We start from the raw sequence: 41,569 nt of genomic DNA, 5'->3' as shown, positions 1-41,569 counted from the left end.
GGCGGCTGCGCGACGGCGACGCGATCGATTTCGGCGCAGGCGTGAGCGCAGTGGCCGGGGACCGCGGCGAGGATGGCAGCTTCGCGCTCGACTTCGCCGGGGATGAGCCGGTCGAGCTGCTGCTCGAACGCTGCGGCCGCATGCCGTTGCCGCCCTATATCGCGTCGAAGCGCGCCACCGACGAACGCGATGCCGACGATTACCAGACGATGTTCGCCGACCAGCCCGGCGCGGTCGCGGCGCCCACCGCGGCGCTGCACTTCACCCCCGGACTGATGGCCGCGCTCGACGCCGCCGGGATCGGCCATGCCACGCTGACGCTGCATGTCGGCGCGGGCACCTTCCTGCCGGTCAAGGCCGAGGATACCGACGCGCACAAGATGCACGCCGAATGGGGCCGCATCGATCCCGCCACCGCCGACCGCCTGAACGCCGTGCGCGCCGCGGGCGGCCGCGTGATTGCCGTCGGCACCACCAGCCTGCGCCTGATCGAGAGCGCGGCGGGCGACGACGATGTGATCCGCCCGTTCGAAGGCGACACCGCGATCTTCATCACGCCCGGCTATCGCTTCAAGGGCGTGGACGGCCTGATCACCAACTTCCACCTGCCACGCTCGACCCTGTTCATGCTGGTATCGGCGCTGATGGGGCTGGACGCGATGCAGGCGGCGTATGCGTATGCGATCGCGGAGGGGTATCGTTTTTACTCTTACGGGGATGCGTCGCTGCTGCTGCCAAAGGCCTAGGATCCACCCCGCGGCTAGTCGTTAACCTATAATTGTATTGACATTGTATATACGTCATGTGCATGGGTCGGCGACACAAGGGTAAGTTCCGATGAACAAGAATCGCGACATTCCGGAGTCCGCCCCGAAGCGGACCGTCTCCGATCAGACAATCAATCTTCGCGTCTCCAGCCAGATGCGCGATCTTATCGATCGCGCCGCGGCGGCGAGCGGAAAGACACGCACCGAGTTTGTTCTCGAAAGCGCTCGTAGCCGCGCGATCAATTTTTTCCTCGACGAGGTGGTGTTCAACCTCAATGAGGAGCAGACCGTCGAGCTCGACTCGCTGCTGGATAACCCGCCGCGACCCGTTCAGGCACTTCGCACCTTGATGGTCGCGAAGACGCCCTGGAAGTAGGGATGGTGCGACGATGGCCGACAGTTCCATCTATGCACGACCGACTCCGATCACCAGTCAACATCGGCTGGCCGAATTTTCGTGCGGAAATTCGTCGATGGATTCCTGGCTCAAGAAGCATGCGATCCATGACGAGGGCCGCGCATCACGAACCTATGTAGTCACGGTCCGCGCACAGGTTGTCGCGTACTACACGCTCGCGGTCGGCTGCATGACGTTGAGCGCCCTTCCCCGTAAAATCCGCCAGAACCTGCCGCAGCAAGTGCCGATCACGGTGCTGGGCCGGCTGGCGGTCGATATCGAACACGCCGGCAAGGGCATCGGTCGCGCCCTGCTATGCGAAGCGATGCAGCGCACGCTTGAGGTCGCCGAGCATGTCGGCGTCCGCGCACTGGTCGTCCATGCGATCGATAGCGACGCGGCACTATTCTACGAACAGTTCGGTTTCCTGCGTTTTCCCGCCGGCTCACTCATACTCCTGCTCCCGATCGAAACCATCGCACAGGCGATCGATGAAACATCCGGAAGCAAGGATTGAGCAATGCTCAGCGCTCGGATCCCCATCGATTCGGCCCTGATGCGCCAGAAACGACAAGACTATCGGGCACCTCGTACGACAATTCGTCGCACGAATTCGCGCATTCGTCGCAGTTTTAGCTACGCCGGTAATAATCGTGCGCGCTTCCGGCCAAATCGCTCCGTCTTGGGGCTAGACAATGGTTACGAAGTCTTTCACCTTTGCATTGAGCGGGGGCAGGAGTTCGCAATGGCGTTGCGAGATATCGCCAATGCGATACGAAAGGCGCCGGCTGCTCCCCGCGCCGAGGCGCAGCTTCGCTGGCGATTCCACCATCTGGCCGCCGGCCTCGCCAGCGGCCAAGTCTCGCTGGAAGCGGTCAAGCTTCGCCTGAAGCGCGTAATCGAATTGTTCGATGATCCGATGTTCGGCGCGCCCGACTGCAACAAGCTGCTGCGCGCCCACACTCAGGCAATGAACGATTTCAAGGAAGGGCAGCATTACCAGCGGCCCGAACAACTGGTTGAGCATCTCGACCAGCGCGCGCTGACCATTCAAGTCAATGCCGGGGGCGCCTTGGGTGCTCACTGGGGAATGGGCCGGCTCGCGAAGGCGCCGGACATCGTCACAGCCTTTCTGAGCGGCAAGCTCGATGGCGAGGTCGGGCCGCCCGACCGGCCATTGTGGATCACGCCATATGCAGGCGAGCTCCAACTGCTCTGTATCGAGGCAAGCAGTCGTTATGTCCCCGCGGCACGGCGCGCGGAGATCGCGCGAGCGGTAGTTGATATTCTGGGACTCGCCCAGGTTCGTCCCAGAAACGAGCTTATCGCCCTGGTGAGCCAACGGACGATTGGCGAGTTGACGTTCGTACGCCCGGATGACGATGCCCGGATGCTGCCGGTGGGTCCCACCGCCATCGAAGCACGGGGTAGCGAACGCTTCCGCTGCTGGCCCACGCCACCCGAAATCGATCCCTATGGGCGGACGTACAGCCTCGATCGGGCAAGCCGCGATCGATCCTTCCGTGGCAAGCATGGCGTACCCGAAGCGGTTCGCCCAAGGATGTCGATACGCGAATTCGGAGAATGCGTTTATCTTGGCCCGCTCGACAATCGGACATTCGACGACGCCGACGACGCATATCTCAAAGCGATTGGCGTGTCGGAGGGCTGCGCAGGCGTATTGCTGGCGCTGGCAGAGGTGACCGGTTTATGAGTGACACCACTCCCTATGTGCCTGGTCCAATCACCAGCGAGACCGATCTGATACACGGATCGATCGATGTGTGGTCGCCCTGGCTTCGCGCAGCGATCCGTAGCTTTACCCGCCCTGCCGCCCCGATGCGTGATGCAAGGGTGTTCGCGCCGCTCGATATCGATGCAGCGTCCCCCTCGCTCGCGGGCGACATCGCGCATCAGATTCAATTGCTCACTGCGAACGGCAATCCGGCAGCAGAACAGGCCGCCATTGACGTGCTGGCGCGCTGGTCGCTTGCATATGACGGCTGGGAAGGCGCGGCTTTATTGATACAGATCGCAACCGAGCTGGGCTGCGGCGGGCCGGGCGTGGCGCCGGCGATCAACCGGCTGCTCGGTATGGCTGAGACCCAGCCTGCCGAAGCGCGAAGTGCGTTGGCATTTCTGGCAATGGACGCCGCAAGCCAGCGTTTCAAACGTTTCGAAGTGGTTCAGTTGGCCGAGTTGCTCTGGCAGCTCGACCTGCTCGAGCCCCATCTCGCTGCGGATCTCGCGATCATCCTGGCCGGTTCGGATGCAAAGGGGTTACGCGAGCTACCGGTCGAGCTGATCACCGTGCTTCCGAATATCACCGATGAGCAGCGACAGCCCAACTATGTCGACGCCATCGCCGACCGGCTACGCGTCACCTTCGCCCCGGAACAACTCGCTATCGCGCTGCAACCCGATGACAGCGATAGCGACCGGCTTGCCGATTTCCGCAACGCACTGGCAGCGACCATCGTGGTCCCCAAGGATATGCCGGTGGTGTCGCAGGACACCATGAGCGAGTTCAGGGACCGAACCATGGATATCCGGAGGCCGGACGTCTTTATCGAGGCCTTTTTGATCGACACAGACAATCCCGATGAAGGCGGCCCGCCATGACGCCCGAATCCGCCTCTGCCGCGCTGCAGAACCTGGTCCGCAAGCTGGGCTATCTCATCGAGATTACCCGGATCGTCGATCGGAATGCCGAAGACGGCACGTTCCACAGCAATCTCGACGGTGAGATTATCTATGTGTTCGACACCAACGTCGTTCAGATGTTCCTGCAACCCGATCGGGTTCCGAGTTTCAGCGAGGTGTTCCATACCGAGGTATTGCGTACGCACCCGTCGCAGCGCGATCATGATCGCGAAATAAACCAGCAGGGCTGCCTGCTCGCTGCAGAATATCTCATGTCCGGCGAACTCCCGGGGCAGCATGAAGACGGGCGCTGGTACATGAGCCGGCTGCACCACCGGGAAACACAGGCGCAGATCGAATATCTCCAGGAGCGGATTCGCGAGAACGGCGCGCGGATCGACACCGATTTGATCCTCAGGAAGCGTACCAGCGAAGACCTTGAACTGCTGAACGCGGCACTCAAGGTCGATCTGGGCGACCGGGACGGCATCATGGGCCTTGCACGGCAGTTGGACATGAGCATGGCGGCTCTCGACGAGCTCCGCCAGATGCCGCCCGACAAGTTCCGCGAACGCGCCGCGGGCATCCAGTCGCGCGCCGCATGCCGGATTCTGGCTCGCGAACAAGTGTTCCAGCCTCTCCGGCAGCTCAGGCGCTTCCACACGCCCCAGATCGCGGGCGCTGTACGCTCTCTCGAATCGCTGCTGAATGTGAACGCCGACGACATGATCACGATCAATCGCGAGGCCGAAAGCTGGCGAGCTACGCTTTCCACGGCGCTGCTCCGGCGCTCACGCTCGGCGAGCAGGACGCGGGATTCGGTGACCGCGGACTGCCAGACGCTGGCGCTCATCAGTTGGGCTAGCCGTCAGCCGCGGAACCAGCACCGCCGCTTCGTCTTCGTCACCGGCGACCGGGTTCTGCTCGATGCTTATCGGCACCATCACGTCACCGACAGCCAGCGCCGGCCATTTCTGCTTCGCCCGATCAACCACTTTGCGCCGATGTTCAACCCGCGCAGCGCAAAGAGCTTCCTGCCGAAACGGGATCTGGCGTTTCGCCGGCTGCGGCAGGCGCTCGAAGGCGCAATGGTCGCGCTCAATCTCGCGCTCCTTTCCGGCGACAAGTCCGAATACCGGCTGCGCGCGCGCGATCATTTTTCGGTCCAGGTCGAGCTGGAGATCGAGCAGATCAGCGAAATCCTGCAACGCTATTTCCCGATGTTCCGCGATGAGAACTGGGTGAGCCAGCAGAGTGCCGGCTTCAGCGTGCTGATCGACGAACTACGCGCGATCGAGCCGTTATTTCTCGAAGCCTATCCCGCCTTCATCGCCGCCCGCCTCGACCGGACGCGGGATAGCTTCAACAGCGCGCATGACGCCGACGTCGGTGAAGCGTTGGGCGACAAGGTGGCTCGCGGCCTGACCGAGGCGGTCAAGGCCGGCTTCCAGTTCTCTCTGCCGATGATGCAATATGCAATCGAGGATCAACTTGAGGAACTGCGTTCGCGCGAAAGGATCGATGGCGAACGGGCGGTGATCGCGACAAGACTGTCGTTCGTCACGGACGGCGACGAACTGCTCAATTTCAATCAGGAGATCGACAAGCTCCGCCACGCCCAGGCCGATGAGCTGCCGCGCATCCTGCAACCCTTGTCCAGCCGGATCTTCACGATCGCCGCCTTGCTCGCATTCCGGCTAGAAAGTTGGAAGGACGCAGCGCGATATGCCAGTCTGGCCGTCAGCGCATCAGAGCATCGCGTTCAGCAGGCGATCGAGCAATCGAATGCCGAATGGGATGACCGTTACGAACATCTCTATCTGGAGGCGGTGGCTATCCGCTTTCGGCTGGCAGCAACCAGTCCGGCGGCGGGGCGGGTCTATGGCGACCCCTGGGCCGAATGGCTGGCCTCTGCCGACGACCGGCTCAACAGCTGCGTACAGCACCATGGTGCCTATGATCACCGGTCACGGCTGATGCGTTCGCATTCGGAACGGGCATCGCTGCACGTGTCCTATTGCGAATGGTTTGCTTTCGGAGGGCTCGACAACCCATCCATCTACCCCGATGCGGCCAATCACGCGCTGAAATCCCTGCGCATCGTGGTGGAGAACCTTCACCGCTGCGACGACCTCGCCAAAGATGCCGAAGAACGCGCGGCCGAGGCCGATGGTGGACCGACCGGTGGCTCGCACTTCGTCCTTGACGCGGTTACCAAGCAGTTCCGTTTCAATGTGTTCGCGACCGTGCTGGTTGCTGCGCGCCTCAAGACGCTCTGGCAAGCGCGTGGCAGTGAAGTAGACGAGATCATGACCGACTTGCCCGAACCGTACGAGGTTCCCTGGGAAAAGAAGCCGACGATCGCCAAGGCGTATCTTGCCGCCGTCAAAGGACCCGTGTCGGATTTGCTCGATCTGGATACGTCCGGCCTGAGCTTGCCGCTCGATCAGGCCGTGATCGACGGCCTCAAGAACCAGTTCGCATCGCCGGTCCGCGCTGCATAAGCCTTTGCCATTTCAAGGGCAGGAGCAGGCGGCCGCAAACCAACGACGGTGTGGGGTGAGAGAATTGATCGCCCCTCACCGCGGCCCGCCACGCAATCGCCACACACTGGCGCTTCTAGGGAACATGCCGGCGCGCCGCCGCCATTGCCCGAGGAGTTGCCCGACATGCGCCTGATCCCGATGCTTGCGGGCCTGCTTCTCGCTTCGCCTGCGCTGGCGCAGAATGCGCCGGGTGCGCCAGCGGCAACTCCGGCAACAGGACAGCGCCCGGCCCAGCCGGTTGCGAACATCATTGTCGAGCCGGTCGCGATGATGATCGCGGCGTTCGATACCGACGGCGATGCGCGCGTGACCCGTGCGGAGTTCGATGCCGGGGTGACGCGCAGCTTTGCCAGTGCGGACCGCGAGAATAGCGGGTCGATCGGCTATATCCGCTATGCCGAATGGGCACTGACCTGGCTGGGCGACCGCAACGCCCTGCCCGGCCCGTTCGAAGTCGATACCAATGGCGACAACCGCATCACGCTGGACGAACTGCGCGCGCGGTTCGCGTTGCTCTTCACGCGCTTCGATGCAGACAAGGACGGCGTGCTGATCCGTTCGGAGCTGGTGACGATCCGCACCCCGCAGCTCCAGATGGAGCGCGGGCAGCGCCGCCGCGAGGATTCGCAGCGGCCGCCGCAATAATCCCCGCTATGTCCTAGCATCACCTGCGTCGGTACCGCTAAGAACGTCACAATGGGCGCACACCACGATCATCACCATCACGCGCCGGTCGATTTCGGCCGGGCGTTTGCGATCGGGACGATGCTCAACCTCGCCTTTGTCGCGGTGGAGGGCACGTTCGGCATCCTGACCGATTCGGTCGCGCTGCTGGCGGATGCCGGACACAATCTGTCGGACGTGCTGGGGCTGCTGATCGCCTGGGGCGGGGCGGAGCTTTCGAAACGGCCGCCGTCGAAGCGCTTCACCTATGGCCTGCGTGGCTCGTCGATCCTCGCGGCGCTGGCAAACGCCGTGCTGCTGCTGATCGCGGTGGCCGCCATCAGCATCGAGGCGTTCCACCGCATCGGCAATCCGCCGCAGGTGCCGGGTGGCACGGTGATGATCGTCGCCGGCATCGGCATCGTCATCAATCTGGGCACCGCAATGCTGTTTGCGCGCGGGCAGCAGGACGATGTGAATATCCGCGGCGCCTATATCCATATGGCGGCCGATGCGGCGGTCTCGGCGGGCGTGGTGATCGGCGGCGGGCTGATGCTGCTGACCGGCGCGGAGTGGATCGATCCGGCACTCAGCCTGATCATCGTCGTGGTGATCCTGTGGAGCACATGGGGTCTGGCACGCGATTCGCTGGTGATGGCGCTGAAGGGCGTGCCGCCGGGGATCGACGCGGAGAAAGTGGGCGCTGCACTGGCCGCCCTGCCCGGTGTCACGCGCGTGCACGATCTGCATATCTGGCCGATGAGCACCACCGAAGCCGCGCTGACCGCGCATCTGGTGATGCCCGGCGGCCATCCCGGCGACGATTTCCTGATCGATCTGCAGCACCGTCTCGATCATGACTTCAAGATCGACCATATCACCATCCAGATAGAGCTGGGCGACGGTGCGGAGTGCCGGATGCACGGCCATGGACACGGCCACGGCCCTTCGGATGGACACGACCACGATCATGGACATGATCACGACGATCGACATGGAAGTCACGCCGGACACGGCCATGGTCACGCCCATGGCTGAGCCGGTGCGCGAGCCGATCCGGCTGATCATCTTCGATTTCGACGGCACCCTGTCCGACAGCGGCGACTGGTTCCTGTCGGTGGTCGACGATCTGGCGAAGATGTTCCGCTTCCGCACGGTGAAGCCCGAGGAAGTCGAGATGCTGCGCAACCGCAGCTCGCGCGAGGTGATCGAGTTTCTCGGCATCTCGCGGTGGAAGCTGCCGTTCATCGCCTGGTATGTCCGACGGCTGGTGGGCCGCAATGTCGGCCAGATCGAGCTGTTCCCCGGCACGCCCGACATGCTCGAGCGATTGAAAGCGATGGGCCTGCAGATCGCGCTGGTCACCTCCAATTCGGAAGCCAATGCGCGCGGCATATTGGGGCCGCAGCATGCCGCGCAGATCGACTGGTTCGCCTGCGGATCATCGCTGTTCGGCAAGGCGCCGAAGTTCCGCAAGGTGCTCCGCAAGCTGGGCATCGCCGCCGGCGACACGCTGGCGATCGGCGACGAGACCCGCGACGTGGACGCTGCCCGCGAAGTCGGCATGCGCGCCGGATCGGTGCTGTGGGGCTATGCCGCCGAGGAACTGCTGGTGAAGATGCAGCCCGACGCGCTGTTCCGCTCGCCGCAGGACATCCTCGACTATGTCGCGGCGCGCCGGCCGGACGCCTGACCGGCAGGACGGCTCCCTCACCCATCGGAACCATCGCTGCCGCCGCACGCTTGTTCGCGCGGAGGTTCGCATATGGCGGCACGTGCATATTGGCAGGGTCAGATCAAACTGGCGCTCGTCTCGATTCCTGTCGAAATCTACCCCGCGACCAAATCCGGTGCTGCTGTCAGCTTTCGCCAGATCCACGAGCCCACCGGCAAGCCGATCCGCTACGAAAAGGTGGTCAGCGGCGTCGGCCCGGTCGATCCCGACGAGATCCTCAAGGGCTATGAGCTCTCCAAGGGCAATTACGTCCTGCTCGAACAGGATGAGATCGAAGCGGTGAAGATCGAGAGCCGCAAGACGCTCGATCTGGTCCAGTTCGTCGAGGCGGATGCGATCGACGTTCTCTATTACGAGAAGCCCTATTTCGTCGTTCCGGCCGACGATCTGGCGGAGGAAGCCTATGCGGTCCTGCGCGACGCGTTGCGCCAGACGAAGAAGGTTGGTCTGGGCCAACTATCCGTGCGCGGGCGCGAGCAGCTGGTGTCGCTCAAGCCGTGCGGGCGCGGGCTGGTGCTGGAGGTGCTGCGCTATGCCGACGAGGTGAACAAGGCGCAGAGCTATTTCCGCGGCCTGCCGGCCGACACGGCCGACGAGGACATGCTCGATCTCGCCACCAGCATCATCGACAAGCGCACCGCCCCGTTCAAGCCGGAGGAATTCCACGATCGCTATGTCGATGCGCTCCACCGCCTGATCGACAAGAAGAAAAAGGCGAAGGGCAAGCGCATCATCGAAGATGTCGACGACGAACCCAGTGGCCGCGGCAGCGGCAACGTCATCGACCTGATGGCCGCGCTCAAGAAATCCGCGGGCGGCACCGCACGCAAACCCGCCGCCAAAACCGCGCCGAAAAAGCCCGCCGCGAAGAAGGCGGCGCCCAGGCGCAAGAGCGCCTGATCATGGCCGCCACCGGCCTGCTCGACACCTACAACGCCAAGCGCGACTTCAGCCGCACGAAGGAACCAAAGGGCAAGCTCGCGAAGAAGGGCGGCAACAGCTTCGTCGTCCAGAAGCACGCCGCCACGCGGCTCCACTGGGATTTCCGGCTGGAGATCGATGGCGTCCTCAAGAGCTGGGCGGTCACCAAGGGGCCGAGCTGCGATCCCGCCGACAAGCGGCTGGCGGTGCGCACCGAGGATCATCCGCTCGATTACGGCGAGTTCGAAGGCAACATCCCCAAAGGCGAATATGGCGGCGGCACCGTGATGCTGTGGGATCATGGCAGCTGGGAGCCGATCCCCGGCAAGAGCGCCGACGACCTGAAGGACGGTCATCTCCATTTCATCCTCCATGGCGAGCGGATGAAGGGCGAATGGCTGCTCGTCCGGATGAAGGGCCGCCCGAGCGAGAAGCGCGAGAACTGGCTGTTGCGCAAGATCGACGACGATGCGGCGGGAACGGGCGACACGCTCGTCGAACGCGGCCTCACCAGCGTGCTGACCGGCCGCTCGCTCGCGCAGATCGAGGCGGACACCGCCGGCACGCAATCGCTGCAAGGTGCCAAGGGCAAGGCCTTCGCGCAGAAGATGCAGGCGGCCAGGACCCACAATGCCCGCGTCAAAGGCAAGGTGAAGGCCCGCGCCGCGCAACTTCCCCGCTTCGTGAAGCCGCAGCTTGCCACGCTGGTCGACGATGTCCCCACCGGCAACAACTGGCTGCACGAGATCAAATATGACGGCTATCGCGCGCTGATCGCGGTGCGTGGCGACGAGGTGAAGCTCCATACCCGCAATGGCCTCGACTGGACCGCCAAATTCGGCCCGCTGGTCGATGCGATCGCCGCGCTCGACCTGCCATCGGCATTGATCGACGGCGAGATCGTCGCCTTCGATGCGAACGGCAATCCCAGCTTCTCCGCGCTGCAATCGGTACTCAAGCGCGGCCATGGCGAACAGCGCGCCGACACGCCCTTCCACTTCTTCGCGTTCGATCTGCTCTCGCTGGATGGCATCGACCTGAAGTCGCTTCCCACGATTGAGCGCAAGGAGCGGCTGGAGGCGCTGCTCCACCACGCCGAACCCCCGATCCATGTCGCCGATCACCTGATCGGCGCGGGCGAGAAGCTCTATCGCTCGCTGTGCGGCGCGGGACAGGAAGGGATCATCGCCAAGCGCATCGACGCGCCCTATCGCAGCGGCCGCACGCGCGCCTGGGTCAAGGTCAAATGCACCCGCCGTCAGGAGTTCGTGCTTGTCGGCTGGACCGCGAGCAAGGCCAAGGGACGGCCCTTCGCTTCGCTGCTCCTTGCCCAGCAGGAAGGGAAAGTGCTGGTCTACAAGGGCAAGGTCGGCACCGGTTTCGATACCGCGACGATGGACGAACTCGCAAAGGCCATGAAACCGCTGACCGTGCCCGAAGCCGCGGTCGAGGTTCCGCGCACCGAGGCGCGCGGCGCGCACTGGATCAAGCCGAAGCTCGTCGCCGAAATCGCCTTCGCCGAATTCACCGGCGATGGCCGTGTCCGCCACGGCAGTTTCCTTGGCCTGCGCAGCGACAAGCCCGCAAAGGCGGTGAAGGCCGAACGCCCCTCCCCGGCGCCGGCGCCATCGTCGAGCGTGAAGATCAGCAATCGCGACCGCGTGATCTTCCCCGACAGCGGCCAGACCAAGGGCGAACTGGCCGACTATTATGCCCGCATCGCCCCGTTGATGCTCCCCTTCGCCGCCAACCGCCCGATCAGTCTGGTGCGCTGCCCGCAGGGGCGCGCGAAGAAATGCTTCTTCCAGAAGCACGACAGCGGCGCATTCGGCGAGAGCGTCCACCACGTCCCGATCCGCGAAAAGGGCGGCGGATCGGAGGACTATCTCTATGTCGAGGACGGCGACGGCCTGTTGACCTGCGTCCAGATGGGCACGATCGAATTCCATGGCTGGGCATCGCGCGCCGACGCGGTCGAACGGCCCGATCGCATGATCTTCGATCTCGATCCCGACGAGGGCATGGATTTCGCCCGCGTGCGGCAGGCCGCCGCCGACATCCGCGATCAACTGAGCGGTCTCGGCCTCGTGTCCTTCGCCATGCTCTCGGGCGGCAAGGGCGTCCATGTCGTCGTCCCCCTCACGCCCGGCCATGACTGGGAAACGCACAAGGACTTCGCCGCCCGCTTCGCCCAGGCTCTCAGCACCGCCGACCCCGATCGTTTCGTCGCGACGATGAGCAAGGCCAAACGCAAGGGTCGCATCTTCATCGACTGGCTGCGCAACCAGCGCGGCAGCACCGCCGTGCTGCCCTATTCCGCGCGGGCAAGGCCGGGTGCGCCGGTGGCAGTGCCGGTGGCATGGGAAGAGCTGGAAACCATGAAGGACGCGCACCCGTTCGGCATCGCCGATGCAGCGTTGCTGGTGGAACGGGCAAAGGCGCTGAAAGGCTGGGGATTTGCCGCGCAAACCTTGCCGGCGATCTGATGCATACGGTCAGGAAAGCGCCGGATATCGCAGCGGAATGTGCGGGAAGTGGCGGCTGGTGGAGCTGAGGGGAATCGAACCCCTGACCTCTGCAGTGCGATTGCAGCGCTCTCCCATCTGAGCTACAGCCCCGCCACCGTTCCCGGCGTGCCGGGAGGCGATGCATTACCCACAGCTTTGCCCGGATGCAACTGCGTTGAACGCGGGATTGCGACCCCATTGCGACATGCGGCGAATCGACTGATTTCGCGGCCAATTTTCAGGAACCATCACTCCCTTCATCCGCTGAAACGCACGGCGGGCGCACCGGCGCCCGAACCCTGTACAGTGATGGAGAGTGACATGGACGACCGCTATCCCGGCTATGACGATCGCAGCTATTTCGGTCCGCAGGATCAGGTGCAGGAGCGCAGCCCCCGCAGCTCCGGCGGCTATGGCTATTCCAGCGCGCGCGATTACGCCGCTTCGGGTGAGTTCGGCAGGTACGCGCCGCAGTATCGTGATCGCGACCATGGTGCCTACGGCCAGCGCGGCGACTATTCGCCCCAGCGCCTGCGCGCCGACTGGGATCGCCCGCGCTACGACCAGCCGCGCAGCCGCGATGGCTATGACAGCCATGACCGTGGCTTCTTCGACCGTGCCGGGGATGAGATCCGTTCCTGGTTCGGCGACGCCGAAGCCGAACGCCGACGCCAGCGCGACGCGCGCGAGGACGATCTGCGCATGCGCCAGAGCGATGCCCATTATGCCGGCTGGCGCACCGAACGCATCGCCGAGCTGGATCGCGACTATGACGAATATCGCCGCGAGAATGCCAAGCGCTTCCATGACGAGTTCAGCGGCTGGCGCACCGATCGCCAGGGCCAGCGCGACGGGCTGGGCCGCGTGACCGAGCATATGGAGGTGATCGGATCGGACGGTGCGCATATCGGCACGGTCGACAAGGTGCGCGGCGATCGGATCGTGCTGACCAAGAGCGACAGCGACGCTGGTGGCTACCATCATTCGATCCCGTCGCGCTGGATCCAGTCGGTCGACGACAAGGTGACGATCCGCAAGAGCGCCGACGAAGCCAAGGCAGCATGGAAGGACGAGGAGCGCGGCGCGTTCTTCGGTTCGGATCGCGACGAGGACCGCTCGTGGCGGACCGACCACAACCTCAACCGGGCTTTCCCCGGCACCTATTGAGGGCAGGACGGGGGCCCGGCGCCGAGCCGGGTCCCCTTTCCCTCATTCCGCGAGGAACTTCGCCAGCTCGGTCGCGAACAGCGCGGGCTGGTCCAGCATGATGAAGTGGTAACTGCCCGGGATCGCCACCAGCTTCGCCGTGGTTCCGGCATAGGCTGGCTCCCAGATCGCCTTCGCCATGGGTTCGCCCATGCCCGCCGCATAGAGGACGGTGAACGGCTTGGCCGCGATCTTCCCCATATGCGGGCGCATATCGGTCACCATGTCCTCGTACAGCGCCGTCGCCACGACGCGCATATCGGCCTGGAGCGCCCAGTTGGCGACCTTGATCCTGCCCTCGGCCGTGATCGACTGGTTGCCGCCGGGATCGCTGGTGACCGGCGTGCCCGCCGCGGCCTTGGCGCGTTCATGGCCGCCCGCGATCATGTCGCGCATCTGCACCGCGCGTGGCTCGATCGCCGCGACGTCCGCCGCGCCGAACATGGTGCCGATGAACGGGAAGGCATCGACCACCATCAGCCGGCCGACATCCTCGGGATGCCGCGCGGCCAGCATCATGCCGAGCAGCCCGCCCAGCGAGTGACCGACCACCGCCGAACCCTGTGCCTTGTTCTCGCGGATATAGGCGTGAAGCTCTGCGAGGACGCCTTCCAGAATGTCGGGCGTCAGGTTGTTGCGAGGATCGTCGCCGCCAAAGCCGTTGATCTGGACCAGATAGACGCGGTGCGTCTTCGCCAGCTCCGGCGCCACGCCGTCCCACACCGCGCGCGGGCTGGAGAGGCCGGGGATCAGGAACACCGGCTTGCCCTTGCCGATCGCGCGGATCGAGATGTGGCCCATCTGGGTGATCTGGTCGCCCGGCAGCGAGGCGGCGGCGGGCGTTGCGGCGGCAGGCGCGATCGCCAGCGGCGTGACCAGCAGCGCGGCGGCAAGCAGAGTGCGAGTGATCATCGACTGTTATCCTTGGAAGGGTTCTGGAAAATCTCTTCGATCGTCAGTTCGAACAGGTCGGCGATGCGGAAGGCGAGCGGGAGCGAGGGGTCGTAGCGCCCGGTCTCGATCGCGTTCACGCTCTGGCGCGACACTTCGAGACGTTCGGCGAGATCCTGCTGGCTCCAGGCACGTTCGGCGCGCAGGACGCGGAGGCGGTTGTTCATTCGGCCGATCCCTGCATGCGGTCGCGCACGGCCAGCGCCGTTTGCGCCATTCCCCAGGCGAAGCACCAGCCGGGGAAGGCCCAGAACACGTTGACCTGCCCGATGACCCGGTGGATCTGGAGAAAGCCCAGCACCGTCGAGAGCGCCAGGACCACACCCATCGCGAAGATCATGCAGGTCACCAGACGCTGGCGCACATATTCGTCGGTCTCTTCGGCGAGATAGAGGCCCATCACGATCAGCACGCCGATGATCGGCAGCGCAGGCAGGATCGAAAGTCCCGCCAGCACCGCGCCCGCCGGCCGGGCCGCATCGATGTACCAGGTCACGCCGGCGAGGATGGCGCAATAGGCAATCATCGTCGGAACGAATCGCTTCACATAGCGGCGAGCGGCGGCGGACTGGGCCATGATGTCAAGTTCCCTTTCGAATCAGTCAAGGACCCTTTACGTCGATCGCTGCAATCATGTCAATGACACTTTCCATTTCGTAAAGCGTGCTTTGAAAACCCCATTTTGGCGGAAACGTACAAGCTAATATGTGTTATTGCCTCCATGTGCATGTTGCAGATGCGAAATCGGGGGTGGCCGAATGAACATTCTACAGCTGGCGCAATGTGCCGTGGGCAAGCACAAGCGCGACCGCAAAAACGTGAGACGCGATGAATTCGATTATCATTCGAAGTGCGTCGGCTGTGGCAAGCCGATGATCCGCGGCGCGACCGGATGGCATGTGACAGAGAAGGAACCGGTCGGCGCCAAGCCAACCGGCAAGAATTCTAAGCCGGTAAGCCCGCCACCATCTCCGCCGCCAGCAGGCTGAGCGTATCGTCGCGGGCGCCCATCAAAACGATGCGATCCCCCGGCTGGGCCGCCTCGACCAGATAGTTCGCAGCTGCAGCACGATCGGCGATATGGATCGCTGTACCGCCGACGTCACCGACGATATCAGCGCTGGTCACTTCGCGGCTCGTCGTACCGCCATGATAGACCGGATCGGGCAGTACCAGCAGGTCGTCCGCACCCAGCTTCGTCCGGAACATCTCGACCAGCTCGCGCCGCATCACCTTCAGCGGGCCATAGCCGTGCGGCTGGAACATCACGAGCAGGCGACCGGGAAAGGCGTGCAGCGTATCGAGCGTGGCCGCGATCTTGTCCGGGTTGTGCCCGAAATCGTCGATCACCGCGACGCCACCGGACTCGCCGACCAGTTCGAACCGGCGCTTGAGCCCGACAAAGCCTTCGATGGCCTTTGAGGATTCGGCCAGGCTCAATCCTGCCGCCATGCCCGCGGCCAGCGCTGCCAGCGCGTTCGACACATTGTGCCGCCCGGGAACGCCCAGTCGCACCCGCCGCGTCGCGCCGTCCGCCTCGAGATCGAAACTGATCGCGAACGGCTCGGGCACCAGATTGGTCGCGCGCAGATCGGCGTCGTTGTCGATGCCGAAGGTCAGCAAGCTGCTTGCGCGGCTGGCCAGCGCGATCGCCTCGGGATCGTCGGCATTGATCACCGCCGTATCCGCCTTGGCGACGAAATCGCCGAACAGGATGCGCAGTTCCTCCATCGACTTGTGATCGAGGCTGACATTGTTGAGCACCGCCACCTGCGGCCGGTACAGCGCGATCGATCCGTCGCTCTCGTCCACTTCGCTAACGAAACTGCCGCCCTGCCCCACCAGAGCGCTGGCGAAGGGGGCGTCGGGGGACGCGAAATTCTTCATCACCGCGCCGTTCATCACCGTGGGATCGCGGCCACAGGCATGGAAGATCCAGCCGATCATACCGGTGACGGTGGATTTGCCGCTGGTGCCCGCAACGCCGACCGAAGTGGCGCTCTCGTTGAACAGGCTGGCGAGCAGTTCCGCGCGCGACATCCGCGCCGCGCCCACGCGCTCGGCCGCGATCATGTCCGGCACCGTCGCCTCGATCGCGGCGGACGCGACCACGATCTGATCGGCGCTCGTGATCCCGCTGCCGTCCTGCGGGAACAGCGCGATGCCGCGCTGCTTCAGGTCGTCGAACTTGGCGGGAAGCCGCCCGGAATCGAGGCTGCGGTCCGATCCGGCGACCGTCGCGCCCTGCCCGGCAAGGATCATCGCCAGCGGCATCATGCCCGAACCGCCGATGCCGACGAAGAAGTAAGGTTTGCGATGATCCATAGGCTCGCGCTATCGGCAATTCATACGGAAGGGGCAAGCCTGCACCGTTCCTTGGGGTGAGTGGGAATATGCGCATCGGAGTCGTCGCGCCGGCACGGACGGTCACCAGGGAAGCGGCAGCGCGCATGGCGGCGTTCATGGCGCTGACCTATCCCGCGCACGAGATCGTATTCCACCCGCAATGCTTCCTCGAACAGGGCCATTTCGCCGGGCCCGACGATGTCCGCGCCGCCGCCTTCCTCGAATTCGCCAACGACTCCGCATTCGACGCGATCTGGTTCGCGCGCGGCGGCTATGGCTCGAACCGCATCCTCCATACGATCATGCCGCAGATCGGTCTGGCGGCGCGCAACAAGACCTATATCGGCTATTCCGACATGGGCTTCATGCTCGGCGCGCTTTATGCCCGCCGCATCGGGCGGCAGGCGCATGGTTCGATGTCGAGCAGCATGGGCCGCAACGATACCGGCGAGGATGCCGGCTGGGTGCTCGACTGGCTGATCGACGGCGGCAAGAAGGGGCTGGAGCCGAGTCTGCTGACCGATCACCGGCCTGCGGCTGCATTCAACCTGTCGATCCTGGCCGCAATGATCGGCACGCCATGGCTACCCGACCTGACGGATCACGTCCTGATGATCGAGGAAGTCGACGAGCCGCTGTACCGGATCGACCGGATGCTGTTCCAGATGGCCCATTCGACCCAGTTGAAGGGCGTCGCCGGGATCCGCCTCGGCCAGGTCACCGCGGTGAAGGACAATGGCGAGGCCGAGGGCAATTACAATTTCGGCGAGACGCTGGAGCAGATGATCACCCGCTGGTGCGGCGAAATGGGCGTCCCCTATCTGGGCCGCGCCGAGATCGGCCATGTCCGGCTGAACCGCGTGGTGCCGTTCGGGGTGATTTGAGGGTTCAGCCGCTTCATTGCCGTTCGTGCTGAGCCTGTCGAAGCACCGTTCTTTTCTACTGACTGCGGTTCGAGAAGAAGTACGACCCTTCGACAAGCTCAGGGCGAACGGAAAAGGGTAGCTGGTCCGCGCCTATCCCGCAGCCCGCCCATCGAACGCCGCCCGCGCCGCTTCGATCGCGTCGAGATTGTTCTCAGCCCACATCCACACGCCGCAAAAGGCTTCGCTCAACGTGTTGCCCAGCGGGGTCAGGCGATATTCCACCCGCGGCGGCACCACCGGGTAGACGGTTCGCACCAGCAGCCCGTCGCGCTCCATCTGGCGCAGCGTCTGGGTCAGCATCTTCTGGCTGATACCGGGCACGCGCTTGCCGATCTGGGTGAAACGCAGCTCGCCGCCCTGCTCCAGCTCCTCCAGCACCAGCATAGTCCATTTGTCGGCTACGCGACCGATCACCTCGTTCACCAGCGCCTCGACGCGGGGATCGACCGGGATCGACGGATCATATCCGGGATGCGCCATCACACTCTCTTTCAGGTAAGTATAATTCTTTTGGGTGCCTACTTTCGATTAGAGAGTATAGCGCTATCTGGGCTGCGGACCAAGCCATGAAAGGAACCGCAGTCATGAAATCCACGGGCAACACCATCCTCATCACCGGCGGCGGGTCGGGCATCGGCCGCGAGCTGGCGCTGCGCTTCGCGGCACAGGGCAACAAGGTGATCGTCGCCGGCCGCCGCCGCGACGCGCTGGACGAAGTGGCCGCCGCTGCGCCGGGCATCTCGGTCGCCGTGCTCGACATCGCCGATGCCGCCGCGATCCCGGCCTTTGCCGAACAGCTTGTACGCGATCATCCCGAACTGAACGTCGTGATCCACAATGCAGGAATCATGGTCGCCGAGGACCTCTCCGGCGATTTCCTGACCACCGCCGAAGCGACCGTCGCCACCAACCTGCTCGGCCCGATCCGGCTGACCTCGGCGCTGCTGCCGCACCTGCGTGCCCGGGCAAACGCCGCGATCGTCACCGTCTCGTCGGGCCTCGCCTTCGTGCCGCTGGCCGCCACACCGACCTATTCGGCGACCAAGGCAGCGATCCACAGCTGGTCGCAATCGCTGCGCCACCGGCTGGCAGGCGACGGCATCGAGGTGATCGAACTCGCCCCTCCGGGCGTCCAGACCGACCTGATGCCCGGCCATGCCGCCGATCCCAACATGATGCCGCTCGACGCCTTCATGGACGAGACGATTGCGCTGTTCGCTCGCCAGCCGACCCCGGCCGAAATCACCGTCGAGCGCGTCGGCATCCTGCGCAATGCCGAGCGCAACGGCCAGTTCGATCAGGTGTTCGCGATGCTCAACGGCGCCCGCTGAATCTAGGCGGCTGATCTATTCCAGCTCGAGGATCCAGCGGCGGGTTTCCGTCGCAGGTGGCATCGGCGGCGTCGGCGCGATGCCCAGCCCCTTGAGCTTGTCGGCAAAGGAAATCACCAGCGCCCCGCGCCGTGCCGCCGCCTCCGGCGTCACGGCGCGGCGGCATGCGGCGAGTTCCTCGGCATAGCGGCGCTGATAATAGCGCCCCTGCGAAATGTTCATTGTCCCCGATTCCCGGATTTTCGCGTCCCCGAATCACCTTGTGCGACGGTTTTCGGACAACCGCGTGACTCGCCGCCCAGCCCGAGATCCGGATGAGCGAGACCCGCCCGACAGTCCTGACATACGGGGTCTGGCCGCTGAGCGGAATTCAACCTATATAACCCGGCATGCAGCGCCATCCGGCCCTTACGACTACCACCACCCCGGTTCTCCGGGCGGTCGTCGTGCGCATCTAGAACGCGCCGCGGCCTCACCCGGGAACGGGTGAGCCGGCGCTTCTCACTCGCTCCCGTTTCTCGTCGCAGCGCCAGCGAGCAACGCCATGCGCTATTACATCGATACCGAGTTCAACGGCAGCGGCGGCCAGCCGATCAGCATCGCGCTGGTGCGGCAGGACGGCGCCGAATTCTATGAAGTGCTGCACGCGCACGAACTGATCGTGCCGTGGGTCGGCGAGCATGTGATGCCGTTCCTCGACAAGGAGCCGGTCGACCGTGCAAACGCGACCAAACGGCTTCAGAAGTTCCTGCGCAAGGATGACGGTCCGCACAGCTTCATCGCCGACTGGCCAGAGGACCTCGTCCATTTCTTCAATCTGCTGATGCGCGGCCATGGGCGGCGCAACGATCCGCTGCAGTTTCGCTGCCTGCTGCTGGACCTGCCCGGTTTCGATACCGCGTCGGCCAGCGCGCGGCCGCACAACGCGCTGGCCGATGCGCACAGCCTGATGGCCTATGTCGAAGCGAACCTGCGCGGTGAGCGGGACGGGATGTGCGCAGCGGACCTCGCATTGCTGGCGGGTGTATAATGAGCGCCTTGCCTAACGCTCCCGCGCGCGGGCATAAGCCGCGCCATTCCCCCGAAGAGAAAGTCATTCCCGTGTCCGAGATGTTCCGCATTACGCTGCCCGACGGTTCCGTCCGCGAGGTAGCCCCGGGGACTACCCCGGCGGACATCGCCGCGGCGATCGGTCCGGGGCTGGCCAAGGCGGCAATCGCCGCGCGCGTCGATGGCGAGCTGCGCGACATCATGCGCCCGTTTGAGGGCGACTCCCAGCTCGCGCTGGTGACGTCGAAGGACGAGAAGGACGCGCTCGAGCTCGTCCGCCACGATTATGCGCATATCCTGGCCGAAGCGGTGCAGAGCCTTTTCCCCGGCACGCAGATCACCTTCGGCCCCTCGACCGACGACGGCTTCTATTACGACTTCGCGCCCAAGGACCGGCCCTTCACCGAGGAGGACCTGCCCGCGATCGAAGCCGAGATGCGCAAGATCATCGCTGCCGATCAGCCGCTGATCCGCGAAGTCTGGTCGCGCGCCGATCTGATCGCGCGCTGGCAGACCGAGGGCGAGAGCTTCAAGGCCGAATGGGCGCAGGAGCTTCCCGAGGGCGAGGAACTGACCGTCTATCGCGCCGGCAAGGGCGAGGACGCGTGGCTCGACATGTGCCGCGGCCCGCATCTGGCCTCCACCGGCAAGGTCGATCCCAACGCGTTCAAGCTGACGCGCGTGTCGGGCGCCTATTGGCGCGGCGATCAGAAGAACGCGATGCTCAGCCGCATCTATGGCACCGGCTGGCTGAACAAGAAGCAGCTGGAAGAGCATCTGACCCGGCTGGAGGAAGCCGCCAAGCGCGACCATCGCAAGCTGGGGCAGGAAATGGACCTGTTCCACCTGCAGCAGGAAGCGCATGGCAGCGTGTTCTGGCATCCGCAGGGCTTCGTCATCTGGCGCCAGCTCGAAGCCTATATGCGCCGCGCGATCGACGATGCCGGCTATCTCGAGGTGAAGACGCCGCAGGTGATGGACGCCCGCCAGTGGGAGCAGTCCGGCCATTGGGGCAAGTATCGCGAGAACATGTTCGTCATCCCCGACGAAGTGCCCAATACCGAGGATGAGGGTCCGATCGTCAGCGACGATGCGCAGTGGATGGCGCTGAAGCCGATGAACTGTCCCGCGCACGTCCTGATCTTCCGTCAGGGGATCAAGTCGTACCGCGATCTGCCGCTGCGCCTCTATGAGAATGGCTGCTGCCACCGCAACGAGCCGCACGGCGCGCTGCACGGGCTGATGCGCGTCCGCCAGTTCACGCAGGACGATGCGCATATCTTCTGCCGCGAGGACCAGATCGTCGAGGAGGTGCAGGCCTTCTGCAAGCTGGCTGACCGGATCTATCGCGACTTCGGCTTCAAATATTCGATCAAGCTGGCGCTGCGCCCAGAGAAGCGTTTCGGCTCCGAAGCGGACTGGGACAAGGCCGAGAACGAGCTGCGCGACGCGGTGGTCCGTGCGGGGCTGGCAACCGAGGAATATGGCTGGGAGGAGCTCCCCGGCGAAGGCGCCTTCTATGCGCCGAAGCTCGAATGGCACCTGACCGACGCCATCGGCCGCACCTGGCAGGTCGGCACGATCCAGTCCGACCGCGTGCTGCCCGAGCGCCTCGACGCGTCCTATGTCGGCGAGGATGGCGAGCGCCATCGCCCGGTGATGCTCCATCGCGCGATCTTCGGATCCTATGAGCGCTTCATCGGCATCCTGATCGAGCATTTCGCGGGCAAGCTGCCGGTCTGGCTCGCCCCGACCCAGGCCGTGGTCGCCACCATCGTCTCCGACGCCGACGACTATGCGAAGCAGGTTGCGGCGAAGCTGCAGGCCGCGGGCATCCGCGTCGAGACCGATCTGCGCAACGAGAAGATCAACTACAAGGTGCGCGAGCATTCGGTGGCCAAGGTCCCGAACCTGCTGGTGGTGGGCAAGCGCGAGGCCGAGGAAGGCACCGTGGCACTCCGCCAGCTCGGCAGCGAGCGGCAGCAGTTCATGCCGCTCGATGAAGCGGTTGCACTGCTGACCGGCGACGCGACCGCGCCCGATCTGAAATAAGCGAAGGCCCGCGGGCCGGTTCCCGGACCGGCTCGCGGGCCTTACGCCTCAGGCCGCTTCGCGCAGCGGCACTGCCTTCCCGCCGCGCCATGTCGCCAGCAGGCCGACAAAGACCGCGCCGGTGATCAGCGTCGAAGTGACCAGGTCGAGCCCGACCATCGGATCCTCGGCAAGGAAATCGCCCGCCGCCGTGCCGAAGGTCCGCGCGATCGCGACCACCAGCCAGTACAGCCAGAACCGGTGCCCCTTCAGGCCCGACCACAGGCCGATCGCGCCGAGCAGCAGGATGCCCAGCGCCAGCGACGCCGGCGCCATGCCGATCGCCTTCCATGCGACGTCGCCATAGAAGGTCCCGAGCACGCCTGCGGTCAGCATCGCACACCAATAGGCGGTGCCCGCCTGCGGCATGCCATGGCGTTCTGCTTCAGCTTCCTCGCTACTCGCGTTGTTCAGGCTTTGCAGCGACCAGAGCGCGGTGCCGATCATCAGCACCGCCAGGATCGCGCCGAAGACCGGCCATGAGATCACCTTCTTGAAATAGTCGGCGATATTGGTCGCCCCGGTGCGAATGATGGCGATCACCAGCCAGTAATAGAGTTCGCGCGGCGCCCGGTCGCGGCGCTCCAGCGCGAACACCACCGCCGCCAGCAGCGCGAGCGGGATGAGGCCGACCAGCTTGTGCAGGCCGCTATTGTGCGCCCACAGATCGCCCAGATTGGTGCCGAACAGGCTGGCCATGGCGATCGCGCACCAATAGCGCGCATTCACGTTCGGGATATGGATGCTCTTCATGAAACCCCTTGTCTGGCGCATGCTGCCGGGGAGTCGGATGCTTGCGTCGAACGGGTGGGGTAAGCCCGCTGCCTGACAGCGAACTGACGTTTGCCAAAGGTTGGGAAATGGTAATTTCCCGGCAATGCTTTCGTCGTACCGGGCTTGCCAGCCGCATGCCGCGTACCGATATACACGTCACCCCGGCGCCACAGTGCGCGGGATTTTCGCTCAATGACGCGGCCCGGGCTACCGGATCGCGCATTTCTGCGTTATCTGGCCGCCCAAGAATGTAAATTGCTACAGGAGCAAGTCTTATACGTCCTCCCATGACCCGGCGCCCGTTGGCGCCTCCGCCGATGAACGGCCCGCGCTTCAATGAATTCATCCAGTCGCCCAAGGTGCGGGTGATCGATCATGAAGGCGAGAATCTCGGCGTGATGTACACCCGCGAGGCGATCGAGCAGGCGGCCGAGCACGGCCTGGACCTGGTCGAGGTGTCGCCCAACGCGGATCCGCCCGTCGCGAAGTTCCTCGACGTCGGCAAGTTCAAGTACGAGGCCCAGAAAAAGGCCAACCTCGCCCGCAAGAGCCAGAAGACGCAGGAGATCAAGGAGATCAAGATGCGTCCGAACATCGACGATCATGACTATGATACGAAGATGAAGGCGATCCACAAATTCATCGGCGAAGGCGACAAGGTGAAGATCACCCTGCGCTTCCGCGGCCGCGAGCTTTCGCACGGCCAGCTCGGCATGGTGCTGCTCAAGCGCGTGCAGGACGACACGGTCGAGATCGCGAAGATCGAATCCTATCCGCGCATGGAAGGCCGTCAGATGCTGATGGTGATCTCGCCGAAGTAACGGCGGGACCATCCGTGAGGATATGAAGGGCGGGGCTGCGGCTCCGCCCTTTGCGTTTGGCTTATCCGCGCCGCTTGCCTCGCCTGAAATACCAGGCTCCGATCAGCGCTGCCACCGCGATGACCAGCAGTTCGCCGATCAGCTTGCTCACGCCGCCGGGGGCTCCCACAGCTCGATCGCATTGCCCTCGGGATCGTGGATCCGCGCAAAGCTGCCGGTTTCGGGCGAATTCCATTCGGGCTTCACGATGATGTCGATGCCCGCGGCGTTGAGCTGCTCCAGCAGGCTGTCGAGGTCGCTGACCCGCAGGTTGATCATGAACTGCTTGTCGGCGGCGAAATAGTCGGTGCTTTCCTTGAACGGCGCGAACACCATCGGGCCGCCCGTCACCTTCCAGAACCATTCGTCGGGCTCGCCCTCGCCGGTCGAGTTGCAGCCGGCGCCGACGTCCAGATGCTCGCGATACCAGGCGTTGAGCGCGTCGGGATCCTTCGCACGGAAGAACAGGCCACCCATTCCAACTACCGGCATCTTGTCTCTCCCGTCTCAGGCCGCCTGGGCAACGCTCCCGTCGCCCGCCGCGGCTTCGAGCAACCGTCGCTCGATCGTCTTGAGCCGCGAGGCCGAATCGATCTTATCGCCGATCAGGTCGGTCAGGTAGAAGGTATCGACCGCGCGTTCGCCATAGGTGGCGACATGCGCGGAGTGGATCGTCACCTTCGACTGGAACAGCGCATGCGCCAGCGTGTAGAGCAACGCCGGCCGGTCGCGGGCATTCACCTCGACCACGGTGAAACGGTTCGACGCCTTGTTGTCGATCAGCACGTTGGGTTCGATCGTGAACGCGTCGGCGCGCAGGCGCGGCAGCGGGCGTGACTTCAACCGGTCCGACAGTTTCGAACGGTTGGCCAGCGCATCGGCGATCGCGTCCTTGATCCGCTTCAGCTTCACATCCTCGTCGAACGGCCGGCCGAGCGGGTCCTGGACGAGGAAATTGTCGAGCGCCATGCCGTCGCGCGTGGTGTGGATGCGCGCGTCGATGATGTTGCCGCCCGCGACATGGATCGCCCCGGCAATGCGGTAGAACAGGCCCGGATGGTCCGACGCATAGACCGTAACCAGCGTCGCGCCGCGCTCGGGATAGACCTGCGCCTCGATCGACAGCTGCGACTTGCCAGCCGCATCGATCAGCCGCGCATTGCGTTCCAGCACGTCGAGCGGCTCGGCGATCCAGTATGGTTCGGTCAGCCGCTTGCGGAACGCGGCCATGCGCTTCTCGTCCCAGCCGAGCATCCCGGCCAGCGTTTCCTGCTTGGCCGCGACGCGCTCGCTCCGCCCCTTCTGCTTGTGGCCGAGCCGCAGCACTTCCTCGGCGGAATCATAGAGATTGGCGAGCAGCTGGCGCTTCCAGCTGTTCCACACGCCCGGCCCCACCGCGCGGATATCGACAACGGTCAGCAGCAGGAGCAGGCGAAGCCGCTCGGGACTCTGCACCATCTCGGCAAAGTCGAGGATCGTCTTGAAGTCGCTCAGGTCGCGCTTGAACGCAGTCGCCGACATCAGCAAATGGTGCCGCACCAGCCACGCCACCGTCTCGGTCTCGGCTGCGCTCAGCCCCAGCCGCGGGCACAGCCGCTCGGCCACCTGCGCGCCCAGGATCGAATGGTCGCCACCGCGCCCCTTGGCAATGTCGTGCAGCAGTACCGCCGCGAACAGCACTCGCCGCGACACGACCTGCGCGAAGATGCCGGAGGCGAGCGGATGATCCTCCTTCAGCTCGCCCTTCTCGATCTGGTTGAGCAGCCCGATCGCGCGGATCGAATGCTCGTCCACCGTATAATGGTGGTACATGTCGAACTGCATCTGCGCGACGACACGGCCAAAGTCGGGCACGAACCGGCCGAACACGCCCGCCTCGTTCATCCAGCGCAACACCGTCTCGGGATCGCGTGGGGACGTCAGCACGTCGAGGAACAGCGCGTTGGCGCGGGCATCGGTGCGCACATCGTCGACCAGCTTTGCATCCCGCGAGGCCGCACGCACCGTCAGCGGATGGATCTCGAGTCCGTGCAGATCGGCCAGCTGATACAGCTCGATCAGCCGGACGGGGTCCTCCTGGAAGAAGCTCTCCCGCGGGATCGCCAGCCGCCCGCGCTCCAGCGTGAAGCCCTTCAGCTTGCGCGGGCTTCGGAACAGCGTCGGCAAGCCGAAACGCCGGCCACGCGCGGCGAATTTCTCGTCCAGATGCGCCAGGAACACGCCGCTCAGGTCGCCCACCGTCTTCGCCTGGAGGAAGTAGAAGTGCATGAAGCGCTCGACCTTCGACTTCCCCGGCCGGTCCGAATAGCGCATCCGCTCGGCGATCTCGCGCTGCAGGTCGAAGGTCAGCCGGTCCTCGGCGCGCCCGGCAATGGCGTGGAGGTGACAGCGCACCGCCCACAGGAAATTCTCGGCGCGGTGGAACTGGCGGAATTCGAGCTTGGTCAGCAGCCCGGCCTCGACCAGTTCGGCCGGTTCGCGGACATTGTACGCGAACTTGCCGATCCAGAAGAGCGCATGCAGATCGCGCAGACCGCCCTTGCCTTCCTTCACATTGGGTTCGACGACATAGCGGCTGTCGCCCATCTTCTTGTGCCGCGCATCGCGCTCGGCGAGCTTCTGGGCGATGAAGGTGCGGGCGGTATCGTGCTGCACCTCGGCCTTAAAGCGCGCCGCGGCCTCGTCATACAGCGGCATGTCGCCCCAGACGTACCGCCCTTCGAGCAGCGCGGTGCAGACGGTCACATCGGCCTTGGCCTGACGCACCATCTCGTCGAGCGAGCGCGAGGAATGGCCGACCTTCAGCTGCATGTCCCACAGCGAATAGAGCATCGATTCGATCACCTGCTCGCACCAGCCGGTGACCTTCCACGGCGTCAGGAAGCCGATATCGATATCCGAATGCGGCGCCATTTCGCCGCGCCCGTATCCGCCGACCGCGATCAGCACCATGCGCTCGGCCGCGGTGGGATTGGGATTGCGGTGCAGCCGCTGGACGGTGAAATCCCACAGCAGCCGCAGCAACTGATCGGTCAGGAACGCACCTGCCGCCGCGCTCTCCAGCCCGCGGCCGGGATGCTCCAGCAGGCGCCGGTCGATTTCCGCCCAGCCCGCGGTCAGCGCATCCTTGAGCATCCGCGCGCCGGCCTGGCGCAGCGCGGTCGTATCCTTCGCCTCGAGCGTGGCAAGCGCATCCGCCAGCACGCGCCGGTCGATGATGGCACGGCGATTTGGGACGGAATCGAAGCGCGACATGCGGGGGGAGATAGGCGAGGGAATCGCCGTCCGCCACATCTTCCGCCTATCCGCCGCGATGGTTCCGTTTGGAGCGCGCCACGAAACGCTGATAGCGTCCGCGCGATGCGGCGCTCCCTGACACTTCTGCCATGGCTGCTGGTCTCGTGCGGCCCCGCCCCACTGCCCAGCGCGGCGGAGTGCCGCGCTCTGGCCGAACCAAAGGCGGTGATCGACCGCTGCTTCGGCGGCGATGTGAAACCAGGCAACTATGTCGGCGACCTGAAATGCTGGCCCTTCTCCGCCCCGGAACGCATGAGCGGTGTGTGGCAGACCGGCTTCGAGGTCTCGGATTTCTTTCCGGGAGCCTCGAAGCTTCCGGATGATAAAGACTATGAAATCAACATCTGGCTGACGGCGGCGCCCGGAACCCCGGAGCTGGCGTCGGGAAAATATCGCGGCGAATTCATCGGCCGCCGCGCACTGTGCGACGGCACGTTCGGCCATCTTGGCGCATACCCGCGTCAGGTGATCGTGGAGCGAATGCTCTCGATGACGAAGCTACCTGCTTCCGGGCTTTGATCCCCTAACGCAAAAGGGCCGGGATTGCGCCCGGCCCCTTACACATCAGCAGTCGGTCGGGTTACCCCGCCTTCGCCACGCCCACCAGCGCGGGACGCAGCAGGCGGTCCTTGATCATGTAGCCCGACTGGATTTCCTGCACGATCGTGCCCGGCGCCTTGTCCGACGGCACTTCCATCATCGCCTGGTGCCGGTTGGGGTCGAGCGTTTCGCCCAGCGCCTCGATCTTGGTGATGCCGTGGCGGCCGAACACCGAATCCAGCTCGCGGCCGGTCGCTTCCAGCCCGATAACGAGGCCCTTCAGCTTCTCGTCCTCGCGCAGCTCAGCGGGGATCGCAGCCAGCGCGCGGGCGACATTGTCGGCCACTGACAGGATGTCGCGCGCGAAATGGGTTGCGGCATAGGTGCGCGCGTCGGCGGCTTCCTTCTCGGCGCGGCGGCGGACATTCTGGGTCTCGGCCTGCGCGTACATCACTGCCGACTTGGCCTCGGCCAGTTCGGCTTCCAGCTCGCCGATGCGGTCATGCTCCGCAACTTCGGGTGCAGCCTCGGCGGTTTCCTCGCGCAGCGTTTCCGCTTCGTTGGTGTCCGCAGTATCCATCTTCGTGTCTTTCGCCATGTTGCTTCGTTACTATTACCTGAGAAGGCGCGCCATCGTCGCCGCCGTGAAATCCACCATGGGCACGACTCGCGCATAGTTCAACCGCGTCGGCCCGATCACGCCCACCACGCCGACCACGCGGCCGTCCATCGCCCGCACCGGCTTTGCGATCACCGACGATCCCGATAACGCGAACAGCTTGTTTTCCGATCCGATGAAAATGCGCGTCGCCTCGCCTTCGCGCGCGCTGTCGAGCAGCCGGGCAATCTCTTCCTTGCCCTCCAGCTCGTCGAGCAATTGCCGCACCCGGTCCAGATCCTCGGCCGCGCCCGAATCGATCAACTGCGCCTGGCCGCGCACGATCAGCACCGGGCGGTGGCCGCTATCCTCGCTCCACACCGCCAGTCCGCGCTCGACCAGCGTGGCACCTGCACTGTCCAGCGCCGCGCGGCCGTCGCGGATCTCGCGCTCGATCCGCGCCCGCGCCTCGCTCAAGGTCGATCCGGCCAGCGTCGCGCTCAGATAATTGGCCGCCTGCTGCAACGACGAGGGGTCCATGCCGCCGGGCAGGTCGACCACGCGGTTCTCGACCGATCCGTCGTCGCCCACCAGCACTGCCAGCGCGCGATCGGCAGCCAGCGGCACGAAGCCGAACTGGCGCAGCACCGGCTCGCGCTTGGGCACCAGCACCATGCCGGCACAGGCCGACAGGCCGGACAGCGCCGCCGCGGTGTTGGCCAAGGCCTCTTCGACCGGCCCGCCCAGTTCGGCCCGCGCCTCGATCGCCGCGCGTTCCTCGGGCGAAGGCTCGTTGGCCTGCATCATGCCGTCTACGAACAGGCGAAGACCGATGTCCGTGGGCATCCGCCCCGCGCTGGTATGCGGCGCGGCGAGCAGGCCCAGCTCCTCCAGATCCTGCATCACATTGCGGATCGACGCGGGAGAAAGGTTCAAACCGGAGATTTTGGAGATCGTCCGCGATCCGACCGGCGCGCCATTGTCGAGATAGGATTCGACCAGAATCCGGAACACGTCGCGCGCGCGGTCGGTCAGTTCATGGATCGGCGGCGAGATCATGCCGGGCATGTAGGGACGACGGTCACCCCCGGCAACGTTTCACGGCCGTTCGCCGATCAGCGCCTCCAGTGCGGGGATGTCGTCGGGGGCGCTGCCCAGCGCGTCGGCCATGGGGCGGTTCTTCTCGCCGACACAGCCATAATAGAAGTAAAGCCCCTGGCTGTCGCCGATCGCGCGGGTCCAGCGAATATCGACGCTGGGCATGTCGGTGACCGCCTGCTCGCAGCCCTTTTCGCCGTGCGAATAGCGCCGCTCGCCGGTTTCGGGGCGATAGGGCTGAAGCCGACCGGCAAAGGCCTGATATTCGGCGGGCGTCAGCTTGAACGCGCGCTCGCCGGTGACCGCAGTGAACTGCTTGCCGGTGAAGATGCCGCTGCCATCAGGCCGCACGGTGATCGTGAACACCGGGCAGCGGCCGAAACAGGGTCCGGTCGCATAGGTGATCGAATCGCTTTCGATCGGGATCGGCTTCGGGGCCTCGGTGCGCGAACACCCCGCCAGAGCCAGTGCCGCCACGCCCAGGATCATCCAACGCATCGTTCTTCTCCCACGGATCGCCCGCATAGACTGGCGCGTTCGATCTCTTGTTGTCTAGTGCGGCGCCAGCCCGCTCCCCCACCCGGCCACCCATAGAATACACTTCCGTTGGGTGGCCGGGTGGGGGAGCGGGCTGGCGCCGCAACCAACAAGCGCCTAGTTGCCCGGTCAAACCTTGCAGGAGACTGACTAAGATGCGCCCATCCGGCCGCGCCCCCGACGAAATGCGCACCATCACCATCGAACCCAACTTCACCCGCCATGCGGAAGGTTCGGTGCTGATCGGCTTCGGCGATACCAAGGTGCTGGTCACCGCCAGCATCGAAGAGCGGATTCCGCCCTGGCTGCGCGGCAAGGGCGAAGGCTGGGTTACCGCCGAATATGGCATGCTGCCCCGCGCGACCCATACCCGCGGCAGCCGCGAGGCGGCCAAGGGCAAGCAGTCGGGCCGCACCCAGGAAATCCAGCGCCTGATCGGCCGCTCGCTTCGCGCGGTCACCGATCTGAAGCTGCTGGGCGAGCGCCAGATCACGCTCGACTGCGACGTGATCCAGGCCGATGGCGGCACCCGCACCGCGTCGATCAGCGGCGCCTGGGTCGCGCTGCGCATCGCGGTGAACAAGCTGCTCGCCACCGGCCAGCTCGAAAAGGATCCGATCATCCAGCAGGTCGCAGCGGTCTCGTGCGGGATCTTCAAGGGAACTCCGGTGCTCGACCTCGATTATGACGAGGACTCGAACGCCGAGACCGACGGCAATTTCGTCCTGCTCGCCGATGGCAAGATCGCCGAGGCGCAGGCGACTGCCGAGGGCGCATGCTATGACGAGGAAGAGCTGCTCCGCCTGCTCCGCCTCGCCCGCATCGGCGCGAAGGACATTTTCGCCGCCCAGCTGAAGGCCGTTGCATGAACGACGAAAGCGATCAGGAAGAAACCGCCCCGCGCCAGGCAATCCGCAAGCTGGTGCCGGGCAAGCTGGTCATCGCCAGCCACAATCCCGGCAAGGTGCGCGAGATCCGCGCGCTGCTCGGTCCCTATGGGATCGAGCCGGTTTCGGCCGCCGAGCTGGACCTGCCCGAGCCGGAAGAGACGGGAACGACCTTCGTCGCCAATGCCGAGCTGAAGGCACTGCAGGCCGCCGACCTGTCCGGCTTGCCCGCACTGGCCGACGATAGCGGCCTGTGCGTCGAGGCGTTGGGCGACGAGCCGGGAATTTTTTCGGCGCGCTGGGCCGGCGAAAGCAAGGATTTTTCTGTTGCGATGCAGCGCATCGAAGACCGCCTCGCCGCTCTTCCGCCTGAAACCTCGCGCGATGCGCACTTTATCTGCGCGCTCGCGCTTGCCTGGCCCGACGGGCATATCGAATGGTTCGAAGGACGGGTCGATGGGTCGCTGGTGTGGCCGCCGCGCGGCGACCGCGGCTTCGGCTATGATCCGATGTTCCTGCCGCTCGAAGGCGAAGAGACGTTCGGCGAAATGGACCCGGATGCCAAGCACGCGATCAGTCATCGCGCTCGAGCTTTCCGGCAACTGGTCGATGCCGTTCTCTGAATCGTAATCGTTCTTTAGATCGCGTTAACTGTAAATTGGGAGGAACCACTGCGATTCGAACCTGTTATTCAGGCATAGTCCAAGAACTAGAGGCTATGGGACTAGCAGGGGGTCGCATGGGGTCGCTTCGACAATTCGCCACGATGATCGATCATCTTCACGCCTTGCCCGAAGAAGGTCCGGGCGAGCCGATCGCCGGGCCATGGCAGGTGGAACCTGCCGATGGCGACGCGCCGGAAGCAGGGTTTCGACTGGATAGCATCGACGGCATTCCAGCCGCGCTGGCCGCGCCGGAGCGGGTCATAAATGATGAGAGGAGTCCGGAGTAACCGTCCGATACCGCGTCTCTTCGCAACTGCAGTAGTTACGCCGCGAGAATAATTCGCTTTTGGCACGAAAGAGGCTTTGCGACGGGCCGTTGCTACAGTAGCCCTATGTCCGCGTTCGTTGCGGCTCCGGTTGCGGAGTCGCGGGCATGACGTTCTTGAACGGGGAGGCTATCGATGAGCCAGCAATTCCTAGGCGAAGTTCGCCTGTTTCCGTATAATTTCGCGCCGAAGACCTGGGCCTATTGCGCGGGCCAGCTCCTGTCGATCGCGCAGAACACGGCGTTGTTCTCGCTGCTCGGCACCACCTATGGCGGCAACGGCGTGAACACCTTCGCGTTGCCCGACCTGCGCGGCCGCGCGATCAAGGGCACTGCCCAGAACGGCACCTATGTTCAGGGCCAGGTCGCGGGCACCGAAACGGTCACGCTGCTCCAGAGCCAGATGCCGATGCATAACCACCAGTGGTTCGCGTCGGCGGATGGTGCCACCAACCCTCCGCCGACAAATAATTTCCTGGCAGCCGGCCGTTCGGCGGGCAATCCCGCCGGTCTCTACGCGCCGAACGCGAACCCGGTCGCGCTGGCGACGACGACGCTGGGCATCACCGGCGGATCGCAGCCGCACAACAATATGCAGCCCTATCTGGTGCTCGCCTATTGCATCGCGCTTCAGGGCATCTTCCCGTCGCGCAACTGAGCACGGCTCCGGAAACCGCAATTTCAAGGATCAGACGATGAGCAATCCTTATCTTGGAGAACTCCGGCCCTTCGCCGGCAATTTCGCGCCGCGTTTCTGGGCGCTGTGCAACGGCCAGTTGCTGTCGATCGCACAGAACAACGCACTGTTCGCGCTGCTCGGCACCACCTATGGCGGCGACGGCATCACCACCTTCGCCCTTCCCGACCTGCGCGGCCGGCTTGCGCTCAGTCAGGGCCAGGGTCCGGGCCTGACCAATCGCACCCTGGGTGAGCAGTCCGGTACGGAAACGGTTACGCTGACCATTCAGACCATGCCCGCCCATACCCATGTGGTGGTCGCATCGGCGAACGAGGCGGCGTCACCCGTCCCCACGGGTCGCGTTCCCGCCGCGCCGAAGAATGGCGGAAAATTCTATCTTCCGCCCAATGTCGGCACGCAGACGGACGCCCCGATCGGAACCGCTTCGATCGGAACCGCCGGCGGCAGCCAGCCGCACGAGAACCTCATGCCGATTCTCGCGATCAACTACATCATCGCGCTGCAAGGCATTTTCCCGTCCCAGAACTGAGACGCGAACTGGAGATAAGATATGGCTGATCCTTTCATTGCTGAGATCCGCGCCGTCGGATTCACCTTCGCTCCGCTCGGTTGGGCCGTCTGCAACGGCCAGTTGCTGTCGATCGCGCAGAACACCGCGCTGTTCTCGATCCTCGGCACGACCTATGGCGGGAACGGGCAAACCACCTTTGGTCTGCCGAACCTTCAGGGCGCGTCGATGATCTCTTCGGGCCAGGGGCCTGGCCTCAGCGATTATGTTCTGGGCGAGCAGATCGGCACGGCAACGGTGACGCTGATCAGCACCGAAATGCCGATCCACACCCACGCGCCGGACGCCAAGCTGGATACGACCGGCAACGACAATATGGTCACGACGCCGGTGGCCGGCGTGCAGATGACCCGTTTCGCACCCAGCGCCGCGATCGGTTCGGCCTGGAAGGTACCGCCGCTCACCAATCCGGTGGCGATGGATCCGCTGATGATCCAGGTCGCGGGCGGCAGCCAGCCGCACAACAACGAACAGCCCTATCTGGTGCTGCTCTATTGCATCGCGCTGCAAGGCATCTTCCCGTCGCGTAACTGACGCGACACCGGACGAGTACGCGCCCCGCCGGCCATGCCTGCGGGGCGTCGTGCGTTATGGATCCCGCGACACCGGCCGGCCTAAATCGGCCAGGCGACGCCAGCCTCAGCTGAAGCCGATATAATATTCGAAGGTGCCGTCGTCGCACTTCCCGATCGGCGACATGTCCAGCATCATCGTGCCCATCACGGGATGACGCAGCTCGAGGCTGCCCTGATTGATGTAGAGGTCCTTGCGGCTTCCCCGCAGCAGCAACCGGAACGGCTGACGAAACTCGGAAGAGGTTTCGTGCTTGCCCCCCTCGGCATCGACAAGGGTCAACACTTCGTCATAGCCCTGCACCGTCACGTCGAAGCTGGTGCCGACATGCGGCAGGAACGATTCCAGTGTGAGATGCTCGATCATGGAAATCCCCCTTGGGGCATCCTGCCGCATCGAAGGGCGGATGCGAAGCCCGAGCGGGCGGTGGTGGACAGGGCTGGATTCGAACCAGCGTACGCTCTCGCGGGCAGATTTACAGTCTGCTGCCATTAACCACTCGGCCACCTGTCCTTGAGGCGCCCGCTCGGGGAGCGGTGCCATTGCCGAAGCAGACCCATGCTGTCAACGCCTTGCGCGCGCTTCCATCGACGCATAGCGTCCCGCGCATCCTTTCATCTCAAGAATGTGGAGCCTCATGCGCGCTCTGATCTCATACGCCGTCGCCGCCTCGCTGATTCTTCCGGCCCCGCTCGCGGCACAGACCGCCCCTGCGGCGCAGCCTGCCGCCCAGACCCCGCTCGATCGAATCATCGACGAAGGCAGCAATCGCTCCAACGTCATGCCGATCGCCGCCTGGCTGACCGACCGGATCGGATCGCGCCTCACCAATTCGCCGGGCATGCGCGCGGCCGAGGCTTGGACGCTGGGCCAGTTCACTGGCTGGGGCCTCACCAATGTCCATCGCGAGGGATTCGATTTCGGCCGCGGCTGGTGGATCGAGCGTTCGAGCGTGCGCATGGTCAGCCCGCGCCCGATCCAGCTCACCGCGATTCCGATCACCTGGACCCCCGCCACCAACGGCACGATCACCGCGCCAGTGATCGTCGCCCCGATTCGCGAGGCGAGCGACTTCGAGGCATGGCGCGGCAAGCTGAAGGGCAAGGTTGTCCTGATCACCCGCCCCAATGAAGGCAGCGAGCCGCGTGAGGCGCCGTTCAAGCGCTGGACCGCGAACGAGCTGTCGACCTTCGATTCGTATCGCAAGCCCAGCTACAATCCCCGTTCGACCGAGCGCGAGATCGCCCGGCTGAGCTATCCCAGGCAGCTGAGCGACTTCCTCGTCTCCGAAGGCGCGGTCGCCTATGCCACCATGTCGCCGCGCGACGGCAAGCTGGTGCATGGCAGCGGCTATCAGTTCGGCGTGGGTGACACGATCGCCCTGCCGGGCATCGAGATCGCGGCGGAGGATTATCGCCGCCTCGCCCGTCTGGAGGCCGGCGGCGCCGCGCCGACGCTCGAGATCAATTCGGACGTGCGCTTCGACGACAGCGACACCAAGGCCTACAACATCATCGCCGACATCAAGGGCACCAGCCGGTCGGGCGAATATGTGATGGCCGGCGCGCATATGGACAGCTGGGCCGCGGGCGACGGCGCTGCCGACAATGCTGCGGGCGTCGCGATGGTGATGGAGGCCGCGCGCATCCTCTCCAAGATGCCCAAGCCCAAGCGCACCATCCGCTTCGCGCTGTGGGCGGGCGAGGAACAGGGCCTGCTCGGCTCGATCGACTATGTCGAGCGCCACATCGCCACCCGCGCCGCGCCCGCCACGCCGCAGACCGGCCTCGCGAAATATACCGGCTGGATGTACCGCTGGCCGATCACGCCCCTAGCCGGCCATTCGAAGCTGGCGGCCTATTTCAACCTCGACAATGGATCGGGCAGGATCCGCGGCATCAACGTGCAGGGCAATGCCGATGTCGTGCCGATCTTCAAGGAATGGTTCGCGCCGTTCCTGGCCGCGGATCCCTCGATGGGCGCGATGGTCGCGATGCGCGGCGTCGGCGGCACCGATCACGTCTTTTTCGACGCGGTCGGCATCCCCGCCTTCCAGTTCATCCAGGACCCGCTCGACTATGGCAGCCGCCTGCACCACACCAGCGTCGACACCTTCGATCACCTGAAGGCCGGCGACATGCGTCAGGGTGCCACCATCCTCGCCGTGTTCCTGTGGAACGCCGCCAATTCGGACAAGCCCTTGCCGCGCATGCCCATCCCCACCGAACCGAAGGCCGATTCCTGATGGCACGCCGCGGACACCGCCCCAGCGTTGCGGCCCCCGGCCGGCCGCGATTCTATGGCCGTCACCCGGTGCTCGCCGCGCTGGAGAATCCCGAGCGCATGGTGCGCAAGATCTGGGGGACGCGGGAAGCGCTGGCGCATCTCGACATCCCGGCATCGATTCCGATCACCTTTGCCGATGCCGCCGATCTCGGCCGCCTCGTCCCCGGCGACGCGCCGCATCAGGGGCTGGTCGCCGAAGTCGATCCGCTCGAGGATATGTGGCTGGGCGATCTGCTGGCGCAGGGCGAAGGCGATCGCCGTCCGCTGCTGCTGCTCGATCAGGTAACCGATCCGCACAATGTCGGCGCGATCCTGCGTTCGGCCGCGGCGTTCGATGCGCTGGGCATCGTCACGCAGGACCGTCATTCCCCACCCGAATCGGGCACCGTCGCCCGAGCTGCATCGGGCGCCCTGGAAACCGTGCCCTGGGTGCGCGTGGTCAATCTGGCCCGCGCGATGGACGAGATCGCCGAGGCTGGTTTCTGGCGCGTCGGCCTGACCGGACACGCCAATGCCACGCTGGCCGACACGATCGGCGAGAACCGCATCGCGCTGGTGCTGGGTGCCGAGGGCGAAGGCATGCGCCAGAATACCGAGGCGCATTGCGATCAGCTTGCCAAGCTGCCGATCTCGCATAAGGTCGAGAGCCTGAACGTTTCGAACGCCGCGGCCATCGCGCTCTATGCGATCGCGGTGCGGGGCTGAACCGGGGGAGTGGAGAGATGAAGCATTGGGTTCGTGCCGTTGCGGCGGTGCTGATCGTGCCGATGGTGCTGGCGGGCTGCCTGTTCACGCCGGGCAAGTTCGTCTCGACACTGACGATCAACAAGGATCGCAGCTTCACCTACACTTATAAGGGCGAAGTCATCGCGCTCGATCCGGACAGTGCCAGCGGCATGGGGCCGGGCAGCGGCGACATGGCGATGGAGAATTCGGTCATCTATTCCGATGAGACCGGCAACGCGATCGAACCCGCGGAAGATTACAGCGCCGAGCAGGCCAAGACCAACGCCGAGAAGCAGGCGAAGCGCGACGCGCAGTTCCGCGAGCTGGCGGTCCAGCTCGCCAAGGAGCCTGGTTACAACAGCGTCGAATATCTGGGCAGCAACAAGTTCCGCGTCGACTATTCGATCTCGGGCATGCTGACGCACAATTTCGTCTATCCGTTCAATCAGGACGCGGCGATGGTCTTCCCGTGGCTCGCCATCGAACTTCGCGGCAAGGAGACGGTCCGCGTCAAGGCGCCGGGCTTCGCCAAGCAGGACATGTCGGGCATGGGCATGGCCGGCGCGGGCGGCGGCAGTGGGCTGGACAGCACCGCGGACGGCACCTTCACCCTCACCACCGATGCCGAGATCGTCAGCCAGAACAATGAGGATGGCGCGACCAAGACCGGTACCAAGTCGGTCATCACGTGGCGCGTAACCCCGCTGTCGAAGGATGCGCCGAGCGCGGTGCTGCGGCTGGCCCCGCGGTGATCAAATAGCCCCTCCCCTTCAGGGAGGGGCTTAACAGCGCCTCAATCCTCGGCGGCGATGGTCACGCGCAGGCCGTCCAGTTCGTCGGACATCTGGATTTGGCACGACAGGCGCGAATTCTCGTTGCGGTCCGACGAGCTGTCGAGCAGGTCGTCCTCGTCTTCGCTCATCGGCGGGAGTTTGGCAGCAAATTCCGGATCGACATGCACATGGCAGGTCGCGCACGAGCAGCAACCACCGCACAGGGCGAGCAGTTCGTCGAACCCGTTCTCGCGGATCACTTCCATCACCGAAAGGCCGGTTTCGCCCGTGACTTCGCGCTCTTCACCTTCTCTGGTCACGACGATAAGCTTCGGCATGATATTCTCCCTGTTCGGCCGCGTGCATGCCGCCGTTCCCGTTTCAGCGCAAGGCAGCGGTCCATGGGAATAAGTAAGGCCGCCATTAGAAAATCGATCGATTTGGTCGCAGCGGACGAACCCGCCTTTGCCCGTGCCATCGCGCGTGCAGGCTATCCGGAAGCGCGCATCCGCGACCGCGGGTACGAAACCTTGCTGCGCACCATCGTCGGTCAACAGGTCAGCGTGGCCGCGGCGCAATCGATCTGGAACAAGCTCGCCGCCGCGCTCGGTGACCTGACCCGGCCGGATATCGTCGCTGCCGCCAGCGACGAGGAACTGCGCACCGCGGGCCTGTCACGGCAAAAGGCAGCTTATGCGCGCAGCCTTGCCGACGAAGTCACCAGCGGGCGGCTCGATCTCGCCGCGCTGCCCGAGGATGACGAGGAAGCTATTGCCGCCCTCACCCGCATCAAGGGAATCGGCCGCTGGTCCGCGGAAATCTATCTGCTGTTCGCCGAAGGAAGACCCGACATCTGGCCCGCGGGCGATCTGGCCGTCCAGATCGAGATCGGCCGCATCCTCGGCCATCCCGAACGCCCCGGCGAAAAGCAGATCCGCGAATGGGCCGAAGCCTGGCGCCCGCATCGCGGCGCAGTGGCCATCTTTGCGTGGCACCATTACAAGGTCGATATGGACGTGATCTAGCCCTCCAGCGCCGCCAGCCCCATCGCGATCGCGCCCATCGGGCCGGCCATCGCGCCCAGCCCCGGCGGGCCGACCAGCGCATCCATGTCCAGCCCGGCGAACGATCCGTATCCGCCGATGCTCGCCGCCAATCGCGCGCGCAGCGGAACGAACAGGGCCTCGCGTGCGCTCATCACCCCGCCGCCGATCGCGATCCGCTCGGGCGCGAGCGCGGTGACCAGATTGTGGAGCAACCCGGCAAGGTCATGGACGAACAGATCCCATTCCGGCCCGTCGTCCGGCAGCGCTTCGCCCTTCACGCCGAACCGCGATGCCAGCGCAGGGCCCGCGATCAGCCCCTCGACACAATCGCCGTGAAAGGGGCACCAGCCCGCAAACGCATCGCCGGCCGCGCGCGCGATCCGCATATGCCCCGCCTCGCCATGCGCCATGCCCTGTACTGGCTGGCCGCCGGTGACGGTGCCGACGCCGACGCCGGTGCCGATGGTGATATAGACATGGCTCGACAGTCCCTGCGCCGCACCCCAGCGCCCCTCGGCCAGCGCCGCGCCATTGACGTCGGTCTGGATCGCGAGCGGCTTGCCAAAGCGCGCGGCGAACCGGCGCGAGACATCGGTGCCGGTCCAGCCCGGCTTGGTCGTCGCCGTGATCGCACCATAGTCGGATTTCGCAGGATCCAGTTCCAGCGGGCCGAAGCTCGCCACGCCCACCGCGTCGAATTCCCAGCGATCGAGCGCCGCTTCGAGCGCCGCCAGCGTGGTGGCGGGATCGGTGGTCGGCACGGTCACACGGTCGCGCACATCGTCCGGTCCGCTCGCGAGCAGCGCTACGCATTTGGTGCCGCCCAGTTCGAGGCCGGCGATCATCGGGGGATGGGTCATGGCCTCGGGCTAACCTGTCGCGCCGGATCGGGGAAGCCCGCCATTATGGCCGGATCGGTGCCAATGCCGCCCGGCATACTGGTAATATCGTCCGGCACGCGCCATGATCGCTGGCTCCCATGACCCGGCCGAACCTCATTACCCTCCGGTCTGCCGCATGAAGCGCGCAAGCGACGAAGCCGCGGCGCTCAGCCTGTTCGTCGAGACCGACACCGATCGGGCGCTGTTCCTGCTCGACGCAGACGGCCGGGTGAACACCTGGAACGCGGGCGCCGAACTGATGACCGGCTGGCGCGCCGCCGAGATCGTCGATCGCCCGGTGGCGTTGCTCTACCCCGATCACGATCGCGAGGAAGGACGCCCCGCCGCCGATATCGCCGTGGCAGAGGAAAAGGGCCGGCTGCGCGAGGACTGCTGGCGCGTGCGCAAGGACGGCACCGAATTCCTTGCCGACATGACCCTCACCGTCATTCCCGGCGCCTATGGCTCGCTGCCGCGTTTCGGCGTGGTGCTGAGCGACATCACCGATCGCAAGGCGTCCGAACGCGCGCTGGAGCGCAGCGCGCTACACCTCCGCTCGATCCTGGCGGCGGTGCCCGATGCGATGGTGGTGATCGATGAACGCGGCATGATCCTGTCGTTCAGCGCCGCCGCCGAGCGGCTGTTCGGCTATAGCGAGAGCGACACGGTCGGCCGCAACGTATCGATGCTGATGCCCGAGGCGGACAGCCAGCGGCACGACGGTTATCTCGAACGCTATCTCGTCACCGGCGAGCGCCACATCATCGGCACCGGGCGGATCGTGACCGGCCGCCGCCGCAACGGCAGCGATTTTCCGATGGAGCTGCAGGTCGGCGAGGCCAATACCGACGGGCACCGCGTCTTCACCGGCTTCATCCGCGACCTGACCGAGAAGCAACGCGGCGAGCTGAAGCTGCAGGAGCTTCAGTCGGAGCTGATCCATGTCTCGCGCCTGTCAGCCATGGGCACCATGGCCTCGACGCTGGCGCATGAGCTGAACCAGCCGCTGACCGCGATCGCCAATTATCTCGAGGCCGCGCGCGACCTGCTCAAGCGCGAAACCCGCTCGCCCGAGCTGGAATCGATGCTGCACGAGGCGGTCAGCGAATCTGCCAAGGAAGCGCTGCGCGCCGGGGGGCATCGTCCGCCGCCTGCGCGATTTCGTGTCGCGCGGCGATGTCGAGAAGCATGTCGAGGACCTGCCCAGGCTGATCGACGAATCCAGCCGCCTCGCGCTGATCGGCGCACGCGAACGCGGCGTCACTGCAGACTTCATCATCAGCGGCAAGGTGGGCATGGTGCTGGTCGACCGGATTCAGATCCAGCAGGTGCTGGTCAACCTGATCCGCAACGCGGTCGAAGCGATGGCCGACAGCCCGGTACGCGAACTGACCGTCGCCGCGCGGCCGGGCGGCAAGGGTCTGGTGCGCATCTCGGTTTCCGATACGGGACCCGGAATCGACCGGCAGATCGCATCGAGGCTCTTCCAGGCCTTTGCGAGCACGAAGGAACAAGGCATGGGTCTCGGGCTTTCGATCTGCCGCACGATCGTCGAAGCGCATGGCGGGCGTATCTGGACCGAACCACGGCCGGGCGGCGGCACGATATTCCAGTTCACGATCATGGGCGCGGATACAGAGGAGACGGCATGACCGGATTACGCACCATCCATATCGTCGACGACGAGGAAGCGATCCGCAAATCGGCCAGCTTCATGCTGCGCACCTCGGGCTTCGAAGTCGAAACCTATCAGGACGGCATCGCCTTTCTGGCCGCCGCGGCCGGCGCGGCGCCGGGCTGCATCCTGCTCGACGTGCGCATGCCCGGGATGGACGGGCTGGAGGTTCAGGCTGAGCTGAACAAGCGCGGCGTGGTGATGCCGGTGATCGTGCTGACCGGCCATGGCGACATCTCCACCGCAGTGGTGGCGATGAAGGGCGGCGCAGTGGATTTCATCGAGAAGCCGTTCGAGAAGGAAGTGCTGCTCGCCGCAATCGAGCGCGCGTTCGACCGGCTGAACGAGAATGTCGAGGCCGCGACTTCGGTGCAGGAGGCGCAGACCCGTCTCGGCGTGCTCACCCAGCGCGAGATCGAGGTGCTGCGCGGGTTGGTGCGCGGCCATCCGAACAAGACCATCGCCTATGATCTGGGCATCAGCCCGCGCACGGTGGAGGTCCACCGCGCGAACCTGATGGCCAAGCTGGGCGTGCGCAGCCTGTCCGACGCGCTGCGCATCGCATTCTCGGCGGGGCTCGAGGGCGACGGCTAGCAGGCCGCAGCCCGGCCCAGCAGGAACGCCCGCGCCCGCGTATTCTGCGTCATCCCCGCCGCCGCCTCGAACTCGGCGCGGGCCTC

The 41,569-nt window shown here is 65.0% G+C and carries 45 protein-coding genes, 2 tRNA genes and 1 pseudogene; 31 read left to right on the top strand and 17 right to left on the bottom strand.

Annotated elements, in window-relative coordinates; all coding sequences use genetic code 11:
• The 11 genes from queA to ligD form a co-directional block, all read left to right on the top strand.
• Positions 1-746, top strand: a 746-nt coding sequence (gene queA, locus P1X14_RS13660; protein WP_277315934.1) for a tRNA preQ1(34) S-adenosylmethionine ribosyltransferase-isomerase QueA, incomplete at its 5' end; no start/stop codon positions are given.
• Positions 747-837: 91 nt separating this feature from the next.
• Positions 838-1,143 carry a DUF1778 domain-containing protein gene (locus tag P1X14_RS13655; RefSeq protein WP_277315933.1) on the top strand — a complete coding sequence of 102 codons (306 nt, stop codon included), beginning with the start codon at positions 838-840 and terminating at the stop codon, positions 1,141-1,143.
• Between the two features lie 13 nt (positions 1,144-1,156).
• On the top strand, positions 1,157-1,681 hold the full coding sequence (locus P1X14_RS13650; RefSeq protein ID WP_277315932.1) for a GNAT family N-acetyltransferase: 525 nt from the start codon (positions 1,157-1,159) through the stop codon (positions 1,679-1,681).
• 228 nt (positions 1,682-1,909) lie between these two features.
• Positions 1,910-2,878 (top strand): hypothetical protein, encoded by a 969-nt coding sequence (locus P1X14_RS13645; RefSeq protein WP_277315931.1) that lies wholly within the window; start codon positions 1,910-1,912, stop codon positions 2,876-2,878.
• Positions 2,875-3,786: a hypothetical protein gene (locus P1X14_RS13640; protein ID WP_277315930.1), complete on the top strand. Its 912-nt coding sequence runs from the start codon at positions 2,875-2,877 to the stop codon at positions 3,784-3,786. Before P1X14_RS13645 ends, P1X14_RS13640 begins: the two co-directional genes overlap by 4 nt.
• Positions 3,783-6,311 (top strand): hypothetical protein, encoded by a 2,529-nt coding sequence (locus tag P1X14_RS13635; RefSeq protein ID WP_277315929.1) that lies wholly within the window; start codon positions 3,783-3,785, stop codon positions 6,309-6,311. The genes P1X14_RS13640 and P1X14_RS13635 overlap by 4 nt, the downstream gene beginning before the upstream one ends.
• A gap of 165 nt (positions 6,312-6,476) precedes the next feature.
• Positions 6,477-6,998: an EF-hand domain-containing protein gene (locus P1X14_RS13630; RefSeq protein ID WP_277315928.1), complete on the top strand. Its 522-nt coding sequence runs from the start codon at positions 6,477-6,479 to the stop codon at positions 6,996-6,998.
• Positions 6,999-7,049: 51 nt separating this feature from the next.
• Positions 7,050-8,054, top strand: coding sequence for a cation diffusion facilitator family transporter (locus tag P1X14_RS13625; protein WP_277315927.1), 1,005 nt, complete (start codon positions 7,050-7,052; stop codon positions 8,052-8,054).
• Positions 7,987-8,709: an HAD hydrolase-like protein gene (locus P1X14_RS13620; protein ID WP_277315926.1), complete on the top strand. Its 723-nt coding sequence runs from the start codon at positions 7,987-7,989 to the stop codon at positions 8,707-8,709. Before P1X14_RS13625 ends, P1X14_RS13620 begins: the two co-directional genes overlap by 68 nt.
• A gap of 72 nt (positions 8,710-8,781) precedes the next feature.
• A complete protein-coding gene (locus P1X14_RS13615; protein WP_277315925.1) occupies positions 8,782-9,651 on the top strand; it encodes a Ku protein in 870 nt (289 codons plus the stop codon).
• A 2-nt stretch (positions 9,652-9,653) separates the two neighbouring features.
• Positions 9,654-12,158 (top strand): DNA ligase D, encoded by a 2,505-nt coding sequence (gene ligD / locus P1X14_RS13610; RefSeq protein WP_277315924.1) that lies wholly within the window; start codon positions 9,654-9,656, stop codon positions 12,156-12,158.
• Positions 12,159-12,214: 56 nt separating this feature from the next.
• Here the strand turns inward: ligD and P1X14_RS13605 are convergent.
• Positions 12,215-12,290 (bottom strand) — tRNA-Ala (locus P1X14_RS13605).
• A gap of 210 nt (positions 12,291-12,500) precedes the next feature.
• Between P1X14_RS13605 and P1X14_RS13600 the strand changes: the two genes are divergently transcribed.
• Complete coding sequence (locus P1X14_RS13600; RefSeq protein ID WP_277315923.1) at positions 12,501-13,346, top strand: DUF2171 domain-containing protein; 846 nt, start codon at positions 12,501-12,503, stop codon at positions 13,344-13,346.
• Between the two features lie 42 nt (positions 13,347-13,388).
• Here P1X14_RS13600 and P1X14_RS13595 read toward each other — a convergent pair whose 3' ends face one another.
• From P1X14_RS13595 to P1X14_RS13580, 4 genes are all read right to left on the bottom strand, one after another.
• Positions 13,389-14,297: an alpha/beta hydrolase gene (locus P1X14_RS13595; RefSeq protein ID WP_277315922.1), complete on the bottom strand. Its 909-nt coding sequence runs from the start codon at positions 14,295-14,297 to the stop codon at positions 13,389-13,391.
• Complete coding sequence (locus tag P1X14_RS13590) at positions 14,294-14,503, bottom strand: helix-turn-helix transcriptional regulator (protein ID WP_277315921.1); 210 nt, start codon at positions 14,501-14,503, stop codon at positions 14,294-14,296. The genes P1X14_RS13595 and P1X14_RS13590 overlap by 4 nt, the downstream gene beginning before the upstream one ends.
• The gene (locus tag P1X14_RS13585) at positions 14,500-14,913 is read right to left on the bottom strand and encodes a hypothetical protein (protein WP_277315920.1); all 414 of its coding nucleotides are present in this window, start codon (positions 14,911-14,913) and stop codon (positions 14,500-14,502) included. The genes P1X14_RS13590 and P1X14_RS13585 overlap by 4 nt, the downstream gene beginning before the upstream one ends.
• Positions 14,914-15,281: 368 nt before the next feature.
• Positions 15,282-16,661 carry a Mur ligase family protein gene (locus P1X14_RS13580; RefSeq protein ID WP_277315919.1) on the bottom strand — a complete coding sequence of 460 codons (1,380 nt, stop codon included), beginning with the start codon at positions 16,659-16,661 and terminating at the stop codon, positions 15,282-15,284.
• 68 nt (positions 16,662-16,729) lie between these two features.
• On the opposite strand from P1X14_RS13580, the gene P1X14_RS13575 reads away from it, so the two are divergent.
• Positions 16,730-17,566, top strand: a complete 837-nt coding sequence (locus tag P1X14_RS13575; protein WP_277315918.1) for an LD-carboxypeptidase — start codon at positions 16,730-16,732, stop codon at positions 17,564-17,566.
• Between the two features lie 132 nt (positions 17,567-17,698).
• On the opposite strand, the gene P1X14_RS13570 is transcribed toward P1X14_RS13575, so the two are convergent.
• On the bottom strand, positions 17,699-18,088 hold the full coding sequence (locus P1X14_RS13570) for a helix-turn-helix domain-containing protein (protein ID WP_277315917.1): 390 nt from the start codon (positions 18,086-18,088) through the stop codon (positions 17,699-17,701).
• 104 nt (positions 18,089-18,192) lie between these two features.
• On the opposite strand from P1X14_RS13570, the gene P1X14_RS13565 reads away from it, so the two are divergent.
• On the top strand, positions 18,193-18,939 hold the full coding sequence (locus P1X14_RS13565; RefSeq protein ID WP_277315916.1) for an SDR family oxidoreductase: 747 nt from the start codon (positions 18,193-18,195) through the stop codon (positions 18,937-18,939).
• A 15-nt stretch (positions 18,940-18,954) separates the two neighbouring features.
• Here P1X14_RS13565 and P1X14_RS13560 read toward each other — a convergent pair whose 3' ends face one another.
• Positions 18,955-19,161, bottom strand: coding sequence for a hypothetical protein (locus P1X14_RS13560; protein ID WP_277315915.1), 207 nt, complete (start codon positions 19,159-19,161; stop codon positions 18,955-18,957).
• Between the two features lie 322 nt (positions 19,162-19,483).
• Between P1X14_RS13560 and P1X14_RS13555 the strand changes: the two genes are divergently transcribed.
• A complete protein-coding gene (locus P1X14_RS13555; RefSeq protein ID WP_277315914.1) occupies positions 19,484-19,969 on the top strand; it encodes a hypothetical protein in 486 nt (161 codons plus the stop codon).
• Positions 19,970-20,049: 80 nt separating this feature from the next.
• Complete coding sequence (gene thrS / locus P1X14_RS13550; protein ID WP_277315913.1) at positions 20,050-22,041, top strand: threonine--tRNA ligase; 1,992 nt, start codon at positions 20,050-20,052, stop codon at positions 22,039-22,041.
• Positions 22,042-22,089: 48 nt separating this feature from the next.
• On the opposite strand, the gene P1X14_RS13545 is transcribed toward thrS, so the two are convergent.
• On the bottom strand, positions 22,090-22,833 hold the full coding sequence (locus tag P1X14_RS13545) for a hypothetical protein (protein ID WP_277315912.1): 744 nt from the start codon (positions 22,831-22,833) through the stop codon (positions 22,090-22,092).
• A 308-nt stretch (positions 22,834-23,141) separates the two neighbouring features.
• Here P1X14_RS13545 and infC point away from each other — a divergent pair, with 308 nt between their 5' ends.
• A complete protein-coding gene (gene infC, locus P1X14_RS13540; RefSeq protein ID WP_169557052.1) occupies positions 23,142-23,675 on the top strand; it encodes a translation initiation factor IF-3 in 534 nt (177 codons plus the stop codon).
• A 147-nt stretch (positions 23,676-23,822) separates the two neighbouring features.
• Here infC and P1X14_RS13535 read toward each other — a convergent pair whose 3' ends face one another.
• Entirely contained in the window at positions 23,823-24,206 is a 384-nt protein-coding gene (locus tag P1X14_RS13535) for a VOC family protein (protein ID WP_277315911.1), read from the bottom strand.
• A 15-nt stretch (positions 24,207-24,221) separates the two neighbouring features.
• Complete coding sequence (locus tag P1X14_RS13530; RefSeq protein ID WP_277315910.1) at positions 24,222-26,969, bottom strand: [protein-PII] uridylyltransferase; 2,748 nt, start codon at positions 26,967-26,969, stop codon at positions 24,222-24,224.
• A 105-nt stretch (positions 26,970-27,074) separates the two neighbouring features.
• Between P1X14_RS13530 and P1X14_RS13525 the strand changes: the two genes are divergently transcribed.
• On the top strand, positions 27,075-27,530 hold the full coding sequence (locus P1X14_RS13525; protein ID WP_277315909.1) for a hypothetical protein: 456 nt from the start codon (positions 27,075-27,077) through the stop codon (positions 27,528-27,530).
• Positions 27,531-27,591: 61 nt separating this feature from the next.
• On the opposite strand, the gene grpE is transcribed toward P1X14_RS13525, so the two are convergent.
• Genes grpE through P1X14_RS13510 form a run of 3 tightly spaced genes read right to left on the bottom strand, consistent with a single transcriptional unit; the run spans position 27,592 to position 29,745 of the window.
• Positions 27,592-28,149 carry a nucleotide exchange factor GrpE gene (gene grpE / locus P1X14_RS13520; RefSeq protein ID WP_277315908.1) on the bottom strand — a complete coding sequence of 186 codons (558 nt, stop codon included), beginning with the start codon at positions 28,147-28,149 and terminating at the stop codon, positions 27,592-27,594.
• Positions 28,150-28,164: 15 nt separating this feature from the next.
• Entirely contained in the window at positions 28,165-29,208 is a 1,044-nt protein-coding gene (gene hrcA / locus P1X14_RS13515; RefSeq protein WP_277315935.1) for a heat-inducible transcriptional repressor HrcA, read from the bottom strand.
• Between the two features lie 39 nt (positions 29,209-29,247).
• A complete protein-coding gene (locus P1X14_RS13510) occupies positions 29,248-29,745 on the bottom strand; it encodes a DUF6438 domain-containing protein (RefSeq protein WP_277315907.1) in 498 nt (165 codons plus the stop codon).
• A 194-nt stretch (positions 29,746-29,939) separates the two neighbouring features.
• Between P1X14_RS13510 and rph the strand changes: the two genes are divergently transcribed.
• From rph to P1X14_RS13480, 6 genes are all read left to right on the top strand, one after another.
• Positions 29,940-30,653: a ribonuclease PH gene (gene rph / locus P1X14_RS13505; protein ID WP_277315906.1), complete on the top strand. Its 714-nt coding sequence runs from the start codon at positions 29,940-29,942 to the stop codon at positions 30,651-30,653.
• Entirely contained in the window at positions 30,650-31,294 is a 645-nt protein-coding gene (gene rdgB / locus P1X14_RS13500; RefSeq protein WP_277315905.1) for an RdgB/HAM1 family non-canonical purine NTP pyrophosphatase, read from the top strand. The genes rph and rdgB overlap by 4 nt, the downstream gene beginning before the upstream one ends.
• A 143-nt stretch (positions 31,295-31,437) precedes the next feature.
• Positions 31,438-31,623: a hypothetical protein gene (locus tag P1X14_RS13495; RefSeq protein WP_277315904.1), complete on the top strand. Its 186-nt coding sequence runs from the start codon at positions 31,438-31,440 to the stop codon at positions 31,621-31,623.
• A 174-nt stretch (positions 31,624-31,797) separates the two neighbouring features.
• Positions 31,798-32,319, top strand: coding sequence for a tail fiber protein (locus P1X14_RS13490; protein ID WP_277315903.1), 522 nt, complete (start codon positions 31,798-31,800; stop codon positions 32,317-32,319).
• Between the two features lie 37 nt (positions 32,320-32,356).
• Positions 32,357-32,890 (top strand): tail fiber protein, encoded by a 534-nt coding sequence (locus P1X14_RS13485; protein ID WP_277315902.1) that lies wholly within the window; start codon positions 32,357-32,359, stop codon positions 32,888-32,890.
• A 21-nt stretch (positions 32,891-32,911) separates the two neighbouring features.
• A complete protein-coding gene (locus P1X14_RS13480) occupies positions 32,912-33,463 on the top strand; it encodes a tail fiber protein (protein ID WP_277315901.1) in 552 nt (183 codons plus the stop codon).
• Positions 33,464-33,568: 105 nt separating this feature from the next.
• Here P1X14_RS13480 and P1X14_RS13475 read toward each other — a convergent pair whose 3' ends face one another.
• Positions 33,569-33,868 carry a hypothetical protein gene (locus tag P1X14_RS13475; RefSeq protein WP_277315900.1) on the bottom strand — a complete coding sequence of 100 codons (300 nt, stop codon included), beginning with the start codon at positions 33,866-33,868 and terminating at the stop codon, positions 33,569-33,571.
• Positions 33,869-33,929: 61 nt separating this feature from the next.
• Positions 33,930-34,015 (bottom strand) — tRNA-Tyr (locus P1X14_RS13470).
• A gap of 124 nt (positions 34,016-34,139) precedes the next feature.
• Here P1X14_RS13470 and P1X14_RS13465 point away from each other — a divergent pair.
• Genes P1X14_RS13465 through P1X14_RS13455 form a run of 3 tightly spaced genes read left to right on the top strand, consistent with a single transcriptional unit; the run spans position 34,140 to position 37,266 of the window.
• Positions 34,140-35,747, top strand: coding sequence for a M20/M25/M40 family metallo-hydrolase (locus tag P1X14_RS13465; RefSeq protein ID WP_277315899.1), 1,608 nt, complete (start codon positions 34,140-34,142; stop codon positions 35,745-35,747).
• On the top strand, positions 35,747-36,493 hold the full coding sequence (rlmB, locus tag P1X14_RS13460) for a 23S rRNA (guanosine(2251)-2'-O)-methyltransferase RlmB (RefSeq protein WP_277315898.1): 747 nt from the start codon (positions 35,747-35,749) through the stop codon (positions 36,491-36,493). Before P1X14_RS13465 ends, rlmB begins: the two co-directional genes overlap by 1 nt.
• A 17-nt stretch (positions 36,494-36,510) precedes the next feature.
• The gene (locus P1X14_RS13455; RefSeq protein ID WP_277315897.1) at positions 36,511-37,266 is read left to right on the top strand and encodes a hypothetical protein; all 756 of its coding nucleotides are present in this window, start codon (positions 36,511-36,513) and stop codon (positions 37,264-37,266) included.
• Between the two features lie 41 nt (positions 37,267-37,307).
• Here the strand turns inward: P1X14_RS13455 and P1X14_RS13450 are convergent, their stop codons facing one another.
• Complete coding sequence (locus tag P1X14_RS13450; protein ID WP_277315896.1) at positions 37,308-37,625, bottom strand: 2Fe-2S iron-sulfur cluster-binding protein; 318 nt, start codon at positions 37,623-37,625, stop codon at positions 37,308-37,310.
• A gap of 63 nt (positions 37,626-37,688) precedes the next feature.
• On the opposite strand from P1X14_RS13450, the gene P1X14_RS13445 reads away from it, so the two are divergent.
• Positions 37,689-38,312, top strand: a complete 624-nt coding sequence (locus P1X14_RS13445; RefSeq protein ID WP_277315895.1) for a DNA-3-methyladenine glycosylase 2 family protein — start codon at positions 37,689-37,691, stop codon at positions 38,310-38,312.
• Here the strand turns inward: P1X14_RS13445 and P1X14_RS13440 are convergent.
• Positions 38,309-39,193 (bottom strand): ROK family protein, encoded by an 885-nt coding sequence (locus P1X14_RS13440; protein WP_277315894.1) that lies wholly within the window; start codon positions 39,191-39,193, stop codon positions 38,309-38,311. The genes P1X14_RS13445 and P1X14_RS13440 overlap by 4 nt on opposite strands.
• A 103-nt stretch (positions 39,194-39,296) precedes the next feature.
• Between P1X14_RS13440 and P1X14_RS22115 the strand changes: the two are divergent.
• From P1X14_RS22115 to P1X14_RS13430, 3 genes and pseudogenes are all read left to right on the top strand, one after another.
• Positions 39,297-40,253 (top strand): annotated as a pseudogene (locus P1X14_RS22115) (PAS domain S-box protein); the annotation flags it as partial.
• A 256-nt stretch (positions 40,254-40,509) separates the two neighbouring features.
• Positions 40,510-40,866, top strand: a complete 357-nt coding sequence (locus P1X14_RS22110; RefSeq protein ID WP_346770457.1) for an ATP-binding protein — start codon at positions 40,510-40,512, stop codon at positions 40,864-40,866.
• Positions 40,863-41,483: a response regulator transcription factor gene (locus tag P1X14_RS13430; RefSeq protein ID WP_277315893.1), complete on the top strand. Its 621-nt coding sequence runs from the start codon at positions 40,863-40,865 to the stop codon at positions 41,481-41,483. The genes P1X14_RS22110 and P1X14_RS13430 overlap by 4 nt, the downstream gene beginning before the upstream one ends.
• Positions 41,484-41,569: the final 86 nt, after the last annotated feature.

Source organism: Sphingomonas sp. AOB5, assembly GCF_029433115.1.
GTDB lineage: Bacteria > Pseudomonadota > Alphaproteobacteria > Sphingomonadales > Sphingomonadaceae > Sphingomonas.
Note: the sequence above shows the minus strand (reverse complement) of the source record. Positions and strands in the feature narration are given on the sequence as shown.

What these genes read in the sequence shown, in the direction of transcription:
- P1X14_RS13635 (WP_277315929.1), top strand. Translation starts at nt 3,783, where the DNA reads ATGACGCCCGAATCCGCCTCTGCCGCGCTGCAGAACCTGGTCCGCAAG.
- P1X14_RS13630 (WP_277315928.1), top strand. Translation starts at nt 6,477, where the DNA reads ATGCGCCTGATCCCGATGCTTGCGGGCCTGCTTCTCGCTTCGCCTGCG.
- infC (WP_169557052.1), top strand. Translation starts at nt 23,142, where the DNA reads ATGACCCGGCGCCCGTTGGCGCCTCCGCCGATGAACGGCCCGCGCTTC.
- P1X14_RS13495 (WP_277315904.1), top strand. Translation starts at nt 31,438, where the DNA reads ATGATCGATCATCTTCACGCCTTGCCCGAAGAAGGTCCGGGCGAGCCG.
- rdgB (WP_277315905.1), top strand. Translation starts at nt 30,650, where the DNA reads ATGAACGACGAAAGCGATCAGGAAGAAACCGCCCCGCGCCAGGCAATC.
- P1X14_RS13565 (WP_277315916.1), top strand. Translation starts at nt 18,193, where the DNA reads ATGAAATCCACGGGCAACACCATCCTCATCACCGGCGGCGGGTCGGGC.
- P1X14_RS13510 (WP_277315907.1), bottom strand. Translation starts at nt 29,745, where the DNA reads ATGCGTTGGATGATCCTGGGCGTGGCGGCACTGGCTCTGGCGGGGTGT.
- P1X14_RS13570 (WP_277315917.1), bottom strand. Translation starts at nt 18,088, where the DNA reads ATGGCGCATCCCGGATATGATCCGTCGATCCCGGTCGATCCCCGCGTC.
- P1X14_RS13530 (WP_277315910.1), bottom strand. Translation starts at nt 26,969, where the DNA reads ATGTCGCGCTTCGATTCCGTCCCAAATCGCCGTGCCATCATCGACCGG.
- P1X14_RS13545 (WP_277315912.1), bottom strand. Translation starts at nt 22,833, where the DNA reads ATGAAGAGCATCCATATCCCGAACGTGAATGCGCGCTATTGGTGCGCG.
- P1X14_RS13465 (WP_277315899.1), top strand. Translation starts at nt 34,140, where the DNA reads ATGCGCGCTCTGATCTCATACGCCGTCGCCGCCTCGCTGATTCTTCCG.
- P1X14_RS13445 (WP_277315895.1), top strand. Translation starts at nt 37,689, where the DNA reads ATGGGAATAAGTAAGGCCGCCATTAGAAAATCGATCGATTTGGTCGCA.
- P1X14_RS13440 (WP_277315894.1), bottom strand. Translation starts at nt 39,193, where the DNA reads ATGACCCATCCCCCGATGATCGCCGGCCTCGAACTGGGCGGCACCAAA.
- P1X14_RS13640 (WP_277315930.1), top strand. Translation starts at nt 2,875, where the DNA reads ATGAGTGACACCACTCCCTATGTGCCTGGTCCAATCACCAGCGAGACC.
- P1X14_RS13650 (WP_277315932.1), top strand. Translation starts at nt 1,157, where the DNA reads ATGGCCGACAGTTCCATCTATGCACGACCGACTCCGATCACCAGTCAA.
- P1X14_RS13575 (WP_277315918.1), top strand. Translation starts at nt 16,730, where the DNA reads ATGCGCATCGGAGTCGTCGCGCCGGCACGGACGGTCACCAGGGAAGCG.
- rph (WP_277315906.1), top strand. Translation starts at nt 29,940, where the DNA reads ATGCGCCCATCCGGCCGCGCCCCCGACGAAATGCGCACCATCACCATC.
- P1X14_RS13430 (WP_277315893.1), top strand. Translation starts at nt 40,863, where the DNA reads ATGACCGGATTACGCACCATCCATATCGTCGACGACGAGGAAGCGATC.
- P1X14_RS13485 (WP_277315902.1), top strand. Translation starts at nt 32,357, where the DNA reads ATGAGCAATCCTTATCTTGGAGAACTCCGGCCCTTCGCCGGCAATTTC.
- ligD (WP_277315924.1), top strand. Translation starts at nt 9,654, where the DNA reads ATGGCCGCCACCGGCCTGCTCGACACCTACAACGCCAAGCGCGACTTC.
- P1X14_RS13580 (WP_277315919.1), bottom strand. Translation starts at nt 16,661, where the DNA reads ATGGATCATCGCAAACCTTACTTCTTCGTCGGCATCGGCGGTTCGGGC.
- P1X14_RS13615 (WP_277315925.1), top strand. Translation starts at nt 8,782, where the DNA reads ATGGCGGCACGTGCATATTGGCAGGGTCAGATCAAACTGGCGCTCGTC.
- P1X14_RS13450 (WP_277315896.1), bottom strand. Translation starts at nt 37,625, where the DNA reads ATGCCGAAGCTTATCGTCGTGACCAGAGAAGGTGAAGAGCGCGAAGTC.
- P1X14_RS13645 (WP_277315931.1), top strand. Translation starts at nt 1,910, where the DNA reads ATGGCGTTGCGAGATATCGCCAATGCGATACGAAAGGCGCCGGCTGCT.
- P1X14_RS13525 (WP_277315909.1), top strand. Translation starts at nt 27,075, where the DNA reads ATGCGGCGCTCCCTGACACTTCTGCCATGGCTGCTGGTCTCGTGCGGC.
- P1X14_RS13535 (WP_277315911.1), bottom strand. Translation starts at nt 24,206, where the DNA reads ATGCCGGTAGTTGGAATGGGTGGCCTGTTCTTCCGTGCGAAGGATCCC.
- P1X14_RS13475 (WP_277315900.1), bottom strand. Translation starts at nt 33,868, where the DNA reads ATGATCGAGCATCTCACACTGGAATCGTTCCTGCCGCATGTCGGCACC.
- grpE (WP_277315908.1), bottom strand. Translation starts at nt 28,149, where the DNA reads ATGGCGAAAGACACGAAGATGGATACTGCGGACACCAACGAAGCGGAA.
- P1X14_RS13455 (WP_277315897.1), top strand. Translation starts at nt 36,511, where the DNA reads ATGAAGCATTGGGTTCGTGCCGTTGCGGCGGTGCTGATCGTGCCGATG.
- P1X14_RS13620 (WP_277315926.1), top strand. Translation starts at nt 7,987, where the DNA reads ATGGACATGATCACGACGATCGACATGGAAGTCACGCCGGACACGGCC.
- P1X14_RS13600 (WP_277315923.1), top strand. Translation starts at nt 12,501, where the DNA reads ATGGACGACCGCTATCCCGGCTATGACGATCGCAGCTATTTCGGTCCG.
- P1X14_RS13625 (WP_277315927.1), top strand. Translation starts at nt 7,050, where the DNA reads ATGGGCGCACACCACGATCATCACCATCACGCGCCGGTCGATTTCGGC.
- P1X14_RS13560 (WP_277315915.1), bottom strand. Translation starts at nt 19,161, where the DNA reads ATGAACATTTCGCAGGGGCGCTATTATCAGCGCCGCTATGCCGAGGAA.
- P1X14_RS22110 (WP_346770457.1), top strand. Translation starts at nt 40,510, where the DNA reads ATGGTGCTGGTCGACCGGATTCAGATCCAGCAGGTGCTGGTCAACCTG.
- P1X14_RS13480 (WP_277315901.1), top strand. Translation starts at nt 32,912, where the DNA reads ATGGCTGATCCTTTCATTGCTGAGATCCGCGCCGTCGGATTCACCTTC.
- P1X14_RS13655 (WP_277315933.1), top strand. Translation starts at nt 838, where the DNA reads ATGAACAAGAATCGCGACATTCCGGAGTCCGCCCCGAAGCGGACCGTC.
- P1X14_RS13595 (WP_277315922.1), bottom strand. Translation starts at nt 14,297, where the DNA reads ATGATCACTCGCACTCTGCTTGCCGCCGCGCTGCTGGTCACGCCGCTG.
- P1X14_RS13590 (WP_277315921.1), bottom strand. Translation starts at nt 14,503, where the DNA reads ATGAACAACCGCCTCCGCGTCCTGCGCGCCGAACGTGCCTGGAGCCAG.
- hrcA (WP_277315935.1), bottom strand. Translation starts at nt 29,208, where the DNA reads ATGATCTCGCCGCCGATCCATGAACTGACCGACCGCGCGCGCGACGTG.
- rlmB (WP_277315898.1), top strand. Translation starts at nt 35,747, where the DNA reads ATGGCACGCCGCGGACACCGCCCCAGCGTTGCGGCCCCCGGCCGGCCG.
- P1X14_RS13585 (WP_277315920.1), bottom strand. Translation starts at nt 14,913, where the DNA reads ATGGCCCAGTCCGCCGCCGCTCGCCGCTATGTGAAGCGATTCGTTCCG.
- thrS (WP_277315913.1), top strand. Translation starts at nt 20,050, where the DNA reads ATGTTCCGCATTACGCTGCCCGACGGTTCCGTCCGCGAGGTAGCCCCG.
- P1X14_RS13490 (WP_277315903.1), top strand. Translation starts at nt 31,798, where the DNA reads ATGAGCCAGCAATTCCTAGGCGAAGTTCGCCTGTTTCCGTATAATTTC.
- P1X14_RS13555 (WP_277315914.1), top strand. Translation starts at nt 19,484, where the DNA reads ATGCGCTATTACATCGATACCGAGTTCAACGGCAGCGGCGGCCAGCCG.